At 66.5% G+C, this 56,571-nt stretch carries 53 protein-coding genes, 1 tRNA gene and 1 pseudogene (1 of these 55 only partly in view); 36 read left to right on the forward strand and 19 right to left on the reverse strand.

All coding sequences use genetic code 11. The features are described 5' to 3' along the window. The first annotated feature begins 411 nt into the window (after positions 1 to 411). The 15 genes from B2W22_RS13475 to B2W22_RS13545 all read left to right on the forward strand — a co-directional run bounded on the left by B2W22_RS13475 (position 412) and on the right by B2W22_RS13545 (position 14,137). Positions 412 to 1,218: a MetQ/NlpA family ABC transporter substrate-binding protein gene (locus tag B2W22_RS13475; RefSeq protein WP_239216405.1), complete on the forward strand. Its 807-nt coding sequence runs from the start codon at positions 412 to 414 to the stop codon at positions 1,216 to 1,218. Positions 1,219 to 1,240: 22 nt separating this feature from the next. After that, a complete protein-coding gene (gene ssuE / locus B2W22_RS13480; protein WP_056565117.1) occupies positions 1,241 to 1,834 on the forward strand; it encodes an NADPH-dependent FMN reductase in 594 nt (197 codons plus the stop codon). A gap of 14 nt (positions 1,835 to 1,848) precedes the next feature. Further along, positions 1,849 to 3,021 carry an FMNH2-dependent alkanesulfonate monooxygenase gene (gene ssuD, locus B2W22_RS13485; protein WP_175123748.1) on the forward strand — a complete coding sequence of 391 codons (1,173 nt, stop codon included), beginning with the start codon at positions 1,849 to 1,851 and terminating at the stop codon, positions 3,019 to 3,021. Continuing rightward, entirely contained in the window at positions 3,021 to 3,860 is an 840-nt protein-coding gene (locus tag B2W22_RS13490) for an ABC transporter permease subunit (RefSeq protein ID WP_175123747.1), read from the forward strand. Before ssuD ends, B2W22_RS13490 begins: the two co-directional genes overlap by 1 nt. Continuing rightward, positions 3,860 to 5,089, forward strand: a complete 1,230-nt coding sequence (locus tag B2W22_RS13495; protein WP_175123746.1) for an acyl-CoA dehydrogenase family protein — start codon at positions 3,860 to 3,862, stop codon at positions 5,087 to 5,089. The genes B2W22_RS13490 and B2W22_RS13495 overlap by 1 nt, the downstream gene beginning before the upstream one ends. 10 nt (positions 5,090 to 5,099) lie before the next feature. After that, a complete protein-coding gene (locus B2W22_RS13500) occupies positions 5,100 to 5,900 on the forward strand; it encodes a methionine ABC transporter ATP-binding protein (RefSeq protein ID WP_286938113.1) in 801 nt (266 codons plus the stop codon). Beyond that, positions 5,900 to 6,562 (forward strand): methionine ABC transporter permease, encoded by a 663-nt coding sequence (locus B2W22_RS13505; RefSeq protein WP_056566920.1) that lies wholly within the window; start codon positions 5,900 to 5,902, stop codon positions 6,560 to 6,562. Before B2W22_RS13500 ends, B2W22_RS13505 begins: the two co-directional genes overlap by 1 nt. Positions 6,563 to 6,577: 15 nt before the next feature. Continuing rightward, on the forward strand, positions 6,578 to 7,411 hold the full coding sequence (locus tag B2W22_RS13510; protein ID WP_254594972.1) for a MetQ/NlpA family ABC transporter substrate-binding protein: 834 nt from the start codon (positions 6,578 to 6,580) through the stop codon (positions 7,409 to 7,411). 34 nt (positions 7,412 to 7,445) lie between these two features. Beyond that, positions 7,446 to 8,345 (forward strand): ATP-binding cassette domain-containing protein, encoded by a 900-nt coding sequence (locus B2W22_RS13515; RefSeq protein ID WP_286938115.1) that lies wholly within the window; start codon positions 7,446 to 7,448, stop codon positions 8,343 to 8,345. 67 nt (positions 8,346 to 8,412) lie between these two features. Beyond that, positions 8,413 to 8,628: a TOBE domain-containing protein gene (locus B2W22_RS13520; protein WP_175123743.1), complete on the forward strand. Its 216-nt coding sequence runs from the start codon at positions 8,413 to 8,415 to the stop codon at positions 8,626 to 8,628. Positions 8,629 to 8,760: 132 nt separating this feature from the next. Next, a complete protein-coding gene (locus tag B2W22_RS13525) occupies positions 8,761 to 10,293 on the forward strand; it encodes a DUF3300 domain-containing protein (RefSeq protein WP_286938117.1) in 1,533 nt (510 codons plus the stop codon). A gap of 23 nt (positions 10,294 to 10,316) precedes the next feature. Beyond that, positions 10,317 to 11,165 (forward strand): DUF2950 family protein, encoded by an 849-nt coding sequence (locus B2W22_RS13530; RefSeq protein ID WP_286938119.1) that lies wholly within the window; start codon positions 10,317 to 10,319, stop codon positions 11,163 to 11,165. A 197-nt stretch (positions 11,166 to 11,362) separates the two neighbouring features. Beyond that, complete coding sequence (locus B2W22_RS13535) at positions 11,363 to 12,343, forward strand: hypothetical protein (RefSeq protein ID WP_056565095.1); 981 nt, start codon at positions 11,363 to 11,365, stop codon at positions 12,341 to 12,343. Next, positions 12,327 to 13,127: a polysaccharide deacetylase family protein gene (locus B2W22_RS13540; protein WP_175123740.1), complete on the forward strand. Its 801-nt coding sequence runs from the start codon at positions 12,327 to 12,329 to the stop codon at positions 13,125 to 13,127. Before B2W22_RS13535 ends, B2W22_RS13540 begins: the two co-directional genes overlap by 17 nt. A 2-nt stretch (positions 13,128 to 13,129) precedes the next feature. After that, complete coding sequence (locus tag B2W22_RS13545) at positions 13,130 to 14,137, forward strand: sterol desaturase family protein (protein ID WP_175123739.1); 1,008 nt, start codon at positions 13,130 to 13,132, stop codon at positions 14,135 to 14,137. Between the two features lie 127 nt (positions 14,138 to 14,264). On the opposite strand, the gene B2W22_RS13550 is transcribed toward B2W22_RS13545, so the two are convergent. From B2W22_RS13550 to B2W22_RS13585, 7 genes and pseudogenes are all read right to left on the reverse strand, one after another. After that, positions 14,265 to 15,191, reverse strand: a complete 927-nt coding sequence (locus B2W22_RS13550) for a hypothetical protein (protein ID WP_286938122.1) — start codon at positions 15,189 to 15,191, stop codon at positions 14,265 to 14,267. 1 nt (position 15,192) lies between these two features. Then, the gene (locus tag B2W22_RS13555; protein WP_286938124.1) at positions 15,193 to 17,109 is read right to left on the reverse strand and encodes a hypothetical protein; all 1,917 of its coding nucleotides are present in this window, start codon (positions 17,107 to 17,109) and stop codon (positions 15,193 to 15,195) included. Further along, a complete protein-coding gene (locus B2W22_RS13560) occupies positions 17,102 to 17,944 on the reverse strand; it encodes a hypothetical protein (protein WP_175123737.1) in 843 nt (280 codons plus the stop codon). Before B2W22_RS13560 ends, B2W22_RS13555 begins: the two co-directional genes overlap by 8 nt. Further along, positions 17,944 to 18,522: a DUF4123 domain-containing protein gene (locus B2W22_RS13565; RefSeq protein ID WP_286938125.1), complete on the reverse strand. Its 579-nt coding sequence runs from the start codon at positions 18,520 to 18,522 to the stop codon at positions 17,944 to 17,946. The genes B2W22_RS13560 and B2W22_RS13565 overlap by 1 nt, the downstream gene beginning before the upstream one ends. Positions 18,523 to 18,524: 2 nt before the next feature. Next, a pseudogene (locus tag B2W22_RS28525) lies at positions 18,525 to 20,563 on the reverse strand (type VI secretion system Vgr family protein). Positions 20,564 to 20,895: 332 nt separating this feature from the next. Continuing rightward, positions 20,896 to 21,402: an acyl-CoA thioesterase gene (locus tag B2W22_RS13580; protein WP_056319320.1), complete on the reverse strand. Its 507-nt coding sequence runs from the start codon at positions 21,400 to 21,402 to the stop codon at positions 20,896 to 20,898. Between the two features lie 76 nt (positions 21,403 to 21,478). Then, positions 21,479 to 23,026 carry a DUF1254 domain-containing protein gene (locus tag B2W22_RS13585; protein WP_286938132.1) on the reverse strand — a complete coding sequence of 516 codons (1,548 nt, stop codon included), beginning with the start codon at positions 23,024 to 23,026 and terminating at the stop codon, positions 21,479 to 21,481. A 286-nt stretch (positions 23,027 to 23,312) separates the two neighbouring features. Between B2W22_RS13585 and fdnG the strand changes: the two genes are divergently transcribed. The 7 genes from fdnG to B2W22_RS13620 all read left to right on the forward strand — a co-directional run bounded on the left by fdnG (position 23,313) and on the right by B2W22_RS13620 (position 32,468). Next, positions 23,313 to 26,381 (forward strand): formate dehydrogenase-N subunit alpha, encoded by a 3,069-nt coding sequence (fdnG, locus tag B2W22_RS13590; protein ID WP_175123734.1) that lies wholly within the window; start codon positions 23,313 to 23,315, stop codon positions 26,379 to 26,381. A gap of 10 nt (positions 26,382 to 26,391) precedes the next feature. Beyond that, positions 26,392 to 27,291, forward strand: coding sequence for a formate dehydrogenase subunit beta (gene fdxH, locus B2W22_RS13595; protein WP_175139597.1), 900 nt, complete (start codon positions 26,392 to 26,394; stop codon positions 27,289 to 27,291). After that, positions 27,284 to 27,916 carry a formate dehydrogenase subunit gamma gene (locus tag B2W22_RS13600; protein ID WP_175123732.1) on the forward strand — a complete coding sequence of 211 codons (633 nt, stop codon included), beginning with the start codon at positions 27,284 to 27,286 and terminating at the stop codon, positions 27,914 to 27,916. The genes fdxH and B2W22_RS13600 overlap by 8 nt, the downstream gene beginning before the upstream one ends. Positions 27,917 to 27,993: 77 nt before the next feature. Further along, on the forward strand, positions 27,994 to 28,926 hold the full coding sequence (fdhE, locus tag B2W22_RS13605; RefSeq protein ID WP_175186559.1) for a formate dehydrogenase accessory protein FdhE: 933 nt from the start codon (positions 27,994 to 27,996) through the stop codon (positions 28,924 to 28,926). 24 nt (positions 28,927 to 28,950) lie between these two features. Next, positions 28,951 to 30,381, forward strand: a complete 1,431-nt coding sequence (selA, locus tag B2W22_RS13610; protein ID WP_175123730.1) for an L-seryl-tRNA(Sec) selenium transferase — start codon at positions 28,951 to 28,953, stop codon at positions 30,379 to 30,381. Then, positions 30,378 to 32,360 (forward strand): selenocysteine-specific translation elongation factor, encoded by a 1,983-nt coding sequence (gene selB, locus B2W22_RS13615; RefSeq protein ID WP_239216392.1) that lies wholly within the window; start codon positions 30,378 to 30,380, stop codon positions 32,358 to 32,360. Before selA ends, selB begins: the two co-directional genes overlap by 4 nt. A gap of 12 nt (positions 32,361 to 32,372) precedes the next feature. Beyond that, a tRNA-Sec gene (locus B2W22_RS13620) sits at positions 32,373 to 32,468 on the forward strand. 353 nt (positions 32,469 to 32,821) lie between these two features. On the opposite strand, the gene B2W22_RS13625 is transcribed toward B2W22_RS13620, so the two are convergent. Next, positions 32,822 to 33,469 (reverse strand): TlpA disulfide reductase family protein, encoded by a 648-nt coding sequence (locus tag B2W22_RS13625; RefSeq protein WP_286938135.1) that lies wholly within the window; start codon positions 33,467 to 33,469, stop codon positions 32,822 to 32,824. Positions 33,470 to 33,580: 111 nt separating this feature from the next. Here B2W22_RS13625 and selD point away from each other — a divergent pair, with 111 nt between their 5' ends. Continuing rightward, the gene (gene selD / locus B2W22_RS13630) at positions 33,581 to 34,642 is read left to right on the forward strand and encodes a selenide, water dikinase SelD (RefSeq protein WP_175123728.1); all 1,062 of its coding nucleotides are present in this window, start codon (positions 33,581 to 33,583) and stop codon (positions 34,640 to 34,642) included. A gap of 144 nt (positions 34,643 to 34,786) precedes the next feature. Here the strand turns inward: selD and B2W22_RS13635 are convergent, their stop codons facing one another. Then, complete coding sequence (locus tag B2W22_RS13635) at positions 34,787 to 35,704, reverse strand: LysR substrate-binding domain-containing protein (protein ID WP_175123727.1); 918 nt, start codon at positions 35,702 to 35,704, stop codon at positions 34,787 to 34,789. Positions 35,705 to 35,875: 171 nt separating this feature from the next. On the opposite strand from B2W22_RS13635, the gene B2W22_RS13640 reads away from it, so the two are divergent. From B2W22_RS13640 to B2W22_RS13650, 3 genes are all read left to right on the forward strand, one after another. Beyond that, positions 35,876 to 36,151, forward strand: coding sequence for a DUF2917 domain-containing protein (locus tag B2W22_RS13640; protein WP_175123726.1), 276 nt, complete (start codon positions 35,876 to 35,878; stop codon positions 36,149 to 36,151). Continuing rightward, positions 36,148 to 36,798 carry a 2-hydroxychromene-2-carboxylate isomerase gene (locus B2W22_RS13645; RefSeq protein WP_175123725.1) on the forward strand — a complete coding sequence of 217 codons (651 nt, stop codon included), beginning with the start codon at positions 36,148 to 36,150 and terminating at the stop codon, positions 36,796 to 36,798. The genes B2W22_RS13640 and B2W22_RS13645 overlap by 4 nt, the downstream gene beginning before the upstream one ends. Positions 36,799 to 36,969: 171 nt before the next feature. Next, the gene (locus B2W22_RS13650; protein WP_175123724.1) at positions 36,970 to 37,143 is read left to right on the forward strand and encodes a hypothetical protein; all 174 of its coding nucleotides are present in this window, start codon (positions 36,970 to 36,972) and stop codon (positions 37,141 to 37,143) included. A gap of 6 nt (positions 37,144 to 37,149) precedes the next feature. Here the strand turns inward: B2W22_RS13650 and B2W22_RS13655 are convergent, their stop codons facing one another. After that, positions 37,150 to 37,527: a DUF779 domain-containing protein gene (locus B2W22_RS13655; protein ID WP_175123723.1), complete on the reverse strand. Its 378-nt coding sequence runs from the start codon at positions 37,525 to 37,527 to the stop codon at positions 37,150 to 37,152. A 90-nt stretch (positions 37,528 to 37,617) separates the two neighbouring features. Beyond that, positions 37,618 to 39,147, reverse strand: a complete 1,530-nt coding sequence (gene adh / locus B2W22_RS13660) for an aldehyde dehydrogenase (protein ID WP_175123722.1) — start codon at positions 39,145 to 39,147, stop codon at positions 37,618 to 37,620. Between the two features lie 222 nt (positions 39,148 to 39,369). Between adh and B2W22_RS13665 the strand changes: the two genes are divergently transcribed. Further along, positions 39,370 to 41,376 (forward strand): sigma-54-dependent Fis family transcriptional regulator, encoded by a 2,007-nt coding sequence (locus tag B2W22_RS13665; protein ID WP_239216386.1) that lies wholly within the window; start codon positions 39,370 to 39,372, stop codon positions 41,374 to 41,376. 122 nt (positions 41,377 to 41,498) lie between these two features. Here B2W22_RS13665 and trpC read toward each other — a convergent pair whose 3' ends face one another. The 6 genes from trpC to rpe form a co-directional block, all read right to left on the reverse strand. After that, on the reverse strand, positions 41,499 to 42,287 hold the full coding sequence (gene trpC / locus B2W22_RS13670) for an indole-3-glycerol phosphate synthase TrpC (RefSeq protein WP_175123721.1): 789 nt from the start codon (positions 42,285 to 42,287) through the stop codon (positions 41,499 to 41,501). Continuing rightward, positions 42,284 to 43,315, reverse strand: coding sequence for an anthranilate phosphoribosyltransferase (gene trpD / locus B2W22_RS13675; RefSeq protein ID WP_056565041.1), 1,032 nt, complete (start codon positions 43,313 to 43,315; stop codon positions 42,284 to 42,286). Before trpD ends, trpC begins: the two co-directional genes overlap by 4 nt. 11 nt (positions 43,316 to 43,326) lie before the next feature. Beyond that, positions 43,327 to 43,893, reverse strand: coding sequence for an aminodeoxychorismate/anthranilate synthase component II (locus B2W22_RS13680; RefSeq protein WP_105237103.1), 567 nt, complete (start codon positions 43,891 to 43,893; stop codon positions 43,327 to 43,329). Positions 43,894 to 43,948: 55 nt separating this feature from the next. Continuing rightward, positions 43,949 to 45,469: an anthranilate synthase component I gene (trpE, locus tag B2W22_RS13685; RefSeq protein ID WP_175123720.1), complete on the reverse strand. Its 1,521-nt coding sequence runs from the start codon at positions 45,467 to 45,469 to the stop codon at positions 43,949 to 43,951. A gap of 287 nt (positions 45,470 to 45,756) precedes the next feature. Next, positions 45,757 to 46,464, reverse strand: coding sequence for a phosphoglycolate phosphatase (locus B2W22_RS13690; protein WP_056319270.1), 708 nt, complete (start codon positions 46,462 to 46,464; stop codon positions 45,757 to 45,759). A gap of 10 nt (positions 46,465 to 46,474) precedes the next feature. Further along, positions 46,475 to 47,203, reverse strand: coding sequence for a ribulose-phosphate 3-epimerase (gene rpe, locus B2W22_RS13695; RefSeq protein WP_056565028.1), 729 nt, complete (start codon positions 47,201 to 47,203; stop codon positions 46,475 to 46,477). Positions 47,204 to 47,329: 126 nt separating this feature from the next. Here rpe and apaG point away from each other — a divergent pair, with 126 nt between their 5' ends. The 5 genes from apaG (at position 47,330) to B2W22_RS13720 (ending at position 52,144) form a co-directional block, all read left to right on the forward strand. Beyond that, the gene (gene apaG, locus B2W22_RS13700) at positions 47,330 to 47,704 is read left to right on the forward strand and encodes a Co2+/Mg2+ efflux protein ApaG (protein ID WP_056565024.1); all 375 of its coding nucleotides are present in this window, start codon (positions 47,330 to 47,332) and stop codon (positions 47,702 to 47,704) included. Positions 47,705 to 47,744: 40 nt separating this feature from the next. Next, positions 47,745 to 49,049 carry a murein transglycosylase A gene (locus B2W22_RS13705; RefSeq protein ID WP_286938139.1) on the forward strand — a complete coding sequence of 435 codons (1,305 nt, stop codon included), beginning with the start codon at positions 47,745 to 47,747 and terminating at the stop codon, positions 49,047 to 49,049. Continuing rightward, positions 49,046 to 50,215 (forward strand): UbiH/UbiF family hydroxylase, encoded by a 1,170-nt coding sequence (locus tag B2W22_RS13710; protein ID WP_286938141.1) that lies wholly within the window; start codon positions 49,046 to 49,048, stop codon positions 50,213 to 50,215. Before B2W22_RS13705 ends, B2W22_RS13710 begins: the two co-directional genes overlap by 4 nt. Before the next feature lie 116 nt (positions 50,216 to 50,331). Beyond that, entirely contained in the window at positions 50,332 to 51,120 is a 789-nt protein-coding gene (locus tag B2W22_RS13715; protein ID WP_175123717.1) for a DsbC family protein, read from the forward strand. A 67-nt stretch (positions 51,121 to 51,187) separates the two neighbouring features. Beyond that, the gene (locus B2W22_RS13720; protein ID WP_175123716.1) at positions 51,188 to 52,144 is read left to right on the forward strand and encodes a D-2-hydroxyacid dehydrogenase family protein; all 957 of its coding nucleotides are present in this window, start codon (positions 51,188 to 51,190) and stop codon (positions 52,142 to 52,144) included. A 77-nt stretch (positions 52,145 to 52,221) separates the two neighbouring features. Here the strand turns inward: B2W22_RS13720 and ttcA are convergent, their stop codons facing one another. Together ttcA and folB are read right to left on the reverse strand one after the other, a co-directional pair. After that, entirely contained in the window at positions 52,222 to 53,190 is a 969-nt protein-coding gene (gene ttcA / locus B2W22_RS13725; RefSeq protein WP_175123715.1) for a tRNA 2-thiocytidine(32) synthetase TtcA, read from the reverse strand. Position 53,191: 1 nt separating this feature from the next. Next, positions 53,192 to 53,551: a dihydroneopterin aldolase gene (gene folB / locus B2W22_RS13730; protein WP_056565007.1), complete on the reverse strand. Its 360-nt coding sequence runs from the start codon at positions 53,549 to 53,551 to the stop codon at positions 53,192 to 53,194. 121 nt (positions 53,552 to 53,672) lie between these two features. Here folB and B2W22_RS13735 point away from each other — a divergent pair, with 121 nt between their 5' ends. From B2W22_RS13735 to B2W22_RS13750, 4 genes are all read left to right on the forward strand, one after another. Then, positions 53,673 to 54,575, forward strand: a complete 903-nt coding sequence (locus B2W22_RS13735) for an NAD(P)/FAD-dependent oxidoreductase (RefSeq protein ID WP_175123714.1) — start codon at positions 53,673 to 53,675, stop codon at positions 54,573 to 54,575. Positions 54,576 to 54,798: 223 nt separating this feature from the next. Beyond that, the gene (locus B2W22_RS13740; RefSeq protein ID WP_286938145.1) at positions 54,799 to 55,767 is read left to right on the forward strand and encodes a Bug family tripartite tricarboxylate transporter substrate binding protein; all 969 of its coding nucleotides are present in this window, start codon (positions 54,799 to 54,801) and stop codon (positions 55,765 to 55,767) included. Further along, positions 55,768 to 56,433, forward strand: a complete 666-nt coding sequence (locus B2W22_RS13745) for a 3-oxoacid CoA-transferase subunit A (RefSeq protein WP_175123712.1) — start codon at positions 55,768 to 55,770, stop codon at positions 56,431 to 56,433. It abuts the gene before it with no gap. 1 nt (position 56,434) lies between these two features. After that, positions 56,435 to 56,571: the beginning of a 3-oxoacid CoA-transferase subunit B gene (locus B2W22_RS13750; RefSeq protein ID WP_175186572.1), read on the forward strand. The gene runs 574 nt beyond the window's last position; only the first 137 of its 711 coding nucleotides appear in the window; the start codon lies at positions 56,435 to 56,437; the stop codon falls past the right edge of the window.

Raw genomic sequence — 56,571 nt, forward strand, 5'->3', positions numbered from 1 at the left:
GCCCCGCGCACCCCGGGCCGCCACCGTGCCGGACGTCTTAAGAACTCAATCACCGCGCCGGCCACCACGTGCCGGACGTCTTAAGAACTCAATCACCGCGCCGGCCGCCACCGTGCCGGACGTCTTAAGAACTCAATCACCGCGCCGGCCGCCACGTGCCGGACGTCTTAAGAACTCAATCACCGCGCCGGCCGCCACGTGCCGCACGTCTTAAGAACTCGATCACCGGACCCACGCCGCACCCGACGTCTTAAGAAGAACCCAACCCTCCACCAGCAACCAAATCACCATCCGCGCTAACAACCCCACCCTGTGCACACATAACCTCATATCGACTAAGTATTTTTCGCCCGCAAACCCCGATGACAGAATCACCTCATCAAGCATTCACCTCATCGGACACAAAACGAAATGGCCTCCTTGCTCCGCCTCCTGACCACAGCAGCACTCACGCTCGCGTTCACCACAAGCGCACAAGCCCAGAACAACAGCAAGGACACCATCACAGTAGGCATCTCCGTAGGCACCGCTGAAAAAATCTTCGACGTCGTCAAGCAAGTCGCCGCCCGCGACGGCCTGCAGATCAAGCTCGTCAAATTCAACGACTACCAACTCCCCAATGCCGCCCTCAACGCCGGTGACCTCGACGCCAACGCCTTTCAGCACAAGCCCTTCCTGGACAACCAGATCAAGGCACGCGGCTTCGACATCGTTCCCGTCGGCCTTACCGTCACCGCGCCGCTAGGCTTCTACTCCCGCAAGATCAAATCGCTCGACGAGCTGCCCGAAGGCGCGTCCGTGGGCATTCAGAACGATCCCTCCAACGGCAACCGTGCCCTGCGTCTGCTTGCCGCCTACAAGCTCATCACCCTCAAGCCCGAGGCCGAGCAGAAGAACACCGCCACGCCGCTTGACGTCGTCTCCAACCCCCGAAAGCTCAAGCTGATTGCGCTCGACGCTGCGCAGCTGCCACGGTCTCTTGATGATCTGACCGCTGCGTCCATCAACAACGACTACGCCGAACAGGCCGGTCTGGTGCCCGCCCGCGATGCCATCGGACGAGAGGCTGCCGATGGCCCCTACGCCAACCTCATCGCCGTGCGCACCAAAGACCGCGACCAGCCCTGGGTCAAGAAGCTGGTCTCCGCATATCAATCGCCCGAAGTCCGCGCCTACATCGAGCGCGAATTCAAAGGCTCGCTTGTTCCCGCCTTCTAACGCATTGCCCCGGCAGATCATCATGAGCATCCTCACCCTGGCGGGCAGCCCGTCGCAGCGGTCCCGTTCCTCCGCATTGCTCCGCCACGCCGCACAGATCCTGCGTGCACGCGGGTTAGGCATCAGCGAACTCGGCCTGCGTGACATCCCCGCCGAAGAACTCATCGAAGGGCATTACACCGGCGCGGCCGCCGGCGCCCTGCGTGCGCGGGTCGCGGCTGCCGATGCCGTGCTCATCTCCACGCCCGTCTACAAGGCGTCGTTCTCCGGCGGCCTCAAAGCCGTGCTCGACCTGCTCGATGAAAAGGCGCTCGCCGGCAAGGTCGTCCTGCCCATCGCCACTGGCGGCAGTCCCGCGCATCTGCTTGCCCTCGAATACGGCCTCAAGCCCGTGCTGTCCGCGCTGGGCGCGCGCCACATCCTGGCCGGCGTCTACGCCACCGACAAACAGGTTCGCCTCGACGAGTTGGGCAACGCCGACATCGACGACGACGTGCGCGGGCGGCTGGAGGATTCCGTCGAGCGCCTGTCCGAACACGTGCAGCCGCGCGCCGGCGCCGTTCACCCTGCCTACGACCTTGGCCGCCTCGCGCTCGCGGGCGGATTCAGCGTCTGATCCGGAGTTTCAGCATGGATGTTTTCTGGTTCATCCCCACGCACGGCGATTCCCGTTACCTTGGCACCAGCCGTGGTGCGCGCGCCGCCAGCTATGACTACTTCCGCCAGGTCGCCGTCGCCGCCGACACCCTCGGTTATGACGGCGTCTTGCTACCCACCGGGCGGTCCTGCGAAGATGCATGGGTCGTCGCCTCCAGCCTCATCGGCGCCACCCGCAACCTGAAGTTCCTGGTCGCCATCCGCCCCGGCGTCAGCTCGCCGCAGGTGTCCGCGCGCATGGCCGCCACCTTCGACCGTCTGTCCGAAGGCCGCCTGCTCGTCAACGTCGTCACCGGCGGTGACCCTGGCGAGCTCGAAGGCGACGGCGTCTTCGTCAGCCATGACCAGCGCTACGCCATCACCGCTGATTACCTCAAGATCTGGCGCGGCATTCTTGAAAACAGCCACCAGGCTGAAGGCTTCAGCTTCGAAGGCGAGCAGCTCGTCTCCAAGGGCGGCAAGGTCATCTATCCGCCCGTCCAGAAACCGTACCCGCCGTTGTACTTTGGCGGCTCGTCCGAAGCCGCGCACGAACTCGCGGCCGAACAGCTCGACGTCTACCTGACCTGGGGCGAACCGCCCGATGCCGTTGCGCGCAAGATCGCCGACGTGCGCGCCCGCGCCGCGCGGCATGGGCGCACCGTGCGCTTCGGCATCCGGCTGCACGTCATCGTGCGCGAGACCAACGAAGCGGCGTGGGCCGCGGCCGATGAGCTCATCAGCCATCTCAGCGAAGACGCCGTGCAGGCCGCGCAGGCCGCGTTCGGCAAGATGGATTCCGAAGGCCAGCGCCGCATGGCCGCGTTGCATGGCGGCAAGCTGACCGACGGCAACGGCGGCCGCGCGCACCTGGAGATCTCGCCCAACTTGTGGGCGGGCGTCGGCCTCGTGCGCGGCGGCGCCGGCACCGCGCTGGTCGGCGATCCCGAAACCGTCGCCGCCCGCATCCAGGAGTACGCCGACCTCGGCATCGACACCTTCATCTTCTCCGGCTATCCGCACCTGGAAGAGTCGTACCGCTTTGCCGAACTGGTGTTCCCGCTGCTGCCCGGCAAGGGCGAGCGCAAGCCGGGCAGCACCGTGCTCACCGGCCCCTTCGGCGAAGTCATGGCGACCGAGCTGGTGCCCAAGGAAGCGGCAAGCTGATGTCTGCCCCGCGCAAGCCTCCCAGCCCGAACCTGCGGGCCGCGCCTTGGCTGGTGTCCGTTCTGGCTCCCGCGCTGTCTCCACTGCTGGCCTCCCTGTTCGTCCTCGCGGCATGGCAGGCCGCCGCGCAGGCCGGCTGGCTGTCCGGCCGCCTGCTGCCCGCGCCATCGACGGTTGCCGCCGCCGCGGTGGCGCTGGCGCGCAGCGGCGAGCTGTGGAGCCATGCGGGCGCCAGCCTGCTGCGCGTGCTCGCAGGCCTGGTGTTGGGTGGCGGGGCGGCCTTGATCCTGGGCGCGATGAACGCCACCGCCCGGCGCGCCGGCAAACAGGCCGACACCTTGCTGCAGGCGTTGGGCGTCGTGCCCGTGCTCGCGTTTGCGCCGCTCATCCTGCTGTGGCTCGGCGTGGGCGAGGCGGCCCGGCTGGCGCTGCTGTCGCTGGGCGCATTCTTTCCGATCTACCGCCAGACGGTGCGCGGTATCCGCGCGGTGGATCCCGGATTGATCGCCACGGGCAGGTCTCATGGCCTGCACGGCTGGGCGCTGTTCCTGCACGTCATCCTGCCTGGCGCACTGCCGTCGATCCTGACGGGGCTGCGGCAAGGCTTGGGACTCGCGTGGCTGATCCTGGTGGCGTTGGAAGTGTTTGCGGCGCCGTCGGGCGTTGGCCTGCTGGCCGAGCACGGCCGCATCGCCGCGCGCGCCGACCTGCTGTTGCTCGGCATCGCGCTGTATGCCGCGATGAGCGCGGCGTCGCAGGCGCTGGTGCACCTGCTTGCGCGCCACCTGCTGCGCTGGAGCCCGGCGCATCGGCCCGAACTGTTTTCAAGGATCGATTGATGGCCAAGATATCCCTGTTGCGCCAAGCGCGCCACGATGAAGGCGCCAGCGCCGGAGCGGCCGATGCGACCGATGCGGCCGGCGCTGCGTTGGAAGCGTTGGCGGCCGAACTGGCTGCCACCGCCGTCGAACGCGACCGCGCGGGCGGTCATGCGGCCCATGAGCGCGAACGCATCCGCGCCAGCGGACTGCTTCGCCTGTCCATTCCCACCGCCTACGGCGGCACGGGCGCGGAGTGGTCCACCGTGCTGGCGGCGGTGCGCCGCCTGGCCGAAGTCGACAGCGCGCTCGCGCACGTGTTCGGTTTTCATCATCTGCAGGTCGCCGGCGTGCTGCTGTACGGCACGCCCGAGCAGCAGGCCTACTTTCTGGCGCCCACCGCCGAGCGCCAGCTCTTCTGGGGCAACGCGCTCAATCCGCTGGACCGCCGCGTCATCGCCCGCGCGGAGCTGGACGGCTACCGCATCGACGGCGTGAAAAGCTTCAGTTCCGGTTCGGTCGGATCGGACCTCCTGACATTCTCGGCCTGGCACAAGCCTTCGGGCACCGCGCTGATCGCCGCGTTGCCCACGCAGGCCGACGGCATCACCGTCAATCCCGACTGGGATGCGTTCGGCCAGCGCCAGACCGACAGCGGCACGGTGCGCTTCGATCACGTGCGACTGGAAGCCATCCAGGTGCTGCAGGCGCCGGGCGTCACCCCCACCGCCCGCGCCACGCTGCGTTCGCAGGTAGCGCAACTCATCATGACCAACCTTTATCTGGGCATCGCGCGCGGCGCCTTTCACGAGGCACGCCGCTACGTGCGCGACGAGGCGCGGCCGTGGTTCGCATCCGGCGTTGATCGCCATGTCGACGATCCCTACGTGCAGGAGCGCTTCGGCGAATTCTGGCTGCGCGTGCAGGCGGCGGAGGCGCTGGCCGATCTGGCCGGATTGAAGCTGGACGCGGCGCTGGCGCGCGGACCGTCGGTCACGGCGCAGGAACGCGGCGACGTCGCGGTGGCCGGTGCACAGGCCAAGGTGCTGGCGCATCGCGCCGCGCTGGCGGTGGGCTCGGAACTGTTTGAAGTGACAGGGGCCAGCGCCACTTCCGCGCGTTACGGCTACGACCGCTACTGGCGCAACGCGCGCGTCCACACCCTGCATGACCCGGTGTCCTACAAGATCCGCGACCTGGGTCGGTACGCGCTGCTTGACCAGGCGCCCGAACCCACCGCCTATTCCTGATGCAATCGCAATGACCGATATTCCCGACATCCCCGCCGTGCCGCAGCCCGTCATCTGCCTGGATGCGGTGAGCAAGTCGTTTGCCACGCGTGCGGGACGCTTTGACGCCGTGCGCAACGTGTCGCTGTCGATCCGCGCCGGCGACACGTTCGGCATCATCGGAAAGAGCGGCGCGGGCAAGTCCACGCTGCTGCGCCTCATCAACCTGCTGGAGCGGCCGGACGAGGGCGCCGTGCGCGTGGCCGGCACCGAACTCACCGCGCTGTCCAAGCGCGACCTGCGGTCGGCGCGGCAGAACATCGGCATGATCTTCCAGCAGTTCAACCTGCTGCAGAACGAGACCGTGTTCGAGAACGTGGCCTTTGCGCTGCGCGTGCACGGCGGGCGCAGCAAGACGCAGATCGCCGACCGCGTGCGCGACTGCCTGGAGATCGTAGGCCTGACCGACAAGGCGGCCAGCCATCCCGCGCAGTTGTCGGGCGGCCAGAAACAGCGTGTGGCGATCGCGCGTGCGCTGGCCAGCGAGCCGGCCGTGCTGCTGTGCGACGAGCCCACCTCCGCGCTCGACCCCGAAACCACGCGCTCGGTGCTGAGCGTGCTGCGCGACATCAACAAGCGCCTGGGCGTCACCATCGTCATCGTCACGCACGAACTGGCCGTGGTGCGCGCACTCTGCCGTCATGTGGCCGTGATGGAAAACGGCGAGGTGCTGGAACAGGCAGAGATCTCGGGCGCCAACGTGCACCTGTCCTCGCCGCTGGGCCGCGAGTTGATTCGCGAAGCCACCCACCCCTACGAAGAGGTTGCATGATGCTGGACACCTTTGTGCAGTTGCTGCCCGAACTGGGCGTGGCGGTCGGACAGACCTTTCTGATGCTGGCCATTGCATTGGCCGCCTCCATCTTGCTCGGCGGTCCGCTCGGCATCCTCGTGTTCCTGACCGGGCCCGGCCAATCGCTGGACCGTCCGGTGCTGCACCGGTTGCTGAGTTGGACAGTGAATACCGTGCGGTCGTTTCCTTTCATCATCCTGCTCGTCGCGCTGGTGCCGTTTACGCGGGTGATTGCAGGAACGTCGATCGGGCCGGTCGCCGCAGCGGTGCCGCTGTCGTTCGCGGCCATTCCGTATTTCGCGCGGCTGGTCGAGCAATGCCTGCGCGAGGTGCCGCGTGGCGTGATCGAAGCCGCGCACGCCGCGGGCGCATCGGAATTGCAGATCGTGCGCCGCGTGTTGCTGGTGGAGGCGCGTTCGGGCCTTGTGCTGGCCTTGACGGTTCTGGCCGTCAGCTTCCTGTCCTACTCGGCCGTGGCCGGCGTGGTGGGCGGCGGCGGCATCGGCGACCTGGCCATCCGCTATGGCTATTACCGCTTCCAGACCGACGTGATGGTGCTGACCGTGGCGCTGCTCGTGGTGCTGGTGCAGATCATCCAGTTCGCCGGCAATACCGTCGCGCGACGCATCGACAAACGCTGACCCCAAAGGACACTCATGCTGCTTACCAATCGCCTCGCCCCGACGCTCGCCGTGCTGGCCGTGTTGGCCTTCGGGGGAACCGCCCACGCGGCCGACCCCGCCAAAAAAGAAATCGTGTTCGGCGCGACGGCCGGGCCGTACAGCGACCAGATCAAGCTGGGCATCAAGCCCATCCTGGAAAAGCAGGGCTATACGGTCAAGATCGTCGAGTTCAACGATTACGTGCAACCCAACTTTGCGCTGGCGCAGGGCGCGCTGGACGCCAACGCGTTCCAGCACATCGTCTACCTGAAGAACTTCGCGGCCAAGAACAAGCTTGAACTGTCCGAACTGGTCAAGGTGCCGACCGCGCCCATCGCCATCTACAGCAAGAAGTACAAGCGCGTCGATGCGGCGCCCGACGGCGTGAGCGTGGCGGTACCCAACGATCCCACCAACCAGGCGCGCGCGCTGGTCGTGTTGCAGGAATTGGGTTGGGTGAAACTGCGCGACGGCTATGACCCCTTGCAGGTGTCTGAGAAGGACGTGGCGGTCAACGTGAAGAAGATCAAGATCATCCCGCTGGAAGCCGCGCAACTGCCGCGTTCGCTGGAAGACACCGACTTCTCGTTCGTGAACGGCAACTTCGCGCTGGCCTCAGGTCTGAAGCTGACCGAGGCGCTGGCGCTGGAAAAGACGACGCCCACCTACCAGAACCTGGTGGCCGTGCGCACGGCGGATCGCGACAAGCCGTTCGTCAAGGACATCGCAGCGGCCTACGCGTCGCCGGAGTTTCTGGCGGTCACCGAGAAGTCGTTCGCCGGCTTCGTGAAGACCGACTACCAGCAGAAGCTGGAGGCGGCTCGCTAGGGCCGCGGACAGGGGCATACGCCGGCAGGCCGCCATGTTCATCCACCCCAACGAGTTCGAGCTCTTCCAGCACCTGCAGGCGCCTTACCGCGCCGAGCGGGACAACGCGCCGGACGAGGACGCCGCGCGTCCTGCGCCTCTGCGTGTGACGTTGCGCAGGCTGGCCGGGCGTGTTGGCGGCGACGTGCTGCATCCGCTGGACCTTGACATTGCCGCGGGGGAATTCGTGGCGGTGGTGGGGCGTGCGGACAGCGGCAAGCGCGCGCTGCTGCGGATGCTGGCCGGCGAAGCCACCCCGACCGGCGAACAGGGCGGCGCGCCGCAGCGCTCGCCCGTGCTGTTAGACAACTTTCCGCTGTGGGCGCCAGACCATCGTGTTCGCGCGTTGCGGGCGGATGCCCGCCTGCTGCCGTGGAAGCGCGTGATCGACAACGTCGCGCTGGGATTGCCCGAGCGCGACCGGGCGCTTGCCGCGTTGCGGCAGGTGGACCTGGCGCGCCACGCCAACGAGTGGCCCGCCAGCCTGACCGACGCGCAGTGCCAGCGCGTCGCGCTCGCCCGCGCGCTGGCGCACCGGCCCGGCCTGCTGCTGCTGGACGAGCCCCTGGGCCGGCTGGACGCGCTGGCCCGGATCGGCATGCAGGGCGAGCTGGAAGCCGCATGGCGCCGGCAAGGCTTTACCGCCGTGCTGGCCACCCATGACGCCGCCGAGGCGGTGGCCGTGGCGGACAGGATCCTGGTGCTGGACGCGGGCCGCGTGACGCTGGACGTGCGGGTGGACCTGCCGCGTCCGCGCGTGCGCGGATCGGCCGCCTTTACGGCGCTGGAGGCGCGCGTGCTGCGCGCCGCGCTGGGACAACCCGACACGCCGGGTCCGGACGGCAGGCCGCTTGCGCCTGTCATCCAGATCCGGCATCTGAGGCTCGCGGTCTGACGCCGCGGGCCGGCAGGCACAACCCGGCGCCGCCCTGGCGCCATCCTCACCTTTCAGGAGCAACACCATGAGCATCCAGTCCATCAATGCCCGCAACCAGTTCCGCGGCAAGATCAAGGAAATCATCCTCGGCCCGGTGGTGTCCGAAGTCGACGTCGACACGCCCGCCGGCATCGTCACGTCGGTCATCACTACCCGCTCGGTCAAGGAACTGGACCTGCAGATCGGCACCGAGGTCCTGGCATTCGTGAAGGCGACCGAGGTGTCCGTCGCCAAGCTGTAGGCCGATAGGCGCGGTTCGGGCGTACTACCGCTGGCGCTTCCAAACGGCCAGCGTTAGGCATATATTGTCTTCGCGATATCCGGCGGTTCCCTCCTGGCTTGTGGCGTCTTGCTCTGTGTGCGGAGAACGGAAATGCGGCGACTGCGAACGTGGTTCTTCGGCCTGATTTGCCTGGGGCTGTCACTCTCTTTTCCCGCCATGGCGCAGACCAAGCTGAGCAACGCTCAGCTTGATCAGTTGATGGCGCCCGTGGCGCTCTATCCGGACGCGCTGCTGTCGCAGATCCTGATGGGATCCACGTACCCCGATGACGTCGCGGCGGCGGCCAAATGGTCGGCCGCAAACGCCAACCAGTCCGGCGATGATGCGGTGCGAGCCGTCGACGCCGAAACCTGGGATCCCAGCGTCAAGTCGCTGGTGGCCTTTCCCTCCGTCATGGACATGATGGGCCGCGAGCCCGGCTGGGTGAAGTCCGTGGGCGACGCGTTCCTGGCGCAACCCGAGGCCGTCATGGATTCCGTCCAGCGGCTGCGCACCCAGGCGCAAAAGGCCGGCAACCTGAAAAGCACGCCGCAACAGACGGTCAAGACCACCACCGCGAATGACAAGACGGTTGTGGTGATCGAGCCGGCGGATCCCCAAGTCGTCTACGTGCCCAGTTACAACCCGACGGTGGTCTATGGCGCGTGGGCGTATCCGTCGTATCCGCCTTATTACTATCCCCCGCCGCCGGGGTCGGTGTTTGCCAGTTCGCTGGTGGCCGGGATCGGATTCGGCATCGGCGTCGCGGCGATCAATTCGATGTGGGGCGACGCGAACTGGGGGCATGGCGACATCGATATCGACGTGGATCGCTACAACAACATCAACGTCAACAATCGCATCGACCGCAACAACGTCAACAACAACCGGTCGACGTGGCAACACAACGCCGCCAACCGCGGCAACGCGCCGTACGCGGACGCCGCCAACCGCCAGCGTTTCGACAGCCAGCGGCAGGCCGGCTTGCAGAACCGCGCGCAGGCGGGCGGCCAAGGGCTTGGCGCGGCGGGCGCGGCGCCGGTGGCCGGGTCACGCGATGCCGCCAGGCAGCGGGCGGCGCAGTCTTTTGAAGGGCGGACCGGGCAGCCGATCGCGGGTCATTCCGGCGCGGACGGCGGACGCGGCCAGGGGGCAGGCCGGGGCGACGGCGCGGCGGGCCGGGGGCAAGGGCAGGGGCCGCAAGCCGGACAGGGCGGACGGGACCGCAGCGCCGGGACGGCCGGAGTCTCGACCCAGGATCGCGCTCAGAACAGGTCAACCGGCGTCTCGACCCAGGATCGCGCTCAGAACCGGGCAACGGGCGTCTCAACCCAGGATCGTCCGCGCGACGGCGCGTCCAGCGTCGGGACGTCCGGCATCTCGATCCAGGACCGGCAGGCCGCCGCCCAGCGCCAGCGCGCCGACGAGACGGCCGCGCGCGACCGGGCGCGCGCGTCGAACAGCCACAACGCGCTGAGCGGGGCGGGCGACGGCGACCGCATGCGGCAGCAGAACCAGCGCGGCGAAATGAGCCGCGGCGGCGGCGGGCATCGCAGCACCGGCGCCAGCGCGCCGCATCGTGGCGGCGGGGCAGGCGTCCATCGCGGCGGTGGCGGCGGGCGCGGCGGCGGCGGCCGGAGATAGGCACCATGGACAAGGGACTTTCTATGACGATCGCTCGTTTGCGCGCGCTGTGCGTGGCTTCGGCCCTTGGGCTGGGCGTGGCGGCGCCCGCCATGTCGCAGGCCGTGTATCCCAGCGCCCAGGCGGCGGCGCAGGCGTTTACCGATGCGCTGGCCTTGAACGACGTCGACGCCCTGCGCACCGTGCTGGGTCCGAACCACCGGCAGCTCGTGCCGGGCGGCGTCGATCAGGAAAACATCTATCGCTACCTGGCGGCGTGGGTGCGCAAGCACGACATCGTCGCCGACGGTGGGCGTTCGTGGGTGGCGGTCGGCGATTCCGGGTGGACGCTGCCGGTGCCGCTGGTGCGCGCCGGCCAGGGATGGCGATTCGACCCGGTGGCGGGCAAGGCGGAGATCCAGCGCCGCGCCATCGACCGCAATGAGCTGACCGCCATCGAAACCCTGCAGGAACTTCAGGCCGCGCAGACCCGGTATGCGCAAGGGGTCGGCCAGGGCCGGTACGCCACGCGGCTGGTCAGCCGAGCCGGCGAGCGCGACGGCCTGTACTGGCCCGACGTGCCCGGTGCGCCGCAGCAGGCCTTTGGCCCGGATGCGCTGGCGATGGGGCCCGACGTGCCCGTGGACGACGCGTTTTTCGGCTATCGCTACAAGGTGCTGCCGGGTGGCGCGGGCAATACGTACCGCATCGTGGCCTGGCCCGCGCGTTACGGGCACACGGGCATCGGCACGTTTGTCGTGGGGCCGGAAGGCGGCGTGCTGGAGAGTGACCTGGGACCGTCCTCGGCTTCCCGCGCGGCGGCCTTGCGAGACGCCGATATCCGAACTGGAAACTGGGTGGATGCGAACGGTCAGCCGGCGCCTGCCAGGTAGGTTTTTTCGGGGCCGTATGCCGCTTTTCACGTGCCTGTTGCGGGGTCGCAACAGGCTTGCGTGTTTGCCGTCAAAGCCTGCCGCCGCGCCGCGTTTCCGTCGTCACCTGTGACCCATTTGTCAGGCGCCTGTGCCTAAAATGGCGAGCACCGGGTGCCTGCCCGATTTCCCCTTGCCGGATCTCCAAATTGAACCCCATGTCTTTTGTCCGCTACGCCCTGTTCGGCGTGGGGATGGCGCTTAGCGCCGCGGCGGCTTCGGCCCCGATTTTTGTCCTGAATTCCCTGGACGCCAACGTCAGCATCATCGATCCGGCCACCTACAAGGAACTGCGGCGCGTGCCCACCGGCAAAGAGCCGCATCACCTGTATCTGACGCCCGACGAAAAGTCGCTGATGATTGCCAACGCCACCGGCGATTCCATCACGCTGATGGATCCCAAGACGGGCGAAGTGCAGCGCACGCTGACCGGCATCGTCGATCCCTACCAGCTGCAGTTTTCGCCGGACATGAAGTGGTTCGTCACGGCGGCCAACCGCCTGGACCACATCGACATCTATGCCTGGAAGCCGCTCGAAAAGGGCTTTGACCTGACGCTGGTCAAGCGCATCCAGGCGGGCAAGACGCCCAGCCACATCATGATCGACAAGCACAGCACGACGGCCTACGTCTCGCTGCAGGACAGCGATCAGCTCATCGCCATCGACCTGGCCACGCAGACGCCCAAGTGGACGGTTTCCACGGGCAAGACGCCCGCTGACGTCTTCCTGACCCCCGACCAGAAGACGCTGCTGGTGGCGCTGACGGGCGACTCGTACGTGGAAGCCTATGACGTCAGCAACGGCCCGGCCAAGCTGGTCAAGCGCATCCAGACAGCGGCGGGCGCGCACGCCTTCCGCGCGCAGGGCGACCACCGCCACCTGTTCGTCAGCAACCGCACCGCCAACTCGATCAGCCGCATCGACCTGCAGACGCTGGCCGTCGTCGACACCTTCCCGGTGCCGGGCGGCCCAGACTGCATGGACGTGCTGGCCGACGGCAAGACGCTGCTGGTCACCTCGCGCTGGGCGCGCAAGCTGACGGTGGTGGACCTGGAGCAGAAGAAGGTCGTCAACCAGGTGCCCGTGGGCAAGTCGCCGCACGGCGTATGGACCCTGAATCATGCGCCGACCCGCTAAGGGCAAAGCCCGGTCCGCGGTCCTGTGCCTGGCATTGGCGACCTCGGTCGCCGGCGCGGCCCCGCAGGCCACCTGCGACAAGCCTGTCTACCTGACGTTCGACACCGGCCACATGGGCGTCGCGCCGCTGGTGGCCGACGTGCTGGCCCGTCACCAGGTCAAGGTCACTTTCTTTCTGGCCAACGAGCGCACGCTGACCGATGGCACCAGCCTGGACGACGTGTGGGCGCCCTGGTGGAAGGCGCGCGCCGCCGAAGGCCACGCCTTTGCCTCGCACACCTACGACCACGTCTACTGGCAGGGCGACCTGCCGGGCGGCAAGTTCCGCGTCAAACCCAGCGCCGGGCCCGACGCCGGCAAGCGCGCCGAGTGGACCGCCGAGCAATACTGCGCCGAAATCAAACGGTCCGTCACCCGGTTTCACCAGATGACGGGCAAGAACATGCTGCCGCTGTACCGCGCGCCCGGCGGCAAGACCTCGCCCGCGCTGCTGAAGGCGGCCAAGGCCTGCGGCTTCGAGCACGTGGGCTGGTCGCCGGCCGGGTTCCTGGGCGATGAGCTGCCCAGCGACAAATACCCCAACGCCAAGCTGCTGGACCAGGCGCTGCGCACCATCAAGCCCGGCGACATCCTGCTCGCGCACCTGGGCATCTGGTCGCGCCAGGACCCGTGGGCGCCCGGCGTGCTGGAACCGCTGATTGAAGGTTTGCAGCGCAAGGGCTATTGTTTTGCCACCTTGAACACCCATCCGGCCTATCGCGACTGGATCGCCACGCATCACTGATCATGGATACGCTTAGCCAACTCTTCGGGGACAGCCAGCAATGGCTCTTCGAGACGGCGATTCAGCCCGCGCTGTTCCACCTGGGCCTGAGCAACTTCATCGAGGACGCCTACGACGCCACCATGTGGCTGCTGGTCGGGCTGATCCAGATCGCGGTGCTGGTGCTGGTCCTGGGCCCCCTGCAGCGCCTGCGTCCCGTGGAGCCGGTGACCGACCGCCGCCAGATCGGCATCGACGTGCTGTACACGCTGATCCACCGTCTGGGCGCCTTCCGGCTGCTGCTGTTCTTCACCATCGACCCGTTCTGGGACAGCATCTTCGGCCAGCTGCACGTGTGGGGCTTTGCGCCGTTCCAGCTGGATCAGTACTGGCCGGGCGTGACCGACAAGGCATGGGTCAGCCTCATCATCTACCTGCTGCTGTTCGATGCGGTGGATTACTTCTACCATCGCGCGCAGCACCGTTTCGGCTGGCTGTGGGCGCTGCATGCCGTGCATCACAGCCAGCGCCAGATGACCATCTGGAGCGACGACCGCAACCACCTGCTCGACGACATGCTGCGCGACGTGCTGGTCGTGTTCGTGTCGCAACTGGTGGGCGTGCCGCCCGCGCAGTTCGTCATGGTGGTGGCCATCACCCAGTTGGCGCAGAGCTTCTCGCACGCGAATCTGCGCATGCACTTCGGCGCGCTGGGCGAACGCCTCCTGGTCAGCCCGCGCTTTCATCGCCATCACCATTCCATCGCCTACGACGCCTCGTCGCCGGGGCCGGTGGGCGGCTACAACTTCGCCGCGCTGTTTCCGATCTGGGACGTGCTGTTCCGCACCGCGCGGTTTGGGGTGGGCTACGGTCCCACGGGCATCCATGACCAGCAGGCCGAGCTGGGCGGACGCGACTACGGACGCGGGTTCTGGTCGCAGCAATGGCTGGGCATCAAGCGCATGATCGGCCGCGACCGCGAACCCGTGGCGGCGCCGCCGGCCCCGCCGGCGGGCATCGAGCGGGCGTGAAGTCGCGACCGGCAGGCCTGTCACACCCTTCCGCATCGACGACTGCTGTTTGAAGGCCTTCGGCACGCGACTCCGCATTTCCGAAGCGCATCGCCGAGGCTCAGCGCTCCGTCAACGGGGATGCGGCTCAAAGCCCCGCAGGCAACACCGCCGGATCCCGGCGGCGCACGGTCTCGAGAAAGCGCTCCAGCAGCTCGTCGCGTTGGCCAAGCGAGGCCAGGAACGCCGGTGTGCAGGTGATTTGCGCATAGGGTGTCCGCATTAGCGGGTGGTCGATATGCGCGGGGTTGGGTAAGCCGAGCAGATCACGCAAGCGTAGGACGGCCAGGATTTCCGTAGGGTGTACGGCCAGGAGCGGCGTGCTGAACTCGAACTCTTCGGCGTTGGTTTCGTGCTCGCGATAGGTGATGGCGATGCGGTCCACGTGGACGTCGCAGGCGGAGAGGAGTGCGGGCAGGAATTTGTCGAGGTCGGGTTCGCGCCATTGCGATACCAAGGGCGCCCAGGCCGGATCGCGAGGCAGGGCGTGCTTGTCCAGGTCCAGGGGTTGGCCTAGCCAATTGCTGATGATGGTCAGGCCGAAGCCGGCGTAGCGCAAAGTCGAGCCGATAGGTAGGTCGTGGCCATCACGAACACCATAGCCTCCTTCGATGCCCGCAAGCACAGTCCGGTATAGGATTTTTGCTAGTTCCGGGCGGCCCAATGCGACAGATCCAAACATCAGGGCAGTAAGGCCATCGAGGTCTTCGACATCATCTCGAGTCGTTCCGTGAAGGCGGTGAACTCGAATAACGTAAGAAATTGTCCTTCGCGAAAGGCCAAGAGCCATGAGGTCTATGGCTTGGCTGAGCCGACCTCCTTTTGCGTCTAGAAGACCTTGCGCGCACATTTGCATTCCATACTTGTACAGATCTATAGCCGCCAACCCTGGTTTGTCGCTCTCGCCGGACAGATATCGGGTCAAGCGATCACTCGGTGGCCACATGTCCTTTGCCCACTCATCAACTTTTGGTAGGGTTTTTTCCAATCTTGATTTTGTTCTCTTCTGTTCCATATCACATCCCTGGCCAATCGTTGAGCTGAATACCCGAGCCCTGACCAACGCCTTTCCCTACGAGGGAGTTGATATTCCCATTAGCATCGAGAAATACCTGAGCGTGCATAAATCTGATGTTGCCATCCGCCCTTGCATTCTCAATAACCTCCAATTTCTCCATAGCAGAGGGATCTAGTTCCAACAACCTCTCACGCTTCCAGTACGGTCCGCCGCCCTCTGCCAGTTTTGCCACCCGTTTAGTGTTGTATTCCCCACCCAACCTCTGCGTCTCCCTGGAAAGCTCCGTCGTCTTACCCTTCCCCAACGTGGTCTTAACTTCCACCACGATCAACGTCTCCTCCGCAAACGCCAACGTCTTGTACTCAGACGACCCCCGTAATCCCTCGATGTGATCCCGCGCCTCGGACTTCGGCACGCGAATCTGCATTTCCGGTGGCGGCGGCACCCTGACCAGCATGTCGAGTCCGTGGCCGCTCCTGTTCTTCAGGCCAAACTTGCTGGGGCCATCATTTTTCACGTTGTAGCCCAGGATGTTCTCCGGCTTTACGCCCCAGTGGCGCACCATCCCAGCCGCGAAGATCTCCTCGCCCGCATCGCCCACCACGTTCCGAAGACCTCTACCCTTGCGCGCGGTATCGATCATCACCGCACGCAGGGCGACCCGCTCTCGAACGCGATTGACGATGATGGAAAAATCACCCGAGCCCGTCTTCGCATCAACGTTCAACCTGGATTTATTGGTATCCGGGGAATAGGTTTCGACTACCCGCATGCTGCCCCCGCCCGGGACACGCTCGCGGGTGTCGACCACCGTTTCCAGCACCGTCGCCTCGCCATGCTTATGCTGCCCCAGCCGCCTGAGCTTTTCCTCGCTCAGCATCTTGGTGTCCACCTTCACCGCTTTGTCGCCGATCCGGCGCATCATCCAGCGGGCGGATCCGAAGACGGACGGCGTGAGCATCGCCAGGTTGATGCTCATGAAGACCTGCTTGCCGCGCTCTTCCGCAGTTTTGGGGTCGGACAGCGCGGCAAGCGATTCGAAGAATTTCTCGCCGATGCTCAATCCTTCGCCGGTGATCATCCGGTTTGTGCCATCCGCCATCGCATCCAGGGCTAGCGCACGATCAATGGCCACGAATAGGTAGCGCAGGTTCGAGGCGGCCCCGCGCACGCCCAGCGCGAGTTGGCCGGCGACGGGCGCAAATGCCAGCAATGCCGTGGCGACCTCGAAGAAACCCTTGATGGCCTCCCAGATGTGGATCTTCGCCTTGGCGCGCTCAAAGCCGGCGGCCAGATCCTTGGCCGCCCGTTCGATGAGGTACAAGCCCGTTGGGATGTCCCACGTGAACGGCATGCTGTGACTTATCTGGCCATCATCACCGATGTACTCGGTGCGGTTGGCAGTCTGCCACGTGACCGTGGTGAAGGTCAGGTAGTAGAGCTTGCCGCCCGCGAACACGAAGTTGCGCTGGATCTGAAACCCGAGGCCGTCGCGGGTTCGCTGGCCGAACTCGTCGAGCACGGCGGGCGACAGCACGTCATCCGCGATCTCATCGTCCAGGCAGATGATTTCGCATTCCTGCACCGACAGGAACGCGCTGAACTCCGCCAGGCCCGCGTCGCCGTATGCGGTGCCGAATTCGTGCAGCACCCGGAGCAGGAAGGTATCGCGGTAGTTGCGTTCCTTGTTCCGGATCCATGGGTTGTCCATGAACCACCGGTACGTTGCGGCGGTTCCCTCGGAAGGGATTCCCAGATACAGGTCGGCATTGCGCGGGCCGCCATCCGGGTTCAGGGAGAAGATCGGGCCCGGCATGGGGCATTCGGTGCAGATCTTCTGGGGGGCTGGCAAGGTTCCGTCTGCCGCATCCTGCGCCAGCTTGTTGTAGCTTGCCGCCACGGCATCGTTACTCAATGACCTTCTCCATCAGGGCTTCACGGTGCGAGAGAAAAAATCCTTTCAAGTGGTGCTGATAGTCATGTGGCTGGCTGGCGGCATCGAGCGTCTGCACGAGGCGCACGAGAAACAGGTTGTTGGAGAACGACTGACCGTAGGTCAGCCCGAGCAGAAGGCTTCCGTGGAAGTTCTGCAGTTGGAGCCGGTCAAGGTCCCGGATGGCGTCACTTGGCTTGGGCAGCGGTATGCCCTGTGCCTCGTACGCGACCTGGATGTGTCCTGGGAGCTTTTCGCGGCGGATGGGGGGCAGTCCATTGCCGAGGCGAAAGCCCATTTCGAAACGTTCGAACAGCGGCAGGATCTGGTGGGGCTGACAACCGCGGATGTGCGCCATCCGCTCGAAGGCAAGCCAGGTGTGCCCGGGCGTGAACCGTTCGGGGGGGATGCTCAGCGATTGCACGGCTACGTCGATCAGCTCGGGCAACACGGCCTCCAGCGCCCGGCGCGTATCGAGCACGGCGTCCATGGCCAACGCAATGCGGGCGCCTGGCTCCATGCCAGGCGCGTCCAGATATTTGTCGATTTTCCCCAGGAAAAACGGATCCTGATCCCACATGGGGCCGAGCAGCAAGCCGGTAAGGATATAGAAGCTGTAATAGCCGCCTTCGCCAAATCCGCTTTCGATGGCCTGGCGCCCCGCGTTTTGAACATAAGGCTCGACCAGTGCCTGCGACGCAGGCAATCGAGGCAGTACGGCTGCCAGGGCGCCGCGGATGTACTGAATCAATTGGCGGTCGGTCTCGCGAGTTGCCGCCAGCTCAAGTTGTTTTCTATTGAGGGTGAGCAGGGCCATTACGTCTGCCCCGATTCAGGAGGCGCGTCTGTCCAGAGCAGATACCCGTTGCGGCCCGGATGGTCCCAGCCTTGCTCGAAGTTAGGCGCGACTTGCCGCGATAGGGCAATGCGCGGCGCGTGAAGGTGGAAAGCCTCGACGCCCTTGTGGCCAAACAGCCTCGTCAGGACTTCGGGCGCGTGGGCGATGGAGTCGATGTAGAGACGTAGCGCCGCGGGATCACCCAAGCGCAGGTAGTAGCGGCTGCCGCCATCCTGGAATTTGGTGAACCGGCGAAGACGCGACGCGATGGCATCGATGTCATCGCGAGCGAGCAGGACGGTCAGCGCAAATGTGCTGATCGTGCTGCCCAGCCAGTGGCCGAAGGCTGACTCGGCATGAGCCTGAAACAGGCACGGCGCATGTTGCTCCAGCGCGCTTTGCGCTTCCAGCTTCCACAACAGCCGGTAGGGTTGATCGTGAAACTCCAGCCGGGCGCGCAGCTCAGGGTGCGCCGACATCTCCGCAAGAAAGAGGACGTGGGCGCCGCGCGACGACGCATCGATGCCCCGGTCCGCAAGCCACTGGTGAAGGTTCATCCTCAATCTCCCGTGTCCGACGGACACTCTTCAATCAAGGGGGAGCCCTCGCGGATGGCAGCCTCCAGCGCCTTGACCTGATTGGAGCCTGGGGACTGCACCCGCACCTTCCCTTTGAGCAGGATGTTGGGGGAGTTCAGGCTGATGCCGCTGCTATCGAGAATGACCGTGCCGGCCGGTCCGCGAATCAGTATGCGGTCCGAGCCCTGCAAGACGTAATCGCGCGTCAACGTGCGCTGGGACGTTTTGGCCTCGATGGATTGGACTCCCTCTATCACCAGAGCGTCGTTCTCGCCGATCGTGACCCGGCGGCTGGAAGCGATCTCTTCGCGCTGCGAATTGCCGACCTTGCGGATCTCGTTGCGGTCCACGGTGCTGAACAGGTCCTGGCGAACATGTGCTTTGAGGTCGCGGCCCGCGCTGTACGTGTCGTCCTGGCCGATGCTGGTGCTGCGGTCGCGGCCCACACCGTTGGTTTGGTCGCGACCCACTGATCGTGTTTCGTCGTGATTGACTTTAATGTTCTGGTCTTTCTGCGCATGGACGTAGATCTCTTCCTGGTCCTTTTCGTCCTCGAAGCGCAGCTCGTTGAAGCCCTCGCCTTTGTGCGTCTTGCTCTTGATGGTCATCCGCGTCTTGTGGCGCGGTAGCTTGTAAGGCGGCAGTTGCAGGCGGTTGTAGACCCGGCCGGTGATCACGGGCTGGTCAGGGTCTCCGTCGAAGTAGGAAATGATCACCTCCTGGCCCACGCGCGGAATGGCCATGTGGCCCCAGGTCGCGCCGGCGATGTTCTGCGAGACGCGAATCCAGCAGGAGCTGTATTCGTCCTGCTGGCCTTGGCGGTCCCAGGGGAACTGAACCTTTACCCGTCCGTATAGATCTCTTCGTTGGGCGGACCGACCACTACGGCGTTCTGCGGTCCTTCGATGCGGGGCCTGGGTAGCGGTTCGGCGCGCCATTCGGTGTCGTCGGGAACCAGCTCGGCCTCGTAGTGGTAATGCGTACCCGAATGGGCGTCGGCGCTCTCCTCAGCTTGGCTCGCGTGCTGCGTGCCGCGATGAACGATGCGGACCGGGCGCCATCCGCGGTTCATGTCTTCGCGGGGATGACCGGCGAGGGTGAATGAGATGCCCGGCTGCAAACGAGGATCGTCACCCTCGACCAGCGCCATGCGCGCGTCACGGCGATGGCCACGCAGCCGGTTCTCGGCGAAGGGTCTGCCGGCCTCATCATATTTTGCGCGGGCGGGATAGTCGTAGCGTTCGTAACGGCGGCCTTGATGCTTCAGATCCTGTCCGTCGCGGGTGTGCTCGTGGCTGTAGCGCGGATGGTGGAAGGTGTAGTCGCGCTGCGTCTGGCGCGCGGTGCGCACGCTCTCGGTATAGGCAAAGCGGCGCAGCGCGGGCTGCGGCTGGTCGCCGCCGGGCGTGGGGTTGTACTGCACCGGCTCGTCACCCACGCGGCCGTGAATGAACAGGCGATCGCTGTGGACCAGTTGATGGCCCTGCGCGCTATGGCGAAAGGAATAGAAGAATCCTTCCTCGCGCATGATGCGTTCGGCGAAGTGGTAGTCGGTGTCGCCGGCCTGCACGCAGTATTCGCGCGGTTGATGCGCGGTCGTGTTGCGCTGCTCGTAGTCCAGGGTGAGGCCGTGCGCTTTTAGCACGGCCTCAGTTATCTGCGGGACGGTCAGGCTTTGGAAGATGCGCCAATCGGAACTGAGTTTGAGCCTTGCCAGGCGTGGCTCGACGGTTGCGGAGTAGCGCGAGCGGCGAAAGCCTGTGTCGCGTTGGACGAAAGACGAGACGGCGCCGTGCACGTAGCGCACGGGCAGGTCGCCGTGCCAGATTGTGAGCAGCGCGGGGCGGTCCAGAACATTGCCGAAGTTGACGGCAGCATTGGCGCTGGCCAGTTCCACGTCCAGCAGGAATGTCTCGGACAGACCTTCCTGCAACGTGAATTCGACGACGTCGAAGGATTCGTCGCCGATGGCAAACGTGAACCGGATATGTGATTGGATAGGAATGGCTTGCTCCCGCAACTACAGACCTTTCCACCACCGGTGAATGCACAGTCTGCGGTGCCATTACGGCACACGCATCGAACCTTGAAAATCAGATGAGTCTTATTGTCATGGGAAATCGATCAAGACTTGGAATCGCGCAAGAGAGCGGCGCGGTATCACGGCCGCGCCGTCCGGGTCATGCGAGACGTAATGCGGAGTTCGTCCGCTGATTCATCCGGCTCAGCGAAACGCACAGGTTCGCCGAAGCGCATGCAGAACACCATCTGCAGGCTCGCTAATACAAGACCCCCGCGGCTGGATATCCAGCGGGCGGGGGTGAACAGGGCGCTGCCGCCCCAACGCGATGATCAGGCGCCCGGCGTGTCGTGCGTGGTTTCGCGCTTGATCTCGCCGTGGCGGCGTTCCATTTCCTGGCGCAGTTCGCGGCGCAGGCCGGCGGCCTTGAAGCGCTGCTTTTCCTCGTGCGTGCGGGGCTCCAGCGGCGGCACGGCGGTCGGAGCGCCCTTGTCGTCCACCGCCACCATCGTGAAATAACAGCTGTTGGTGTGACGCACCAGCTTCTTGCGGATGTCCTCGGTCACGACCTTGATGCCGATTTCCATCGACGTGCGGCCCGTGTAGTTCACGGCTGCCAGGAACGTCACCAGCTCGCCGACGTGGATCGGTTCGCGGAACACGACCTGATCGACGGACAGCGTCACGACATATTGGCCGGCGTACCGGCTGGCACAGGCGTAGGCTACCTGGTCCAGATACTTGAGGATGGTTCCGCCGTGTACGTTTCCTGAGAAATTCGCCATGTCAGGCGTCATCAGGATGGTCATCGACAATTGGTGGCTAAAGGCGTCGTCCATGGCGGGCGGCTCATTCATGAATAAAACGCCAATGGTAGCGGCTGGCGGCTGACATCGCGCCGTATTTTTGGTGCGGTCAGGGTTTCTTGGCGGGTGGCGCGGCAGGGGCGGCAGCAGTTGTCGGGACTTCCGTCTGTGCGGCGGTTTCCGGCTCAACTGCCGGATTGCTGGCCTCGGCAACCTCAGCCTCCGGCACATCCCGCCGCACCGCAGGCGGCGTCCACAAGCCATCCCGCACCGCCGGTCCCGGCAGGTAAACCCGCAGCAGCATCCCCACCGGCCCGGCCGCCGGAATCGGCAGCCAGTTCGATTGATTTTCCGGCGGCGGCGCCGGGTGGCTGAAGACAAGATCCAGCGAGCCGTCCGCGTTGTAGCGCAGCGGATCGCGGCTGCCGAGCGCATGGCGGTTGACGGGGTTGGGCACGGGCATGCCCTGGCTGTCATACGCCGTCAGCGACCAGAACGCGCCCGCGTCCGGCAACTGGCCGGTCTCGAGATGCAGCGCATACCGGTGCGCGCCGTCCAGCAGCGCGCCATCGCTATCCGTGGCCAGCACCAGCACCGTCAGGTCCTCGGGCAATCCGCTGCCCGGCTGCGCCTGCGCGGCCAGCGCGCGGCGCAGCCAGTCGTTGCCATACACGCCGATGCTGCCTGTTTCCTGCAGCCAGCCGTCTGTGGCGCGCAGCGAATGGCCGGCGGCCGCCGCCATGCGGTCGCGCGCGGCGCGCACGCCGCGGCGCATGCCCTGCTTGGCGGAATGATCGAGCTTGTCGAAGTCGAACGGCCGGCCCGGCGCCAGCCCGACGCGGCGCAGCAGAGCCAGCACGGGCTGATCCGTCGCATGCGGCGGGTGCTTGCGCAGCAGCTCGGCAGCGTAGGTGAAGAATGCGTCGGTGGGCATCGAGTCCACCTGTTCGCTCACGGGGATTTTCAGATCGAGGGACGGGTCGGGCTTGGTGCGCGGCGCTTGCGCAGGCAGGTTCCATTGCGCCAGGGGCGTCAGGACGAAGCCGTCCTGCAATGTGTTTACCGCCGCCTGATCGGCGGGGCCGTGCGTTTCGATCATCCCCTTGGCCCAGACGTGCACGGTGGGGGCGTCGATGCGCGCCATGCCGGAGGGCAGCGTGCCGCTCCACCCCGGGGGCACGATCACGGTGTTGCCCTTTGCGGTGCCCGTCGTGCGCTTGCCCAGCGTCGCGAAGACGTCGGTCCACATATCCAGCAGCGTCAGCGTGTAGAGCCGTCCCGCCGTGTCGGGCACGGACAGCACGACGGGTCCGTCCGTCAGATCCAGCCAAGCGTTGCTGCGCAGCATGTCGACGTTCGCCCATGGCGTGGCCGCGCCCGCGCGGGGCAGGGTGCGCCCGTGATGGAATGTGTTGGCGGGCGCCCCATCGGCGCCCCGCGATGGATGCGTGAACTGCCGGCGGGTCAGGTCCATCGCCACCAGCGGATAGAAATACAGATAGCCCTCCGTGGCCGCCTGCTGGGCCGCCTCGGTGGCGGCGGCGGCGGGCGACAGCGCGGCGGGCGCCGCGTGGGCGGGCGCCTGCGGCATCAGAACGAAGGGCGAGAACGCCAGTGTCAGGGCGAGAACTCGGGCCAAGGGGGCAAGGCGGCGCATCGGCGCTCCAATGACATGCGGGAAAAAGGGCAGGCGGCGACTGGCGCAAACATGCTGCCGGATCACTAATGCCGCCGGCCATCGTAGCAGCGCTGCACTGCGGCAAAATCTGCGAAAGAAGCGCATTTTGCCGTCAAATTCGGACCAGCGCCGGCGTCTCCGCCATCGCCAAACATGACGGACCCCGTATCGAAGGCCTATACTTCTTCACATTTCCCTGGAAGTCGTAGGGCTTTTTCGTCCTGGAAATTTCCGCTTCCTTCATTCACCAGGAGAGGAGTGCTTCATGGTCAACATGAATCGCCGCCAGTTCTTCAAGGTGACCGGTGCGACGCTGGCGGGCTCCAGCCTGGCCTTGTTGGGGGCTGCCCCCGGCACGGCCATGGCCGAGGTGCGCCAGTTCAAGCTTGCGCGCATGACCGAAACGCGCAACACCTGTCCCTACTGTTCGGTCGCCTGCGGTTTGCTGATGTACGGCTTGGGCGATGGCTCGAAGAACGCCCGCGCCAGCATCATGCACATCGAAGGCGACCCCGACCACCCCGTCAACCGCGGCACCCTCTGTCCGAAGGGCGCGGCCCTGATCGACTTCATCCACAGCCCCAACCGTCTTAAATTCCCGGAATACCGGGCGCCCGGTTCGGACAAGTGGGTACGGATGTCGTGGGACGAAGCCCTGACGCGCATCACCAAGCTCATGAAGGAAGACCGCGACGCGAACTTCGTCGAGAAGACCGCGGACGGCAAGACGGTCAACCGGTGGCTGACCACCGGCATGCTGGCCGCCTCGGCAAGCAGCAACGAGGTCGGTTACATCACGCACAAGACAGTGCGCAGCATGGGGATGCTGGCGTTCGACAATCAAGCCCGTGTCTGACATGGCCCGACGGTGGCAGGTCTTGCCCCGACGTTTGGCCGTGGAGCGATGACGAACCATTGGGTCGACATCAAGAACGCGGACATAGTTTTGATCATGGGCGGCAATGCCGCCGAAGCCCACCCGTGCGGGTTCAAGTGGGTTACTGAAGCCAAGGCCCACAACAAGGCCAAGTTGATCGTCGTGGATCCGCGCTTTACGCGTTCGGCGTCCGTGGCGGACTTCTACGCGCCCATACGCACCGGCACCGACATCATCTTCCTGGGTGGCGTCATCAAGTACCTGTTGGATCACGACAAGATCCAGCACGAGTACGTGCGCAACTACACCGACTTTTCGTTCATCGTGCGCGAGGATTTCGCGTTCGACGCGGGCCTGTACTCGGGCTACAACGCCGAAAAGCGCACCTACGACAAACAAAGCTGGGACTACGAGCGCGGCGACGACGGCTACGTCAAGACCGATCCCACGCTGCAGCATCCGCGTTCGGTGTATCAGCTGCTCAAGAAGCACTACTCGCGCTACACGCCGGAAATGGTCGAACGCGTCTGCGGCACGCCCAAGGACAAGTTCCTGACGGTGTGCGACATGCTCGCGTCCACGGCCACCACCAACCGCGCCGCCACGATCCTGTACGCGCTGGGCTGGACGCAGCATTCCATCGGCTCGCAGATCATCCGTACGGGCGCGATGGTGCAGCTGCTGCTGGGCAACATCGGCATCGCGGGCGGCGGCATGAATGCGCTGCGCGGGCACTCGAACATCCAGGGCCTGACCGATCTGGGCCTGATGTCGAACCTGCTGCCGGGCTACATGACGCTGCCCAACGAGCCCGAGCAGGACTACGCCAAGTACATCGACACGCGCACGCTCAAGCCGCTGCGGCCCAACCAGCTTAGCTACTGGCAGAACTATCACAAGTTCCACGTCAGTCTCATGAAGGCCTGGTGGGGCGGTGCGGCGACGGCCGACAACAACTGGGCGTTCGATTACCTGCCCAAGCTGGACAAGCTCTACGACATGCTGCAGGTCTACGAGCTGATGGTCCAGGGCAAGATGAACGGCTACATCGCGCAGGGCTTCAACCCGCTGGCCGCGGCGCCCAACAAGGCCAAGCTGAACGAGGGCTTCGCCAAGCTCAAGTTCCTGGTCATCATGGATCCGCTGGTCACGGAAACGTCCGAGTTCTGGCGTAACGCCGGCGAGGCCAACGATGTGGATCCGTCCAAGATCCAGACCGAGGTCTTCCGCCTGCCCACCACCTGTTTTGCCGAGGAAGACGGCGCGCTGGTCAACTCCGGCCGCTGGCTGCAATGGCACTGGAAGGGCGCCGAGCCCCCGGGCGAAGCCAAGAGCGACATCGAGATCATGGCGCTCATCTACACGCGCCTGCGCAAGATGTACGAACAGGACGGCGGCAAGTACCCCGACCCCATCGTCAACCTGTCGTGGCCCTATTCCAATCCGCAGAATCCCACGGCCGAGGAACTGGCCAAGGAATACACGGGCCGCGCGCTGGTGGATCTGGCCGATCCCAAGGATCCGACGAAGATCATGCGCCGCGCCGGCGAGCAGCTTGCCGGCTTTGCCGAACTGCGCGACGACGGCTCCACCGCCAGCGGCTGCTGGATCTTTGCGGGCGCCTGGAGTCCCAGCGGCAACCTGATGGCGCGCCGCGACAACAGCGACCCCACCGGCATCGGCCAGACCCTGAACTGGGCCTGGGCGTGGCCGGCCAACCGCCGCATCCTCTACAACCGCGCGTCGTGCGACCTGGAAGGCAAGCCGTTCGATCCGCGGCGCAGCGTGGTGTCATGGAACGGCAGGGCGTGGGTAGGCGCCGACATCCCCGACTTCAAGGGCGACGAAAACCCCGCGGGCGGCATGGGGCCGTTCATCATGAACCCGGAAGGCGTGGCGCGCTTCTTTGCGCGGGCGGGCCTGGCCGAAGGGCCGTTCCCGGAACACTACGAACCCTTCGAAAACCCGCTGGGCTACAACCCGCTGCATCCCAAGGCCAAGGGCGTCACCAGCAACCCGGCCGCGCGCATCTTCAAGGATGACCTCGCGGCGATGGGCACGGTGGAGAACTTCCCGTATGTCGCCACCACCTATCGCCTGACGGAGCACTTCCACTACTGGACCAAGAACGTCCGCATCAACGCGATTCTCCAGCCCGAGCAGTTCGTGGAGATCGGCGAGGCGCTGGCCAAGGAGCTGGGCATCCCCAACGGCTCCCGCGTCAAGGTGTCGTCCAACCGCGGCTACATCAAGGCCGTGGCGCTGGTCACCAAGCGCATCCGTCCGCTCACCATCGAAGGCAAGACGGTGCACCAGGTCGGCATTCCCATCCACTGGGGTTTCGTGGGCATCGCCAAGCCGGGCTTCCTCACCAACACCCTGACGCCATTCGTGGGCGACGGCAATTCCCAGACACCGGAATTCAAGTCGTTCCTGGTGAAGGTCGAAAAGGTATAGGAGAACCGACATGTCAATGCAATCCCTGGACATCAAGCGGCGCTCCGCCACCACCACGCCGCCGCCGGGCATCCGTGAACCCGTCACGGGCTCGGTGGCCAAGCTGATCGACGTCTCCAAGTGCATCGGCTGCAAGGCCTGCCAGAGCGCCTGCATGGAGTGGAACGACCTGCGCGACGAGATCGGCGTCAACGTAGGCGTCTACGACAACCCGGCCGACCTCACCGAGCACTCCTGGACCGTCATGCGCTTCTCGGAATTCGAGAATCCCGCCGGCGACCTGGAATGGCTGATCCGCAAGGACGGCTGCATGCACTGCGAGGACCCGGGCTGCCTGAAGGCCTGTCCCTCGCCGGGCGCCATCATCCAGTACAACAACGGCATCGTGGACTTCCACGAGGAAAACTGCATCGGATGCGGCTACTGCATCACCGGCTGTCCGTTCAACATCCCGCGCATTTCCAAGAAGGACAACAAGGCCTACAAGTGCACGTTGTGTTCCGATCGCGTCGCGGTCGGCATGGAGCCCGCGTGCGTCAAGGCCTGTCCCACCGGCGCCATCGTCTTCGGCACCAAGGACGACATGCACCAGCATGCGGCCGAACGCGTCGAAGACCTGAAGTCGCGCGGCTTTGCGCAGGCCGGCGTGTATGACCCGCCCGGCGTGGGCGGCACGCACGTCATGTACGTGCTGCATCACGCCGACCAGCCGGGGCTGTACCACGGGCTGCCCGCCGATCCGAAGATCAGTCCGATGGTGTCGCTGTGGAAGGGCCTGGCCAAGCCGCTGGGCCTGGCCACGATGGCGCTCACCGCGCTGGCGGGCTTTTTCCACTATGCGCGCGTGGGCCGCAACGAAGTGACCGAGGAAGACGAACGCAGGGCCGAAGAGGAGGTGCGCCATGAGTGAAGAACACCACTACCGCCGCATCAAGCGCTACACGCCGGGCGAGCGCACCAACCACTGGATCATCGCGCTCACGTTCATCCTGCTCGCGCTGTCCGGGCTGGCGCTGTTTCATCCATCCATGTATTGGCTGTCCAACCTGTTCGGGGGCGGACCCTGGACGCGCATCCTGCATCCGTTCATCGGGGTGGTGATGTTCGTCTGCTTTGCCGTGTTTGCCGGGCACATGTGGCGCCACAACCTGCTGACGCGCGCGGATCGCCAGTGGCTCAGGCAGCTCGACGACGTGGTCGAGAACCGAGAGGAAAAGCTGCCCGAGGTCGGCAAGTACAACGCCGGCCAGAAGCTGCTCTTCTATGTGCTGATCCTGTGCATGCTGGGGCTGATGGTCAGCGGCATCGTGATCTGGCGCGAGTATTTCGCGTTCTACTTCCCGATCGAAGTGATCCGCGCCGCGTCCGTGCTGCACGCGGTTTGTGCGCTGGTGCTGATTTGCGCGATCATTGTGCATATTTACGCGGCGATCTGGGTGAAGGGGTCGCTCACGGCAATGCTGCGCGGCTATGTCACCGCCGGCTGGGCGTGGAAGCACCATCGCGCCTGGTTCCGGGAGCAGGTGAAGAAGTAACCCCCGGCATGTCGTGATCGACGGCTGCTATCCTCTTTGCAGGCTGGCAGCCGTATTTGTTTTTCTGGAGACGAGAATTGCAGCGAATTCTTCCACGCGGCGAGATCGAAGCGCTAGACCATAACGCCATTCCCCGCATCACCCTGCCGGAACGGACATCCGTTTTCGCGGCGCGGGCGGCGCGCCTGCGGCAGCTTGCCGACGGCAATCCGGTCGGCGACTACCTGCAGCTCATGGCGCATCTGGTCGACGCGCAGCACCGCGCGCTGCAGGACTGCGCCGCGCCGCCCGCCACCGAAGACCGGATTTCGCTCGCGCAGGCGCATGGCATGCCGCCGCTGCAGGCCATCGGCTGGCCGCGCGATGCGCTGTGGCGCCGCATCCTGGGCCAGTTGCTGGACGACGTGTCGCGCGCCCCTGGCGTGCCCGCCGAAGCCCTTGACGTCTGCGCCGCGCTGCGGCGCGCGCTGGCCGACGATCCCGAATCGCTTGAAGACCTGGCGCAGGCCGTGCTGTCCGAGCAGGACGAAGGCGTGGACAGCGCGGCCGCGCCCTTTGTCATGGCAGCGTTGCAGGTCTACTGGACGGACCTGGCCAACCGCTTCGATCCCAAGCAACTCCCCGTCGCCAGCCCGTTCGGCGTGTGCCCGGTGTGCGGCAGCCTGCCGGTCGCCAGCATCGTGCGCGTCGGCGGCCAGTACGAAGGCTATCGCTACCTGTGCTGCAGCCTGTGCGCGACGCAGTGGCACATGGTGCGGGTCAAATGCTCGCACTGCGAGGACGTGGAAAAGGTCGCGTACCAGTCCATCGAGGGCCGCACGCCTGCCATCAAGGCCGAAACCTGTGACAACTGCCACACGTACCGCAAGATCTTCTACCAGGACAAGGATCTGTACGTGGAGCCGGTGGCCGATGACCTGGCCAGCCTGATGCTCGACGTGCTGGTCGGCGAGGCCGGTTATTCGCGGTCCAGCGGCAATCCGCTGCTGTGGCATGGCGCCGAGGACTAGCGCCGCTCAATGACGGAGTCTCGCATGGCAGATCAACTGTCCGGCGCCGGCCTTGCCGCCGCGTCCGACATTCCTTCGCTGGACCGCCTGCTGAATGCCGACGCGTTGCAGCCGGCGCTCGCAACCCACGGGCGGACACAAGTGGTGGCGGCCCTGCGCCGTGACCTGGACGCGCTGCGCAAGCGCGCGCTGGACGGCGGCGTGCCGCGCCACGAGCTGGAGGCGGCCGCGGTCGCGGGGCGCACATCAGCCGCGCTGGACGAGGCCGCGCGGCCCCGTCTGCGCGCGGTCTACAACCTGACCGGCACCGTGCTGCACACCAACCTGGGCCGCGCGCTGCTGCCCGACGAAGCGGTGGCCTCGGTGCTGCGCGCGCTGACCACGCCCGCCAACCTGGAGTTCGACCTGGACACCGGCGGCCGCGGCGATCGCGACGACCTCATCGACGATCTGCTGTGCGAGCTGACGGGCGCCGAGGCCGCCACGGTGGTCAACAACAATGCCGCGGCCGTGCTGCTGATGCTCAACGCCCTGGCGGATCGCCGCGAAGTCGTGGTGTCGCGCGGCGAACTGGTCGAGATCGGCGGCGCGTTCCGCATCCCCGACATCATGAAGCGGGCGGGCGCCAAGCTCATCGAAGTCGGCACCACCAACCGCACGCACGCGGCGGATTATGAAAACGCCATCGGCCCGCGCACCGCGATGCTGATGAAGGTGCATTGCAGCAACTACGCAGTGACCGGCTTCACCAAAAGCGTGAGCGTGGCCGAGGTGGCGGCGCTGGCCCATGCGCGCGGTCTGCCGGCCACGGTGGATCTTGGCAGCGGCACGCTGGTGGACCTGACGCAATTCGGGCTGCCGAAAGAAGACACCGTGCGCGAGACCATCGCTGCGGGCGCCGATCTGGTCACGTTCAGCGGCGACAAGCTGCTGGGCGGACCGCAGGCCGGCCTGTTGGTGGGCCGCGCCGACCTGATCCGCAAGATCAAAAAGAATCCGCTCAAGCGCGCGCTGCGCGTCAGCAAGCTGACGCTGGCGGCGCTGGAACCCGTGCTGCAGCTGTATCGCGCACCGGAGTTCCTGGCGCAGCGGCTGACGACGCTGCGCCTGTTGACCCGGCCGCTGCGCGATATTCAGCCGCAGGCCGAACGGCTGCGCGGCGTGCTGGCGCATGCCGCAGGCCCGGGCTATGCGGTCGAGGCGGTGCCGATGTTCAGCCAGATCGGCAGCGGCGCGTTGCCCATCGACCAGCTTCCCAGTTACGGACTGGCCGTGCGCCATGCGGGAACCGGCCGCCCCGGGCGGCATCTGGACCGGCTGGAGACGCTGTTGCGCAAGCTGCCGGTGCCCGTCATCGGCCGCATTGCGGATGACGCGTTGTGGCTGGACCTGCGCTGCCTGGAAGACCGCGACGAAGCCGCTTTTGCGGCGCAGCTGGCGGAGCCGCTGGCATGATCGTCGGCACCGCAGGGCATATCGACCACGGCAAGACGACGCTCGTGCGCGCGCTGACGGGCGTGGACACGGACCGGCTGAAGGAAGAAAAGGCGCGCGGCATTTCCATCGAACTGGGCTACGCCTACACGCCGCTCGCCAACGGCGACGTGCTGGGCTTCATCGACGTGCCGGGGCACGAGAAGCTCGTGCATACGATGGCTGCCGGCGCCAGCGGGATAGATTTCGGCTTGCTGGTGGTGGCGGCGGACGACGGCGTCATGCCGCAGACGCGCGAGCATCTGGCCATCCTGTCGATGCTGGGCGTGGCGCGCGGCGCGGTGGCGCTGACCAAGACGGATCGCGCGGATGCGGCACAACTGGAAGCCGTGCGCGGCGAGATCGCGGCGTTGACGGAAGGGACGTTCCTGCAAGGCGCGCCGGTGTTCAGCACGAGTGCGACGCAGATGGCTCAGGCGAGCCAAACATCTCACGCGGCCCACGCCGGCGATCCCGGCGTGGCGGCGCTGAAAGACTATTTGCACGCGCAGGCGCAGGCCCTGTCGCGGCCCGAGGCCACGGGCCTCTTCCGGCTGGCGGTGGATCGCGTGTTCACCTTGTCCGGGCACGGCACGGTCATCACCGGGACGGCGCACGCCGGCCAGGTCCGCGCGGACGACGACGCGACCGATCTGCGCCTGATGCCGGCCAATACACGCGTTCGCGTGCGCGGCATCCACGCGCAGAACCAGCCCAGCGAGACGGGCTCGGCCGGCCAGCGGTGTGCCTTGAACCTGGCGGGCATCGACAAGAACGCCATTGCGCGCGGCGACTGGATCGCGGACGCGCGCTGCTTCCTGCCCTCGAAGCACGTGGATGTGACGCTGACGCTGCTGCCGTCCGCGGATGCGCCAGTGCGGGCGTGGGCGCCGCTGCACGTGCACATCGGCGCGGCGCGCCATGTGGCGCACGTGGTGCCGATCAGCGCCGAGGCGCTGTCGCCGGGCCAGTCGGGATGGGTGCAACTGGTGTTCGACGAACCCGTCTGCGCGATGCCGGGCGACCGCTACATCGTGCGCAACGCACAGGCGACGCGCACGGTGGGCGGCGGCCGGGTGCTGGATCCCAATGCGCCGGACCGCAAGCGCCGGTCGGCGTCGCGGCTGGCGGGCCTGCAGGCGCTGACCGACATGCTGGATGGCGGGGGCCTGCAACCGGTGCTGGCGCATGCGCCGCAGGGCCTGGACGAAGCGGCACTACAGCGTCTGACGGGCCTGCCGGTCAGCGATATCGCGGCGCCCGAGAGTGCGGTGTGGATCGAGCCGCGCAATGCGCAGGGCGCGCGCACGCTGATCCTGGACGCGCATTGGAAGGCGCTGCGCGATCGGACCGAGCAGGCGCTGGCGTCGTTCCACCAAAGCGCGCCCGACGAACCGGGTCCGGACAGCGCGCGGCTGCGGCGCATGGCGTTTCCTGCGATGTCCGACACGCTCTGGACATCGCTGCTCGACGAAATGCAACGCGACGGCCATATCGCGCGCAATGGTCCCTGGCTGCATCTGCCTACGCACACTGCGACGCTGGGAGCGGCCGAATCCGCGCTGGCGGCGCGTCTGTTGCCGCTGCTGGACGCGGGCGCGTTCGATCCGCCGTGGGTGCGCGATCTGGCGAAGCTGCAGGCGCAGCCCGAGGACGCCGTGCGCCAATTGCTGCGCAAGCTGCTGCGGCGTGGCGAGGTGGCGCAGGTAGTGAAGGATCTGTTCTATCACCGCGATCAGGTACGCAAGCTGGCGGCGCTGGCAGCAGACCTGGCCGCGCAGCCGCCGGGCTTGAACGCTGCGGTTTTCCGGGACGCGACGGGCCTGGGCCGCAAGCGGGCGATCCAGATCCTGGAGTTCTTTGATCGCGTGGGCTACACGCGGCGGGTGCGGGATACGCATGTGCTGCGCGGCGAAAGCGCGTACGCGGCGATGCAGCCGCCCGCCGAGCCGGTATCATAGGCGGTCCGCCACGGAAGGCATTCGTGCCCGGCGGCACGGCCGGGCTTCAAACCCGGTTGGGGGCGTCAGACGTTCCCAGGTAGGTTCGACTCCTGCTGCCTTCCGCCATTTGGGTTCTTCTGCCGCTCCCCACGCAGGTGTCTGATTCCCGTACGAGATAGTCGTCGTGATACTGCGTCGTGTCCGGGTGTCTGACACCGGGCTGTCGGTTTGAGTTCTTCTGCCGCCCGCGGCGTCGCGGGGTTCGCGTTGCGGGCCTCCGATGGCGGTCCGGAGCCTTCGCTCCGGACTTCCCCGTGCTCATCCTCGTCCGCCTTCGGCTCCCTTCGGATTCCGCCGGGCACCATCTAAACGGCCCGCAACGCGAACCCCGCGCCACCACGGGCTCTTTCAGTGGCTGATCGGGCGGTCGTCGGGGTGGACGGCGGACCAAGTGCCGATATACCCCGATGCAGGCTCCATCAACTGCGCAGCATGCGCGTCACCGCGCCGCCTATCTCGTGCGACTTCCAGTTCAGTTCACCCAGATGCCAGAACCGGATCGTGCCGGCGCGGTCGACGAGGTAGTTGGCGGGCAGCGCGGCGGCTTCCCATTTCTTCGATGCGGCGCTGTTGCGGTCGTGCAGGACCGTGCCGTTGATGGGGGTCTTTTTCAGGAAGGCCGAGATCTTGGCGGGCGCTTCGCCGACGTTGACGGCGACAAGGCGAAGGCCTTCTTCGCGATGCCGCTTGGCCATGGTGGACAGAACGGGGAGTTCGTCGCGGCACGGCTCACACCAGGTGGCCCAGAAGCTGACGATGACGACGCTGCCGCGCCAAGCAGAAAGCTTTTGCTCGCGCCCGCCGAGGTCGGGCAGGACGAGCGGCAAGGCCGGGCCGGTCCATGGCGCCCAGTTGGGGCCGGTGGCGGCTTTCAATGCGTCGGCGGTCGGGGCGGCATTCTGGGTGGCACTGGGGGTGCCGTTCGGGCTGCCATTCTGGGCGCCATTTGCCGGGCCTTTTCCGACGCCACCCGCGGCGTTGCTTGCCGCATTGTTCGCGGCGCCCGCCCACGCAGGCAGCGCCGCGAGCGTCAAACCGGTTTGCAGAAGGCGGCGGCGGCTGATCAAGGCGGACTCCTGCAAGCGAGCGTTCAATGGCGAGGGCCTGGCTGCGTTCGATCATAGGGCCATTCACCGGGCCGGTGCTATCCTTTTTCCGACTGACTCACGGAGACTGAGATGACCCAGGATGTTGCGTCCACCAACGCGCCGCGCTTGACTTCCCTATCGCATGGCGGCGGCTGCGGCTGCAAGATTGCGCCAGGGGTGCTGTCGGCGCTGCTGGCGCGGTTTGGCCCCGCCGCCAGCTATCCGAACCTGCTGGTGGGCACGGAAACCGCGGATGATGCGGCGGTGTACCGGCTGAACGACGAGCAGGCGCTTATCGCCACCACGGACTTCTTCATGCCCATCGTGGACGATCCCTTCGACTTCGGCCGGATCGCCGCGACGAACGCGCTGTCGGATGTGTACGCCATGGGCGGCACGCCGATCATGGCGCTGGCGATCGTCGGCATGCCGATCAACGTGCTGCCGCACGACGTGATTGCCGAGATTCTGAAGGGCGGCGAATCGGTCTGTGCCGACGCGGGCATTCCGGTGGCGGGCGGCCACAGCATCGATTCGGTCGAACCCATCTATGGCCTGGCCGCGATGGGGCTGGTGCGTCCGGACCGCATCAAGCGCAACGCGGATGCGCGCGCCGGCGACGTGCTGATCCTGGGCAAGGGCCTGGGCGTGGGCATCCTGTCGGCGGCGCTCAAGAAGAATCTGCTGGACGTGGACGGTTATCGCGTCATGATCGACACGACGACACGCCTGAATCGTCCCGGCCCCGCGCTGGCCGCGCTGGATGGGGTGCATGCGATCACCGACGTGACGGGCTTTGGCCTGTTGGGCCATGCGCTGGAGATGGCGCGCGGCGCCAAGCTCACGGCTCGCGTGCGGCTGGATGCTTTGCCCTGGCTGCCAGGTGTGCAAGCGTTTGCCGCCGACGGCGTGATCACGGGCGCGTCCGGCCGTAACTGGACGTCGTACGGCGAATCGGTGCGTCTGGGCGCCGGGGTGTCGGACACCCAGCGTGCTTTGCTGACGGATCCGCAGACCTCGGGTGGCCTGCTGGTGTCGTGCGTGCCGGAAGCCGCGGATGCGGTGCTCAAGATCTTCCACGAACAGGGCTTCGGCCAGGCCGCCGTGATCGGCGAGATGGCTGACGGTCCGGCGCAGGTCGTGGTGGACTGACCGGCAGGCTACACAGGGCACGGCGGGCTGCTCCCGAGCGGTCTGGTGGTCGCCGGTCTGGTAACCAGGGCATGGGCGGCTGCTGTGCCACCCGCGTTCGCCCTTGCGCGCGCCCGCCGCGCCGTTCGCCGCGGCGACGTCCGCTCAACCCGTCAAATCCCGCGCCGTCGCCGCTGCCTGATCCACCAGCCACTGCGTGACGACGTCGGCATCCGGCGTGCTGCGCCGCGCGTTACGCACCAGCCAGTAGGCGTGTTCGGTGGCGCTGGCCGCGGGGCTGCCAACGAGGGCCAACCGCCGGTCCGCGAGCATGGGCGCAATCAACGCCAGCCGCCCCAGCGCGATGCCGTGGCCGGCCAGCGCGGCATGCACGATCTGGTCGTACTGGTTGAAGCGCAGCATGCCCTTCGGGCGCACACGCCCCAGGCCGCGCGCGTTGAGCCATTCCGACCATTGCAGCCAGGGCCGCGTGGGATCGTCGAATTCCAGCAGCACATGGCGCTGCAACTCGCGCGCATCCAGTTCGCGCGCGTTGAGCGACGGATGGGCTACGGGCACCACCGACTCGCCAAAGAGCCACACGGCGCCATCGGAGACCGTGTTGCGCTCGCTGTAGCGGATGGCGATGTCGACGGCTTCGCGGTCGATGTCGATCAGCCGGTTGTCGGCGGCCACGCGCACGTCGATGTCGGGATACGCCGCCTGAAAATCGCCCAGCCGGGGCAGCAGCCACAACGAGGCCACGCCGATGGTGGTGGTGACGGTGACAGGCGTGCGCCGCTCGGGGGCGCGCAGTTGTTCGGTCAGGTCGCCGAGCTGACTGAGCCATACATCGGCCATCCGGAAAAGCTGCGCGCCTTCAGAGGTGAACGTCACGCTACGAAACCCGCGCACCAGCAACGGCACCCCCAGATGGGCTTCCAGCGCGCGGATCTGGCGGCTGACGGCGGACTGCGTGACATGCAGATCCTGCGCGGCAAGCGTGATGCTCATGCGGCGGCCGACGGCGACAAAGCCGCGAACCAGATCAAGCGGAGGTAGTTTCGCTAGCGGATATGGCATTCGTGAAACTCATGCGTGTCGAGCGGAAAAGTCGCTTGAGCAATAGTACGCCGCGGGCGTCCAATATGACTCAGACGTTGGGTGACCGGGACCAGGTCGTGGTCATCCGCCGTGATCGCCGCTGCTGCGGCCGGGAGGGGCGCCATGTTCCAGTTATGTTGCACCGCAGGCATGTCATTCCGTTTGGGCGGCGGCTCGACTATGCTGCTCAAGCGCGCTTCGGGCGTCCGCATCGAGTGTCACGCTGGCGCCGTGTGGGTCTCCGAGTACCGCCGCTTCGATGACAGCGTGCTGCAAGCGGGCGAATCCCTGACCGTGCACAGCGATCGCGACGTCGTCCTCAGCGGCCTGCCGGATGCGCAGGTCGCGCTACTTTCGCAGGGCGGTCAGGCGCAGCGCGCCACGGCCACGCCCCGCTGTGCAGGCCAACCGGAGTTTCAGCCATGACCGCGTCCTTGCCCGATACGCCCCGCATCGAAATGTGGTTCGACTTCGCCAGCCCGTACAGCTATCTGGCGATCGAGCGCATCGACCGTCTTGCGCGCGAGGCCGAGGTCAAGGTGGATTTGCGGCCGTTTCTGCTGGGGCCGATCTTCCAGGCGCAGGGCTGGAACGACACGCCGTTCCGGCTGTTTCCCGGCAAGGGCGCGTACATGATGCGCGACATCGCCCGCCTGGCCGAGAAGTACGGCGTGGTCTACAACCGCCCGCGCCTCTTTCCGCGCATGAGCGTGCTGCCGGCGCGCATCGCGCTGCTGGGCCAGGATGAACCTTGGGGACGCGATTTCTGCGTCGCGGTGTTCCGCGCGAATTTTCAGCACGACCTGGACATTCAGTCCGAAGACGTCGTGCGCGATCTGCTCATTGGCCTGTCGCTGGATGCCGATGCGCTCATCGCCCGGGCCAAGACGGAAACCGCCAAGGAGGCGCTGCGCAAGCAGGTCGACCGTGCACGTGACCTGGGCATCTTCGGCGCACCGACGCTTTTCGTGGAGGGGGAAATGTTCTGGGGCAACGACCGATTGGAAGACGCACTGGCGTGGACGCGCCGCAAAGCGCCGGCCAGCGCGTGGTCACCGCATGCCGGCCTTTAGATAGCCGCGCCAGGCCCGCCGCCGCACCTCGCCGGCCGCACCTAGCCGGGCGCACCTAGCCGGGCGCACCTGGCCGGCTGCACCTGGCCCGCCGCACGGCGACGGCTGCACGACGTCGGCCGCTTCGCCCAATCATCCTTCGCAAGATTTCTCGTCAACGCAACATCAGCAATGAAAAACGCAAGCAGCGCCTATCGCGGTGCGCCCATGCCGGGCGGCCGTTCGTTCACGCAATTCCGCGCCGCCCGCATCCGGCGGGTGTCCTTCCAGTGGAAACAGGCCGAACGCGCCGGCCTTCAGGACGACACCTTGTCCAAGGGCGGCGGCCACGGCAAGCGCGGCTAAGGCGCGCTATCCCTTCGTCACCGGCCCGACGTTCGCCCACTCGTCATCCGAGTACAGCCGAGACCGCAGCAGAAACCGCTTGCCTTCCGCACTGTCCAGCGAAAACGCGCCGCCGCGTCCGGGCACGGCGTCGATGACGAGCTGGGTGTGTTCCCAGTAAGCGAACTGGTCTTCACCGATCCAGAACGGGCAGCCTTCCAGATCGCCCAACAGCACATCCGAGCCGCCCACCATGAACTCGCCCTGGGGATAACACATGGGCGAGCTGCCGTCGCAGCAGCCCCCGGACTGGTGAAACATCAGCGGCCCGTGCTTGGTGCGCAAGGTGTCGATCAGCTGGCGCGCCTCGTCGGTCGCAACCACGCGTGGCGTGTGCTCTGGCATGACGGGATTCCTCTGCAAGCGCGCCGGGCGGACCCGGCGCGCAGGTTGGCCGCGCAAGCGGCTTGGGATGGACAGATCAAGCCAGGCTGATCAGAAGAACCCCAGCTTCTTCGGCGAATAGCTCACCAGCAGGTTCTTCGTCTGCTGATAGTGGTTGAGCATCATCTTGTGGTTCTCACGCCCGATGCCCGATTGCTTGTAGCCGCCGAATGCCGCGTGCGCCGGATAGGCGTGATAGCAGTTGGTCCACACGCGTCCCGCCTTGATCGCGCGTCCCATCCGGTAGCACGTGTTGGCGTCGCGCGACCACACGCCCGCGCCCAGGCCGTACAGCGTGTCGTTGGCCAGCGCCAGCGCATCATCGGCATCCTTGAACGTGGTGACCGCCACGACCGGCCCGAAGATTTCTTCCTGGAACACGCGCATCTTGTTGTGGCCCTTGAACACGGTGGGCTGCACGTAGTAGCCGCCTTCCAGCCCGCCCTGCATCTGCGCGCGCGAGCCGCCCGCCAGCACGTCGGCGCCTTCCTGCTTGCCGATGTCCAGGTAGGACAGGATCTTTTCCAGCTGCTCGGTGGAAGCCTGCGCGCCCAGCATGGTGTCGGCGTCCAGCGGGTTGCCCTGCTTGATCTCGGCCACGCGTTTCAGGGCGCGTTCCATGAACTTGTCGTAGAGCGATTCCTGGATCAGTGCGCGGCTGGGGCACGTGCACACCTCGCCCTGGTTCAGCGCGAACATGACGAAGCCTTCGACGGCCTTGTCCAGGAAATCGTCGTCCTGCGCGGCCACATCCGCAAAGAAGATGTTGGGCGACTTGCCGCCCAGTTCCAGCGTGACCGGGATGATGTTCTGCGACGCGTACTGCATGATCAGCCGCCCGGTGGTGGTTTCACCGGTGAACGCGATCTTGGCAATGCGCTTGCTCGATGCCAAGGGCTTGCCGGCTTCCAGCCCGAAGCCGGTTACCACGTTGACGACGCCCGGCGGCAGGATGTCGCCGATCAGTTCCATCAGCAGCAGAATGCCCAGCGGCGTCTGTTCGGCCGGTTTCAGCACCACGCAATTGCCGGCGGCCAGCGCGGGCGCGAGCTTCCACGCAGCCATCAGAATGGGGAAGTTCCACGGGATGATCTGGCCGACCACGCCCAGCGGTTCATTGAAGTGGTAGGCCACCGTGTCGTGATCGATCTCGGACAGCCCGCCTTCCTGGCTGCGGATGCACGACGCGAAATAGCGGAAGTGGTCGATGGCCAGGGGAATGTCGGCGGCTCGGGCCTCGCGGATGGGCTTGCCGTTGTCCCAGGTTTCCGCCGTGGCCAGGCGTTCGAGGTTGGCTTCCATCACGTCCGCAATCTTCATGAGCATGCGGGCGCGTTCGGCGGCCGGGGTCGAACCCCATTTTGGCGCGGCGCGGTGCGCGGCATCCAGCGCCAATTCGATGTCGCGCTCCTTCGAGCGCGCGTTGCGGCTCAGGGTCTGGCCCGTGACCGGCGTGACGTTGTCGAAGTATTCGCCATCCGCGGGCGACTGCCACTTGCCGTCGATGAAATTGTCGTACTGCGTCCTGAGGTCCAGGCGGGTGCCGTAGGTCTCCGGGGTAACGCGGGTCGCGATATCCATGCTTGTCTCCGTATTGTTGGGATGGTGGCAGTGGGCTGCCTGTCCGGTATCAAGCAAAACGCATGCCAGTCGGGGCATCCCGGCTGGACAGCCCGCCGCACGCGTGCGAAAGTAGTTTTTCGCTTGTTCCATGTCGCAATCCGCGACGGTGTCGCGCAACAGGTGTCGCGCAACGGGTGTCGCAGCACAGGCGTCGCAGAACGCCGGTCCCAGGAGACATACATGGCCTCTCACTCCGGTAGGCAGACGCTGACGCAGGCGCGCCTGCTCTTTAACCAGCAGGGCGCGGTGCCGGGCGGCATGGTTGCCGAACCCATCCTGCGTTCCTGGCGCCGCTGCGCCGACCTGGGCTTCGACATGCGTGGCGTGCGACGCGCCGATCTCATGACGCAGGGCGAACTGCGCGAAGCCCAGCAGCGCAACGAAGCGCTGCGCCGCCTGTCCGAACCCGCCATCGCCTATCTGCGCCGCCAGGCCGGCGGCAGCGGCAACCTCGTCATCCTGTCGGACGCGCAGGGCCTGGTGCTGGACTCGGACGGCGATACGGGATTTGCGCATCGCGCCTCGCGCGTGGCGTTGATGCCGGGCGCGCCGTGGGACGAAGCCGCCGCCGGCACCAACGCCATCGGCACCGCGCTGGTCGAAGGCCGGCCCATCGCCGTGCACGGCGCCGAACACTATTTCGAACCCAACCGCATCCTGACCTGCGCGGCCGTCCCCATCACCGACAGCGAAGGCCGCACGCTCGGCGTGCTTGATCTCTCCAGCCAGGCCCGCGACGTGCGCCCCGATGTGCTGGCACTGGTGCGCGGGGCCGTGGACCGCATCGAACACCAGTTGTTCGAAAGCGCCTATGAACCCTGCACGGTGCTGCGCCTGCATGCCGACCCCGCCGGGCTCGGCCAGCCCGGCGAAGCGCTGCTGGCCTTCCAGGGCGACCTGCTGATCGGCGCCAACCGGCGCGCGCTGCAGGCGCTGGCGCTGGCGGCGACCGCGCTGGGCGTGTACCGCTACGCGGACGTATTCGACGGCGACATCGAACGATGCCCGGACGCGACGGGCAGGGTGCACACACGCACAGGCGCGGTCTATCACGCGCGGCTGCGCATGCCGCGCACGCGCGCACCGCAACCGCCCGCCGCGCCCCTGTCGCGCGCGCCGGGCGCGCTAGCCAGGGCGCCAGCCCCCAGCTTCGATGCCGCGACGCTGGGCGCGCTGGCGCGCGCCGTGCATCTGGCGGACGCCGGCGTGTCGATCCTGCTGCAGGGCGAAACGGGCGTGGGCAAGGAAGTGTTTGCGCGGCAGATCCATGCGCGGGGGCAGCGCGCGGCCGGCCCCTTCGTGGCGGTGAACTGCGCCGCCTTGCCCGAAAGCCTGATCGAATCGGAACTGTTCGGCTACGAAGACGGCGCCTTCACCGGCGCGCGCCGCCAGGGCAGCAAGGGCCTGTTGCGGCAGGCGCATGGCGGCGTGTTGTTCCTGGACGAGATCGGCGATATGCCGCTGCTGCTGCAATCCCGCCTGCTGCGTGTGCTGCAGACGCGCGAGGTCTCGCCATTGGGCGCGGCGCGGCCCGTGCCGGTGGACTTCACCCTGGTGTGCGCCACGCATCGGCCGCTGGCGCACGAAGGCCCGGACGCACCGGTGCGTCCCGACCTGTACTTCCGGATTGCCGAATACACCGTCACGCTCGAGCCCCTGCGCGCGCGGGCAGACCGCCTGGAATTGCTGCGCGAGCTGTGGGCGGCGCAAGGCGCGGGTCCCGCGCTGCCGCCCGCTATTGAAGCCGTGCTTGCGGCATATTCCTGGCCCGGCAATTACCGGCAACTGGCGTCGGTGCTGCGCACGTTGCATGTGCTGGCGGGACCAGCGGGCAGGGTGGATGCGGACATGCTGCCGGCGGAATTGCGCGGTGCAGCGAGCGCCGCGAAGATCGAAGCCATCGCGTCGGGCGTCGACACGTCGGGCGTCGCTACGTCGGGCGTAGCCACCTCGGGCGAAACTACGTCGGGCATCGCCACGCCGGGCGGCGATGCATCGCGCACCGCAACAACGACGCTCGCGCCGGCCGGAGGCTCAGGCGATCTGCACGCCATGACGGACGCCGCCATCCGGGCCGCCTTGGCCGAGCACGGCGGCAGCGTCAGCCGCGCGGCGCGCGCGTTGGGCGTGCACCGCAGCACGGTGTACCGGCGCGGCGCTGCATGGGGCCTGGCTCGGCCGAAATAGCTGTTGGAAGGAGAAACGAGCGAGGGATCAGCCGATTGGCCGATCCCTCGTCTGGCGATGCGCCGCATGACGCATGCGCCGTCCGGCACGGCAAGACGGCAACGCCGCCCGCCGCCGCGGGTTCACCCGATCAGACGCGCCAGTTCCGCGCCAGGATCCTTCGCGCGCATGAAAGCTTCGCCCACCAGGAACGCGTCGACCTTGTGCTCGCGCATCAGCTTCACGTCTTCCGGCTTGAGGATGCCGCTTTCGGTCACGACGCGTTTGCCTGCGGGAATGCGCGGCAGCAGGTCCAGCGTGGTCTGCAAGCTGGTCTCGAACGTGCGCAGGTTGCGGTTGTTGATGCCCAGCAGCGGCGTCTTGAGCGTGAGCGCGACTTCCAGCTCCTTGGCGTCGTGCACTTCGACGAGCACGTCCATGCCCAGCTCGATCGCCAGCGTTTCGTAGTCGCGCAGTTGCGCGGGCGTAAGCGCGGCCACGATCAGCAGCACGCAGTCGGCGCCCATCGCGCGCGCGGCGACGATCTGGTAAGGATCGATCACGAAGTCCTTGCGCAGCACCGGCAGCGCGCACGCGGCCCGCGCCTGGCGCAGGTGGTCGTGCGAACCCTGGAAGAACTGCACGTCGGTCAGCACGGACAGGCAGGCCGCGCCGTGCACGGCGTAGGTGGCCGCGATTTCGGCGGGCGCAAAGCCCTCGCGGATGACGCCCTTGGAGGGCGAGGCTTTCTTGATTTCAGCGATGACGCCGGCCTTGCCTTGCGAGATCTTGTCTTCGATGGCTTGAGCGAAGCCGCGCACGTCCTGGCGCGCCTGCGCTTCGCGCAGGACTTCGGCTTCGCTGCGCATCTGGCGGGCGGCGGCGACTTCCTCGGCCTTGACGGCGAGGATCTTCGCGAGAATATCGTTCATTTCTGGAATGTCCGGGTGTATGCGCAGAATTCTTCCAGCTTGGCTCGCGCCGCGCCGGTGGAAATTAGTTCAAATGCTAGCGCTAAGGCTTCGGGAATGGAATCGGCTTTGTTGCCGGCATAGATGGCGAGCCCGGCGTTCAGGGCGACGATGTCTCTGGCCGCGCCTTCGACATTCTCCAGCGCCTCTATGACAAGCTCGCGCGACTGCTCGCGATTGGACACCTTGATGCTCCGGTTGGACATCATGGATAGCCCGTAGTCCTCGGGATGAATCTCGTACTCGCGGACCACGCCGTCCTTCAGTTCGCCGACCATCGTGGCCCCGCCCAGCGAAGCCTCATCCATGCCGTCCTTGCCGTGCACGACCAGCACGTGGCGCGAACCCAGGCGTTCCAGCACGCGCACCTGGATGCCGACGAGGTCGGGGTGGAAGACGCCCATCAACTGGTTGGCGGCGCCGGCCGGGTTGGTCAGGGGACCCAGGATGTTGAAGATCGTGCGCACGGCCAGTTCCTTGCGGACGGCGGCCACGTTCTTCATCGCGCCGTGGTGGGCGGGCGCAAACATGAAACCGATGCCGGTCTCCTGGATGCATTCGGCCACCTGCTCGGGCGTCAGCACCAGGTTGGCGCCCAGCGCCTCCAGCACGTCGGCGCTGCCGCTGGACGACGAGGCGCTGCGGTTGCCGTGCTTGGCGATCGGCACGCCGGCCGCGGCTGCGACGAACATCGCAGTTGTGGAAATGTTGAACGTGTGGCTGCCGTCGCCGCCCGTGCCGCACATGTCCAGCAGGTCGTTCGGATTGGGCGTGACCACGGGCGTGGCGAACTCGCGCATGACCTGCGCCGCGGCGGTGATCTCGCCCACGGTTTCCTTTTTGACGCGCAGGCCCATCAACAGCGCGCTGGCGATCTGCGGCGACATCTCGCCGCGCATCAGCATGCGCATCAGGTGCAGCATTTCGTCGTGGAAAATTTCGCGGTGTTCGATGCAGCGCGTCAGCGCTTCGGAGGGGGAAATCGTCACGGTGCGTCCTTTCAGGCGAGGTTCAGGAAATTGCGCAGCAGGGCGTGGCCGTGCTCACTCAGTACGGATTCGGGGTGGAACTGTACCCCGTATAGCGGCAGGGTCTTGTGCCGCACACCCATGATGTCGCCATCCGGCGCCGTCGCGGTGACCGCCAGGCAGTCCGGCAGGGTGGCCGGATCGATGGTCAGCGAGTTGTAGCGGATGACAGTGTACGGCGTCGGCAGGCCTTCAAAGATGTCAGTGCCCGTGTGCGACAGCTGGATCGTCTTGCCGTGCATGATCTGCTGCGCGCGCACGATGTCGCCGCCGAAGGCCGCGCCGATGGCCTGGTGGCCCAGGCACACGCCCAGGATGGGCTTCTTGCCGGCGTACGCCTGGATCAGCGGCACCGAGATGCCGGCCTCGGCCGGCGAGCACGGGCCGGGCGACACGCAGATCTGGTCGGGATTGAGCGCAGCCACTTCTTCAAGCGTGATCTGGTCGTTGCGCGCCACGCGCACGTCCACGCCCAGCTCGCCAAAGTACTGCACCAGGTTGTAGGTAAAGGAATCGTAGTTGTCGATCATCAACAGCATTTTTTTCTCCTCTGGGCCGTTCTGCGGCCCGGACGGTGTCAGTTTGGCCGGGGCCTCAGATGGGTTCGTCCAGGCCGTGCTGCACCTGCTCGGCCGCGCGCAGCACGGCGCGCGCTTTGGCTTCGGTCTCGGCCCATTCGGCTTCAGGGTTCGAATCGGCCACGATGCCGGCGGCCGCCTGCACGTACAGCGTGCCGTCCTTGATGACGCCGGTGCGGATGGCAATGGCCACGTCCATCTCGCCGCCGTAGCTCAGGTAGCCGGCCGCGCCGCCGTAGATGCCGCGGCGCACGGGTTCCAATTCGTCGATGATCTTCATGGCCTCGACCTTGGGCGCGCCGGTCAGCGTACCGGCCGGGAACGAGGCGCGCAGCACATCCATGCTGCTCATGCCGGGATTCAGGGTGCCGGTCACGTTGGACACCAGGTGCATCACGTGCGAGTAGCGCTCGATCACCATGGTGTCGCTGACCTTTACCGAGCCCACCTGCGCGACGCGGCCCACATCGTTGCGCGCCAGGTCGATCAGCATGACGTGTTCGGCGATCTCCTTCGGGTCGGCCTTCAGTTCGGCCGCCAGCGCCGCGTCTTCCTCGGGCGTGCCGCCACGCTTGCGGGTGCCGGCCAGCGGACGAATCGTGATCTGCGACTTCGGCTCGCCGTTTTCCACGGTGCGTTCCTGGCGCACCAGGATCTCGGGCGATGCGCCCACCACCTGGAAATCACCGAAGTTCCAGAAGTACATGTAGGGGGAGGGATTGAGCGACCGCAGGGCGCGGTAAAGGGAGAGGGGCGAATCGCGGAAGGGCTTGGCGATGACCTGGCCGATCTGCACCTGCATCAGGTCGCCGGCGGCGATATGTTCCTTGGCGCGCAGCACGGCCGCCAGGTAGTCCTCTTTCTTGAAATCGCGCCGTTCCTCGGTCTGCATGCTGGCGTGGCTGTACGGAATTTCCACGGGGCGGCGCAGGCGGGCGCGCAGGTCGGTCAGGCGCTGCTGTGCGCGGCTGTAGGCCTCGGGCTGGCTGGGGTCGGCATAGACCATCAGGTAGATACGGCCGGCCAGGTTGTCGACGATGACCAGTTCGTCCACGTGCATCAGCATCAGGTCGGGCGTGCCGCCTTCCATGCCGGCCGGGAACGGCTTGACGGCGGGGCCCAGGCACGGCTCGATGTGGCGCACGGTGTCGTAGCCGAAGTAACCGGCCAGACCGCCGCAGAAGCGCGGCATGCCCGGACGCAGCGCGACCTTGAAGCGGCTCTGGTATTGCTCGATGAAGGTCAGCGGATCGCCGTCGTGCGTCTCGGCGACCTTGCCGTCGTGCAGCACTTCGGTGCGCGTGCCGCTGGCGCGGATCACGGTGCGCGCCGGCAGGCCGATGAACGAGTAGCGGCCGAAGCGCTCGCCGCCCACCACGGATTCCATCAGGCAGGTCATGCGGCCGGCCAGGGGACCGGAGTGCGCCAGTTTCAGGTAGATGCCAAGCGGGGTGTCCAGGTCGGCGTAGGTCTCGGCCACCAGCGGAATGCGGTTGTAGCCTTGTGCCGCAAGGGCCTTGAATTCGATTTCGGTCATGTCGGGTCTCGTAAGCGGTGTCTGCTTTCGGACCGGGCACGCAACAAAAAACCCGGTCCAGTTGACTGGTTCCGGGTTGGGCGCTGTTTACACAGTGTCGGCTCTAGGCGGCAAGGTCGCGTCTAGGGCCGGGAAGGGGAATCATCGCCACCCGGAAGACAAACGCCACCAACGCCACGAGGCGCCGAGCATTTGGTTCTGGATGGAAACGTTCATTTAGCGGTTCGGTAATGAAGTACGCGGAAGTGATGCGCGGTAGTGAATTCTTGCCTGGGTTGCGACGTGCATTAAGCGGGGACTTTTGCGGCGTTCTGGTTTTGATTCCAGAGCGCGACCCACTGTGCGGCGTCAACAAGCGTGTCAACTATACCATCGACATCCAGCTCGCGCACGTCACGTCCTTCGTTGTAGCCATATGGCACCACCAGGACCTGCGTGCCGGCGCTGCGGCCCGCCTGCGCGTCATTGATGGAATCGCCGATCGTCACGGCCTCGTTCACGCCCACGCCCATCAGGTCGCACGCATGGTGGATCTGGTCGGGATCGGGCTTGCGGCGCTCGCAGGTGTCGCCGCACACCACGGCCTCGAAAAAGCCCGCCAGCCCCGTGCGCTGCAAGAGCGGCAAGGTGAATTCCGTGGGCTTGTTGGTGACCACGGCCAGCTTCAGGCCCTGGTCGCGCATGAGTTTCAGGCCTTCGATCACGCCCGGGTAGACCTGCGCGCGCTCGCCGTTGACCAGGTGGTAGTGGCGGTAGAAAGCCTCGCGGGCGCGCTGGAATTCGTCGGGCGCCGGGTCGGCGGCATCGAGCGAACCGGCCAGGCTGCGCCGCACCAGGTTGTCCACGCCCTTGCCGACGAACGTGGCGACCACGTCCTCGCGCAGCGCGATCATGCCAAGTTCAACACGCATGGCGTTGGCGGCAAAGGCCAGATCGGGAATGGAGTCGAGCAGGGTACCGTCCAGGTCCAGCAGCGCGGCGCGAAAAGCGGTCATGTCGGGTTCCTTAGACAGCGGTGGTTTCGCCGATGGCGATCTGGTCGCGCATGGCCTTGATGATGCCGGCGTAATCCGGCTTGCCGAAGATGGCCGAGCCGGCCACGAACGTGTCCGCGCCCGCGGCGCGGATCTCGGCGATGTTGTCGATCTTGACGCCGCCGTCCACCTGCAGAACGATCTCCTGGCCGCCGGCCTGCATCCACGCATCGATGCGGGCGCGGGCCTCGCGCAGCTTGGTCAGCGCCGCCGGAATGAAGCTCTGGCCGCCAAAGCCCGGGTTCACCGACATGATGAGCACCAGGTCGATCTTGTCCATGACGTAGTCCATGTAGGACAGCGGCGTGGCGGGATTGAAGACCAGACCGGCCTTGCAGCCGCTTTCGCGGATCAGGGACAGCGTGCGGTCCACGTGGGCGCTGGCGTCGGGGTGGAAGCTGATGTAGTCGGCGCCGGCCTTGGCGAACTGCGGCACCAGCGCGTCCACGGGCTCGACCATCAGGTGCACGTCGATCGGCACCTCGACGTGGGGGCGGATCGCGGCACAGACCATCGGGCCGATCGTCAGGTTGGGGACATAGTGGTTGTCCATCACGTCCACGTGGATCCAGTCAGCGCCGGCGGCGACGACGTTGCGGACTTCCTCGCCCAGCCGGGCGAAGTCAGCCGACAGGATGCTGGGAGTAATGCGGGTGGAGGCCGTTTGCTTGGACATGATGTTCGGGGTCGGGGAGGGCATAATGTGCCATTATTGCAGTTTGAGGCGCCGCAGCGGGTATGCCCCGGCTGGCGCGCCTGAAATTCCGTCTTTCAAGCGTGGGCGCCCATGTTCCGCCGCCCGCGTGCAGCCACACAGGGAAGGACTGTGAAACCTTACGACCTGAGCGTCTCTGTCTCTCCGCGCTTCGTGCCCGAACAGTCCGACCCCGGCGAACAGCAATTCGTGTTCGCCTACACCGTCCGCATCACCAATACCGGCGAACATCCCGCGCAGGTGATCAGCCGCCACTGGATCATCACCGACGGCAACCAGCGCGTGCAGGAAGTGCGCGGCCTGGGCATCGTGGGGCAGCAGCCCCTCCTGGCCCCGGGCGAGACCTTCGAATACACCAGCGGCTGTCCCCTGCCCACGCCGGTGGGCACGATGCGCGGCATCTACCACTGCGTCGGCGAGAACGGCATTCCGTTCGAAGTGCCGATCACCGAATTCGTCCTGGCCATGCCGCGCACCTTGCACTGAGTATGGTCCGGCCTTCCGTTGCACGTTTTTCCCTCTGCACATGAAGCGCATTCTTAGCCTGTCCGTGCTGTCGATCCTGCTGGCGGCATGTTCCACCCCCTCGGATATTCCCCCTGAATCCGGCCTGCCCGCCACGCCCGGCGCGCGTCCGCCCGCAGCGGACGGCCCGCTCGTCGTGCCGCCGCTGGGCTCGCTGCCCGACACCGCGCCGCGCGCGCTGGCTGGCAAGCTGAAGCCAGCCAACTGGTCCGAGCTGCCCGGCTGGAGCGCCGACGATCTATCCCAGTTCTGGCCCCTGTTCCTGCGCAACTGCAAGGGGCTGATGCGGCCCACCAGCGGAAACCTGGCCGCGCCCGCGCGTGCCACGCCGCGCGCCTGGCAGCCGGTCTGCGCCGCGGCCATCGACCCGGCCCGCGCGCCCGCCGCCGGCGACGCCGAAGGCGTGCGCCGCTTCCTGCAGACCTACCTGCAACCGTGGCGCCTGAATGCGGCCGACGGCAAGCCGGCCACCAATACGGTGACGGGCTACTACGAACCCCTGGTGCGCGGCTCGCGCCGCCAGGGCGGTGTCTACCAATGGCCGCTGTACGCGGTGCCCGCCGACCTGCTGACGATCGACCTGGGTTCCATCTACCCCGACCTGGCCGGCAAGCGTGTGCGCGGCAAGCTCGACGGCAAGCGCGTCGTGCCGTACGACACGCGCGCCGCCATCGAATCGTCGTCCGGCCGCCGCCCGCCCGTGGTGGTCTGGGTGGACGACCCCGTGGACAACTTCTTCCTGCAGGTCCAGGGCTCCGGGCGCGTGCAGCTGACCGACGGTCCCGACGCCGGCAAGACCATCCGCGTCGCCTACGCCGACCACAACGGCCAGCCCTATGTGTCCATCGGCCGCTGGCTGATCGACCGCGGCGAACTCACCGCCGACCAGGCGTCCATGCAGAACATCCGGGCCTGGGCGCAGCGCAATCCCAAGCGTGTCCAGGAAATGCTCAACGCCAATCCGGCCGTGGTGTTCTTCCGCGAAGAGGCGGTCGTGGATCCTGAACAAGGCCCCAAGGGCGCTTATGCCATCCCGCTGGCGCCGCGGCGCTCGGTGGCGGTGGACGCGACCTTCGTGCCGCTCGGCACGCCGCTGTTCCTGTCCACCACCTATCCCGCGTCGGACCGGCCCTTGCAGCGCCTGGTGTTCGCCCAGGACACCGGCACCGCCATCCGGGGCGCGGCCCGCGCCGACTTCTACTGGGGTTACGGCGAAGAAGCCGGCCAGCAGGCCGGCCGCATGAAGCAACGCGGCCAGATGTGGCTGCTGTGGCCCAAACAGGCCGGGGAGCCTTCCGCACGATGAGCCATCAGATCGTAGTTTGCGGGGCCGGCATCGTCGGCCTGTCCACCGCCCTGGCGCTGGCCCGCCGCGGCCAGCGTGTGGCCGTCCTGGCGCCGCGCGCCGCCGTGCCGCCCGCCGATCCCAACCGCTATCACCCCCGCGTCTACGCCATTTCGCCGGCCAGCCAGCGCTTCCTGGCCGACATCGGCGTGTGGGATGCCATGCCCGCGTCGCGGCTGATGGCCGTGCAGGCCATGGAAATCCACGGCGACGCGGACGGCCAGGTCAACCTCAATGCCTGGCAGGCCGCGCTGCCGCAACTGGCCTGGATCGTCGAATCCGGCGAGATCGAGCGCGTCCTGATCCAGGCCGTGCGCATGTTCGGCATCGCCTGGCTGGAAGACCGCTGCACCGGCTACCAGAACGGCGCTGTCGACACCGAAAGCGGCGCGCGCATCCAGGCCGAACTCTTCGTCGGCGCCGACGGCGCGGCTTCGCCGCTGCGCGAGGCGGCCGGGATGAAGCACGAAGCCCAGTCCTACAACGACACCGGACTCGTCGTGCATCTGGACTCGGAACTGCCGCACCAGGGCACCGCGATCCAATGGTTCCGCGACGACGGCGTGCTGGCGCTGCTGCCGCTGCCCGATACCGCGGACGGCCCCCAGGTTTCGATGGTGTGGTCCATGCGCAGCGAGCTGGCCCAGCAACTGCTGGACCTGCCGCAGGAAGCGCAGACCGCCCGCCTGGAGGCGCTGCTGGCCGAGGCTGCCGAAGGGCGGCTGGGCCGCCTGAAGGTCCGCAGCAAGCTGCACGGTTTTCCGCTGACGCTGGAGCGCGCCCAGATGGTGGCGCCCGGCATCGCGCTGGCCGGAGACGCCGCGCACCGCCTGCACCCGCTGGCGGGACAGGGCCTGAACCTGGGGCTGGGCGACGTCGAGGCGCTGGCCCGCATCGTCGCCGAGCGCGAACCCTACCGGCAGGCCGGCGACCTGCGCGTGCTGCACCGCTACCAGCGGGCGCGCGCCGAACCGGTCCTGGCCATGCGGCTGGCGACCGACGGGCTGCACAAGCTGTTCGGATCGAAGGCGACGCCGCTCGTCTGGCTGCGCAACGCCGGCATGCACTGGGTCGAGGGCGCGCCGCTGATCAAGCGCCGGCTGATCGCGGGGGCGTCGGCCAATTAGGACTGACCCGGCCCCGTCTGATACGGATCCGCCCACCCGCCGCCTGCCGCGGCCGCCCGACCCGGATCGGTTACGCTTTCCGGCTGAGCACACGACTGACAAGACCAGGAGTACCGATGAAATTCCGCATTCCCGCCACGCTGGCGGCCTGTTTCCTCGCCGCGGGTATCGGCTTGTCCGCCACGGCCCATGCGCAGGGCGCAAAATCCGTCTCCACACAGTCCGTGGGGCAGGCGGCCAAGGGCGAAAAAAGCGTCTCCACCACCGAACTCGATCCGCAGTCGGCCGCCGTCAAGGAACGCTTTCAGCAACGCTTTTCCGGCATGAACGTCACGACCGTGCGCCGCACGCCTTATGGCCTGTTTGAAGTGCAGCTCGGCATGGACCTGATCTACACCGACGAAGGCGTGACGTGGGTCATGGAAGGACCGCTGATCGACGCCGCGACGCGCCGCGACGTCACCCGCGAATCCCAGGAAAAGCTCAGCGCCGTCACGTTCGACCAGCTGCCGCTGGACCTGGCGATCAAGCAGGTCAAGGGCGACGGCTCGCGCAAGGTCGCGATCTTCGAAGATCCCAACTGCGGCTATTGCAAGCAGTTGCGCAAGACGCTCGAAGATGTGGACAACCTGACCGTCTACACCTTCCTCTACCCCATCCTGTCGCCGGATTCCAAGGTCAAGGTGCGCAATGTCTGGTGCGCCAAGGACCAGGGCAAGACCTGGGACGACTGGATGCTGCGCGGCAAGACGCCGCCCAACGCCAATTGCGACGTGCCCGAAGACAAGCTTTTGGAGCTTGGCCAGCAGCTGATGGTGCGCGGCACGCCGACGCTGTTCTTTGCCGACGGCTCGCGCATCAGCGGCGCGCTGCCGCTGGACCAGCTCAAGGCCCGTTTGAACTGACCGGCGCGCGTCGCGCCGGCCCGGGAAAGGGGGGCGCGGCAAGCGCCATCCCTCCCGGAGACAAGACTTGAAAATCGCAATACTCGACGATTACCACGACGTAGCCCGGCGCTATGCGGACTGGACCTCGCTGGGCGGTGACGCCGAGGTGCAGATCTTCAACAACTTCATTCCCGACGACCAGGTCGAGGCCTCGCTCGAGCCCTTCGACGTGATCGTCGCCATGCGCGAGCGCACGCCATTTCCCGCCGAGCGCATCCGCGCCCTGCCCAAACTGCGCCTCCTGGTCACCACCGGCATGCGCAACAACGCCATCGACATGCAGGCCTGCGCTGAGCAGGGCATCGTCGTGTCCGGCGCGCCCGGCAGTGCCGACGCCAACACCGCCACGGCGGAACTGGCCTGGGCGCACATCCTGGGTCTCTTCAAGCACCTGCCCGCCGAAGACGCCGCCATGCGCCGCGGCATGTGGCAGACGGCCATGCCCGAGCCGCTGGCCGGCAAGCGCCTGGGCGTGGTGGGCCTGGGCAAGCTGGGCGCCGCGGTGGCCAAGGTGGGTCTGGCCTTCGGCATGGACGTGGTGGCCTGGAGCCCCAACCTGACCGACGAGCGCGCCGAGGCCGCCGGCGTCACGCGCGTGGACAAGCACGAACTCTTTTCCACGTCCGACGTGGTGAGCCTGCACCTGATTCTGTCCGATCGCAGCCGCAACGTGGTCGACGCCACCGCGCTGGCCGCGATGAAACCGACCGCATATTTGGTCAATACCTCGCGCGCCGGACTCGTCGATCAGGAAGCGCTGATGGACGCGCTGGTGAAGTTCCGCATCGCGGGCGCAGGGCTGGATGTGTATCCCGAAGAGCCGCTGTCGCCCACCGACAGCGTGCGCGACCTGGACAACGTGATCCTGACCCCGCACCTGGGTTACGTCAGCCGCGAAAACTTCGAGGCCTTCTACCAGAACTGCCTGGAAGCCGTGAAGGCGTGGGCAGCGGGCTCGCCGATCCGGGTGTTGAACGCCTGATTGCGCCCGAGCAAAAAAATGGGGCTGCCTATCGCAGCCCCATTTTCATTTGGGATGGTCGCGTTGCACGCGGCGCATCACCCGCGCGAGAACACCACTTTCTTCTCGACGATCGCGCCCGGCTCCAACGCCGGCGGCGTATCGCCGCACGCATCGTCCGACTCGTCCGTGGGATCGACCGTATCAAACGCCGTGTCGCCGTTGGCATCTGGCACGCCCGTGGGCTTCAAGCCGACGAAATCGAACAGGTCGCGGTCCATCAGATGCGAAGGCACCACCCGCGACAGCGCATTGAACACGTTCCACGACCGGCCCGGGTGCTGCTTGTCCCATTCCTTGATCATGCGGCCCACTTCCTTGCGCTTCAGGTTCTCTTGCGAACCGCAGAGATTGCACGGAATGATCGGGAACTGCTTGAGTTCGGCGTAGGCGATCAGGTCGGACTCGACAACGTACGCGAGCGGGCGGATCACCGTGTGGCGGCCGTCGTCGGACACCAGCTTGGGCGGCATGCCCTTGGCCTTGCCGCCATAGAACAGGTTCAGGAAGAACGTGGCCAGGATGTCGTCGCGATGATGGCCCAGCGCGATCTTCGTGGCGCCCAGTTCCGATGCGACGCGGTACAGAATGCCGCGACGCAGCCGCGAACAGAGCGAGCACATCGTCTTGCCCTCTTCCAGCACGCGCGTCACGATCGAATACGTGTCCTGCGTCTCGATGTGGAACGGAACACCCAGTTCCTTCAGGTACTGCGGCAGGATGTGGTCGGGAAAGCCCGGCTGCTTCTGGTCCAGGTTCACCGCGATCAGTTCAAACTTGAACGGCGCGCGCTTCTGAAGCTGCAGCAGGATGTCCAGCATGGCATAGGAATCCTTGCCGCCGGACAGGCAGACCATCACGCGGTCGCCTTCCTCGATCATGTTGTAGTCGGACAAGGCGCGCGTGGTCTCGCGCGCCAGCCGCTTGGTCAGCTTGTTGCCTTCGTGGCGTGCCTTTTCGTCGGCGGGCGTGCGAAATTGCACGCCGGGGGGAGCGATATCGTTCATGTCAGCGATTGATCTGGATTTCCACGCCCACCGCCGCACAGTCGGAGAAGGCCATGGGCTTGCTGATGCGCAGGCGCAGCGCGCGGATTTCCTGGAAGTCCGCCAGGAGGCGCGCCGCCACTTGTTCGGACAGGGTTTCGATCAGGTTCACATGCGCCTGCGTGCATTCCTCGACGATGGCCTCGCGCAGCCGGCGGTAGTCCAGCACGCTGTGGATATCGTGGTCGTCCACCGAACGCTGGATGTCGACGTCGAATTCGGCATCGACGTGCAGGGGCTGGGTGGCGCGGCGCTCGTGTTCGAGGATGCCGATGCGGGCGTCGAGCGCAAGGCCGGAAAGAATGATGCGGCGAGTGGGCATGATGAAAACCTGGGTGGAATAGCCCGAATTGTAAGGCGACGGCGGATGGGGGGACGCGCTGGCTACAATTCGGCCATGTCCGGGCGCCCGCGAGGCGCCGGCGCAGTCAATAAGGGGTGAAATGCAACAGATGCACGATTCGGTCATTGTAGGCGGCGGCCCGGCCGGCGCCTCCTGCGCCCTCTGGCTGGCCCGCCTGGGCCTGTCGCCGCTGCTGGTCGAGGCCAGCGCCCGTCTGGGCGGGCTGGGCAATGACAACCCGTTCGCCGACGACTGGATCGCCGTCTTGCCGGGCGTGACCGGCCAGCAGGTGGCCGCCAACATCGACACCAGCGTGCGCGCCGCCGATGTGCCGGTACGGCTGGAAACCCGCGTCACCGGCGTGCGGCCCTGCAAGGGCGGCATCGAGGCCACGCTCGCCGGTCCGGACGGCCAGGAAACCCTGGCCCGCGCCCGCACTCTGGTCATCGCCTCGGGCGTGCGCGCCAAGGGACTGCCCGACCACCCGCCGGGTGCGTCCTGGCCGGGCGTGCTGATCGGCCCCGGCTCACCCATCGTGGCGCAGGACTATTCCGGCCTGTCAGTCGCGGTGCTGGGCGGGGGCGACAACGCCTTCGAAAACTACGTCTACGTGCGCAACCGCGGCGCGCGCAATGTCCATCTCTACGCCCGCAGCGTGCGCGCCCAACAGCAATGGGTGACGCGCGCCGGTACCGAAGGCGTGCACATCGGACCCTACAAGGTCGACCCGGCCACCCGCAGCGTGGACGGCCGGCAGTACGACCTGATCCTGGTCTTTTACGGCTGGGAACCACAGGCCGCGTTTGCCGACGACCTGAGGCTCGCGCGCGACGAGCGCGGCTACATCCGCACTGACTTCGCCACCGCCGAGACCAGCGTGCCCGACATCTACGCCATCGGCGAGGTCGCGCACCGCATGCACCCCTGCGTGGTGACGTCGATGGCGGATGGCGTGGTCGCGGCCAAGGCCATCCAGCGGCGCTGGGAGCGCGCGGGGGCGTAACACCCAGTGCCCGGCTGCCGGCCCTGAACACGCCGGCCGGCCGCCGCAGCGTTGGCCGGCACGGCCATCGTGGCGCCTGCGGCAGTGAAACCGCGTCGGCCAGAATGCGTACTTCAGCCCAGGCGAACCCACACCTCCGGATTCCGGAATAGGCAATTGCCACCCCCGCGCCCACACTCGTGCTCACGAGTTGACCAATCAATGGTCACGCAGGGAGACAAGCATGATGTGTGCGCATCGCTGGCTGGCAGCCGGCGCGATGGCCATCGCCATCGCGAGCCCGGCGCAGGCGGCCTGGCCTGAACGGCCCATCACCCTCATCATCCCGGCCGCGCCGGGCGGCACCACGGACATCTCGGCGCGCCTCATCGCCGACAAGCTGGCCGCCAAGCTCGGCCAGCAGGTCATCGTCGAGAACCGCGCCGGCGCCGCGGGCATCATCGGCGCGCAGGCGCTGGCGCGCGCCAAGCCCGACGGCTACACGCTGCTGATGGGCAACATCGGCCCCAACGCCATCAACTACGCGCTTTACAAGACGCTGCCCTATAAGCCCGCCGACTTCGCGCCGGTGACGCTCGTGATTTCGGTGCCCAACGTCCTCGTCGTCAACGAAGCCTCGCCCGCCCGCAGCGTGGCCGATCTGCTGGCGCAGGTCAGGCAGGATCCTTCCAAGGTTTCCTTCGGCAGTTCCGGCGCGGGCCAGTCGCCGCACCTGTCCGCCGAAATGTTCAAGCAGCGCGCCGGCATCCCCGGCACGCACGTCGCCTACAAGGGCGCCGGCCCCGCCGTGGCCGCGCTGCTCGGCCAGCAGTTCACCTTCATGATCGACAACCTGCCCAGCTCCATGCCGTACATCCAGGCCGGCAAGCTGCGCGCGCTGGCCGTCACCAGCGACAAGCGCCTCGCCGAATTGCCGAACGTGCCGACCATGGCCGAGGCCGGCGTGAAGGACATGGTGGTCACCGCGTGGTTCGGCCTGGTCGCGCCCGCGGGCACGCCGCAAGACGCCGTCGACAAACTCTACGCCGCCACGCGCGACGTGGTGCGCAGCCCCGAGATCAGCGAACGCTTCAAGGCCATGGGCGGCCAGGCGGGCGGCAACACGCCCGCGGAGTTCGCGGCCTTCATCGACCAGGAACGCGTCCGCTGGAAAAGCATCGTGGACGCCGCGGGTCTCGTGCAGGAGCAATAGGTGATCGACAAGATTCAGGAATCCATGGCGCAGGCCGTGGCCGTCATTCCCGATGGCGCATCCGTGCTGGTGGGCGGCTTCGGCGAAGCCGGCGTGCCCTACGAACTGCTGCACTGCCTGGCCGAACTGGACCGGCGCAACCTCACCATCATCTCCAACAACGCCGGCACCTTCGAACGCGGCATCGCCGCGCTGCTGGTGCGCAAGCAGGTCCGCAAGATCATCTGTTCGCACCCGCGCCCACCCAACTCCGAGGCTTTCGCCCGCGCCTACCGCGCAGGCGAGGTCGAACTGGAATGCGTGCCCCAAGGCACCCTGGCAGAACGGCTGCGCGCCGCCGGCGCGGGACTCGGTCCGTTCTACACGCCCACCGGCTACGGCACCGAACTGGCCGAGGGACGGCGCCAGGAGGTCATCGACGGTATCGGCTACGTGCTCGAGCAGCCCCTGCGCGCCGACTACGCCCTCATCCGCGCGCACCTGGGCGACCGCTGGGGCAACCTCATGTACCGCCACGCCGCGCGCAACTTCAATCCCGTCATGTGCATGGCAGCCGGACACGCCATCGCGCAGGTCGACGAGATCGTGCCGCTGGGCGCGCTGGTGCCCGAGCAGATCATGACGCAGGGCATCTTCGTGAAATCCGTCGTGCGCGTGGAGGCCTGACATGCAAGACATCATCGGCCTGACCCGCCAGCAGATCGCCCAGCTTCTGGCCAGCGACATTCCCGATGGCGCCATCGTCAACCTCGGGATCGGCATGCCGACCCTGGTCGGCGACTACTTGCCCAGCGGCCGCGAAAT

This window comes from Achromobacter sp. UBA4530 (genome assembly GCF_002388205.1).
GTDB classification, from domain to species: domain Bacteria; phylum Pseudomonadota; class Gammaproteobacteria; order Burkholderiales; family Burkholderiaceae_B; genus Achromobacter; species Achromobacter animicus.

Coding starts and splice junctions, on each gene's coding strand:
- B2W22_RS13550 (WP_286938122.1), bottom strand. CDS start 15,191: ATGGAACAGAAGAGAACAAAATCAAGATTGGAAAAAACCCTACCAAAA.
- B2W22_RS13475 (WP_239216405.1), top strand. CDS start 412: ATGGCCTCCTTGCTCCGCCTCCTGACCACAGCAGCACTCACGCTCGCG.
- B2W22_RS13585 (WP_286938132.1), bottom strand. CDS start 23,026: ATGCGCCGCCTTGCCCCCTTGGCCCGAGTTCTCGCCCTGACACTGGCG.
- B2W22_RS13525 (WP_286938117.1), top strand. CDS start 8,761: ATGCGGCGACTGCGAACGTGGTTCTTCGGCCTGATTTGCCTGGGGCTG.
- B2W22_RS13500 (WP_286938113.1), top strand. CDS start 5,100: ATGACCGATATTCCCGACATCCCCGCCGTGCCGCAGCCCGTCATCTGC.
- B2W22_RS13505 (WP_056566920.1), top strand. CDS start 5,900: ATGCTGGACACCTTTGTGCAGTTGCTGCCCGAACTGGGCGTGGCGGTC.
- ttcA (WP_175123715.1), bottom strand. CDS start 53,190: ATGAACGATATCGCTCCCCCCGGCGTGCAATTTCGCACGCCCGCCGAC.
- adh (WP_175123722.1), bottom strand. CDS start 39,147: ATGGATATCGCGACCCGCGTTACCCCGGAGACCTACGGCACCCGCCTG.
- ssuD (WP_175123748.1), top strand. CDS start 1,849: ATGGATGTTTTCTGGTTCATCCCCACGCACGGCGATTCCCGTTACCTT.
- selD (WP_175123728.1), top strand. CDS start 33,581: ATGACCCAGGATGTTGCGTCCACCAACGCGCCGCGCTTGACTTCCCTA.
- B2W22_RS13540 (WP_175123740.1), top strand. CDS start 12,327: ATGCGCCGACCCGCTAAGGGCAAAGCCCGGTCCGCGGTCCTGTGCCTG.
- trpC (WP_175123721.1), bottom strand. CDS start 42,287: ATGAACGATATTCTCGCGAAGATCCTCGCCGTCAAGGCCGAGGAAGTC.
- B2W22_RS13515 (WP_286938115.1), top strand. CDS start 7,446: ATGTTCATCCACCCCAACGAGTTCGAGCTCTTCCAGCACCTGCAGGCG.
- B2W22_RS13600 (WP_175123732.1), top strand. CDS start 27,284: ATGAGTGAAGAACACCACTACCGCCGCATCAAGCGCTACACGCCGGGC.
- B2W22_RS13715 (WP_175123717.1), top strand. CDS start 50,332: ATGAAATTCCGCATTCCCGCCACGCTGGCGGCCTGTTTCCTCGCCGCG.
- B2W22_RS13580 (WP_056319320.1), bottom strand. CDS start 21,402: ATGGACGACGCCTTTAGCCACCAATTGTCGATGACCATCCTGATGACG.
- fdxH (WP_175139597.1), top strand. CDS start 26,392: ATGTCAATGCAATCCCTGGACATCAAGCGGCGCTCCGCCACCACCACG.
- trpE (WP_175123720.1), bottom strand. CDS start 45,469: ATGACCGAAATCGAATTCAAGGCCCTTGCGGCACAAGGCTACAACCGC.
- ssuE (WP_056565117.1), top strand. CDS start 1,241: ATGAGCATCCTCACCCTGGCGGGCAGCCCGTCGCAGCGGTCCCGTTCC.
- folB (WP_056565007.1), bottom strand. CDS start 53,551: ATGCCCACTCGCCGCATCATTCTTTCCGGCCTTGCGCTCGACGCCCGC.
- B2W22_RS13665 (WP_239216386.1), top strand. CDS start 39,370: ATGGCCTCTCACTCCGGTAGGCAGACGCTGACGCAGGCGCGCCTGCTC.
- B2W22_RS13530 (WP_286938119.1), top strand. CDS start 10,317: ATGACGATCGCTCGTTTGCGCGCGCTGTGCGTGGCTTCGGCCCTTGGG.
- B2W22_RS13710 (WP_286938141.1), top strand. CDS start 49,046: ATGAGCCATCAGATCGTAGTTTGCGGGGCCGGCATCGTCGGCCTGTCC.
- B2W22_RS13565 (WP_286938125.1), bottom strand. CDS start 18,522: ATGAACCTTCACCAGTGGCTTGCGGACCGGGGCATCGATGCGTCGTCG.
- B2W22_RS13740 (WP_286938145.1), top strand. CDS start 54,799: ATGATGTGTGCGCATCGCTGGCTGGCAGCCGGCGCGATGGCCATCGCC.
- B2W22_RS13705 (WP_286938139.1), top strand. CDS start 47,745: ATGAAGCGCATTCTTAGCCTGTCCGTGCTGTCGATCCTGCTGGCGGCA.
- B2W22_RS13655 (WP_175123723.1), bottom strand. CDS start 37,527: ATGCCAGAGCACACGCCACGCGTGGTTGCGACCGACGAGGCGCGCCAG.
- B2W22_RS13495 (WP_175123746.1), top strand. CDS start 3,860: ATGGCCAAGATATCCCTGTTGCGCCAAGCGCGCCACGATGAAGGCGCC.
- selA (WP_175123730.1), top strand. CDS start 28,951: ATGGCAGATCAACTGTCCGGCGCCGGCCTTGCCGCCGCGTCCGACATT.
- B2W22_RS13490 (WP_175123747.1), top strand. CDS start 3,021: ATGTCTGCCCCGCGCAAGCCTCCCAGCCCGAACCTGCGGGCCGCGCCT.
- B2W22_RS13635 (WP_175123727.1), bottom strand. CDS start 35,704: ATGCCATATCCGCTAGCGAAACTACCTCCGCTTGATCTGGTTCGCGGC.
- rpe (WP_056565028.1), bottom strand. CDS start 47,203: ATGCCCTCCCCGACCCCGAACATCATGTCCAAGCAAACGGCCTCCACC.
- B2W22_RS13680 (WP_105237103.1), bottom strand. CDS start 43,893: ATGCTGTTGATGATCGACAACTACGATTCCTTTACCTACAACCTGGTG.
- B2W22_RS13520 (WP_175123743.1), top strand. CDS start 8,413: ATGAGCATCCAGTCCATCAATGCCCGCAACCAGTTCCGCGGCAAGATC.
- B2W22_RS13510 (WP_254594972.1), top strand. CDS start 6,578: ATGCTGCTTACCAATCGCCTCGCCCCGACGCTCGCCGTGCTGGCCGTG.
- B2W22_RS13650 (WP_175123724.1), top strand. CDS start 36,970: ATGAAAAACGCAAGCAGCGCCTATCGCGGTGCGCCCATGCCGGGCGGC.
- selB (WP_239216392.1), top strand. CDS start 30,378: ATGATCGTCGGCACCGCAGGGCATATCGACCACGGCAAGACGACGCTC.
- B2W22_RS13735 (WP_175123714.1), top strand. CDS start 53,673: ATGCAACAGATGCACGATTCGGTCATTGTAGGCGGCGGCCCGGCCGGC.
- B2W22_RS13535 (WP_056565095.1), top strand. CDS start 11,363: ATGTCTTTTGTCCGCTACGCCCTGTTCGGCGTGGGGATGGCGCTTAGC.
- B2W22_RS13640 (WP_175123726.1), top strand. CDS start 35,876: ATGTCATTCCGTTTGGGCGGCGGCTCGACTATGCTGCTCAAGCGCGCT.
- B2W22_RS13690 (WP_056319270.1), bottom strand. CDS start 46,464: ATGACCGCTTTTCGCGCCGCGCTGCTGGACCTGGACGGTACCCTGCTC.
- B2W22_RS13560 (WP_175123737.1), bottom strand. CDS start 17,944: ATGGCCCTGCTCACCCTCAATAGAAAACAACTTGAGCTGGCGGCAACT.
- B2W22_RS13645 (WP_175123725.1), top strand. CDS start 36,148: ATGACCGCGTCCTTGCCCGATACGCCCCGCATCGAAATGTGGTTCGAC.
- B2W22_RS13545 (WP_175123739.1), top strand. CDS start 13,130: ATGGATACGCTTAGCCAACTCTTCGGGGACAGCCAGCAATGGCTCTTC.